Annotated in this window: 48 protein-coding genes, 3 tRNA genes, 1 pseudogene and 1 riboswitch (1 of these 53 only partly in view); of the genes and pseudogenes, 37 read left to right on the top strand and 15 right to left on the bottom strand. The window is 63.5% G+C overall.

The window, feature by feature from the left end; translation table 11 throughout:
- A protein-coding gene (locus CA260_RS12860; RefSeq protein ID WP_111983489.1) for a GNAT family N-acetyltransferase crosses the window boundary here: on the top strand, positions 1-498 show its 3' portion. 15 nt of this gene lie to the left of the window's left edge; the window shows 498 of its 513 coding nt (coding positions 16-513); its start codon lies off the left edge, out of view; the stop codon is at positions 496-498.
- Here CA260_RS12860 and smpB read toward each other — a convergent pair.
- On the bottom strand, positions 490-981 hold the full coding sequence (gene smpB / locus CA260_RS12855) for an SsrA-binding protein SmpB (RefSeq protein ID WP_111983488.1): 492 nt from the start codon (positions 979-981) through the stop codon (positions 490-492). The two genes, CA260_RS12860 and smpB, sit on opposite strands and share 9 nt — an antisense overlap.
- Positions 982-1,064: 83 nt before the next feature.
- On the opposite strand from smpB, the gene CA260_RS12850 reads away from it, so the two are divergent.
- Together CA260_RS12850 and CA260_RS12845 are read left to right on the top strand one after the other, a co-directional pair.
- Positions 1,065-1,496 (top strand): type II toxin-antitoxin system RatA family toxin, encoded by a 432-nt coding sequence (locus CA260_RS12850; protein WP_038617061.1) that lies wholly within the window; start codon positions 1,065-1,067, stop codon positions 1,494-1,496.
- Positions 1,489-1,770 (top strand): RnfH family protein, encoded by a 282-nt coding sequence (locus tag CA260_RS12845; RefSeq protein ID WP_111983487.1) that lies wholly within the window; start codon positions 1,489-1,491, stop codon positions 1,768-1,770. Before CA260_RS12850 ends, CA260_RS12845 begins: the two co-directional genes overlap by 8 nt.
- Positions 1,771-1,785: 15 nt before the next feature.
- Here the strand turns inward: CA260_RS12845 and CA260_RS12840 are convergent, their stop codons facing one another.
- Entirely contained in the window at positions 1,786-2,235 is a 450-nt protein-coding gene (locus tag CA260_RS12840) for an outer membrane protein assembly factor BamE (protein WP_111983486.1), read from the bottom strand.
- Positions 2,236-2,312: 77 nt separating this feature from the next.
- Between CA260_RS12840 and fur the strand changes: the two genes are divergently transcribed.
- Complete coding sequence (gene fur / locus CA260_RS12835) at positions 2,313-2,726, top strand: ferric iron uptake transcriptional regulator (RefSeq protein WP_038617064.1); 414 nt, start codon at positions 2,313-2,315, stop codon at positions 2,724-2,726.
- 393 nt (positions 2,727-3,119) lie between these two features.
- On the opposite strand, the gene CA260_RS12830 is transcribed toward fur, so the two are convergent.
- On the bottom strand, positions 3,120-4,715 hold the full coding sequence (locus CA260_RS12830; RefSeq protein WP_111984376.1) for an MASE1 domain-containing sensor histidine kinase: 1,596 nt from the start codon (positions 4,713-4,715) through the stop codon (positions 3,120-3,122).
- Positions 4,716-4,784: 69 nt separating this feature from the next.
- Here CA260_RS12830 and CA260_RS12825 point away from each other — a divergent pair, with 69 nt between their 5' ends.
- Positions 4,785-5,420, top strand: a complete 636-nt coding sequence (locus CA260_RS12825; RefSeq protein ID WP_111983485.1) for a response regulator transcription factor — start codon at positions 4,785-4,787, stop codon at positions 5,418-5,420.
- A 341-nt stretch (positions 5,421-5,761) separates the two neighbouring features.
- Here the strand turns inward: CA260_RS12825 and recN are convergent, their stop codons facing one another.
- The gene (gene recN, locus CA260_RS12820) at positions 5,762-7,432 is read right to left on the bottom strand and encodes a DNA repair protein RecN (RefSeq protein WP_111983484.1); all 1,671 of its coding nucleotides are present in this window, start codon (positions 7,430-7,432) and stop codon (positions 5,762-5,764) included.
- A 192-nt stretch (positions 7,433-7,624) separates the two neighbouring features.
- Here recN and hrcA point away from each other — a divergent pair, with 192 nt between their 5' ends.
- From hrcA to CA260_RS12790, 6 genes are all read left to right on the top strand, one after another.
- Positions 7,625-8,677, top strand: a complete 1,053-nt coding sequence (gene hrcA, locus CA260_RS12815) for a heat-inducible transcriptional repressor HrcA (RefSeq protein ID WP_111983483.1) — start codon at positions 7,625-7,627, stop codon at positions 8,675-8,677.
- Between the two features lie 86 nt (positions 8,678-8,763).
- Positions 8,764-9,297, top strand: a complete 534-nt coding sequence (gene grpE, locus CA260_RS12810) for a nucleotide exchange factor GrpE (protein ID WP_111983482.1) — start codon at positions 8,764-8,766, stop codon at positions 9,295-9,297.
- A 158-nt stretch (positions 9,298-9,455) separates the two neighbouring features.
- On the top strand, positions 9,456-11,381 hold the full coding sequence (gene dnaK / locus CA260_RS12805; RefSeq protein ID WP_111983481.1) for a molecular chaperone DnaK: 1,926 nt from the start codon (positions 9,456-9,458) through the stop codon (positions 11,379-11,381).
- A 131-nt stretch (positions 11,382-11,512) separates the two neighbouring features.
- Positions 11,513-12,640, top strand: a complete 1,128-nt coding sequence (gene dnaJ / locus CA260_RS12800) for a molecular chaperone DnaJ (protein WP_111983480.1) — start codon at positions 11,513-11,515, stop codon at positions 12,638-12,640.
- 142 nt (positions 12,641-12,782) lie between these two features.
- Positions 12,783-13,586: a 4-hydroxy-tetrahydrodipicolinate reductase gene (gene dapB / locus CA260_RS12795; RefSeq protein WP_111983479.1), complete on the top strand. Its 804-nt coding sequence runs from the start codon at positions 12,783-12,785 to the stop codon at positions 13,584-13,586.
- A 131-nt stretch (positions 13,587-13,717) separates the two neighbouring features.
- Positions 13,718-13,873: riboswitch (yybP-ykoY riboswitch) on the top strand.
- A gap of 77 nt (positions 13,874-13,950) precedes the next feature.
- Positions 13,951-14,958 carry a sodium:calcium antiporter gene (locus tag CA260_RS12790; RefSeq protein WP_111983478.1) on the top strand — a complete coding sequence of 336 codons (1,008 nt, stop codon included), beginning with the start codon at positions 13,951-13,953 and terminating at the stop codon, positions 14,956-14,958.
- A gap of 90 nt (positions 14,959-15,048) precedes the next feature.
- Here the strand turns inward: CA260_RS12790 and CA260_RS12785 are convergent, their stop codons facing one another.
- Complete coding sequence (locus CA260_RS12785) at positions 15,049-15,744, bottom strand: 2OG-Fe(II) oxygenase (protein ID WP_111983477.1); 696 nt, start codon at positions 15,742-15,744, stop codon at positions 15,049-15,051.
- Positions 15,745-15,956: 212 nt separating this feature from the next.
- On the opposite strand from CA260_RS12785, the gene carA reads away from it, so the two are divergent.
- The 3 genes and pseudogenes from carA (at position 15,957) to greA (ending at position 20,790) form a co-directional block, all read left to right on the top strand.
- Positions 15,957-17,093 (top strand): glutamine-hydrolyzing carbamoyl-phosphate synthase small subunit, encoded by a 1,137-nt coding sequence (gene carA / locus CA260_RS12780; protein ID WP_111983476.1) that lies wholly within the window; start codon positions 15,957-15,959, stop codon positions 17,091-17,093.
- Positions 17,086-20,314, top strand: a pseudogene (carB, locus tag CA260_RS12775) (carbamoyl-phosphate synthase large subunit). The gene carA and the pseudogene carB overlap by 8 nt, the downstream one beginning before the upstream one ends.
- A complete protein-coding gene (gene greA, locus CA260_RS12770) occupies positions 20,311-20,790 on the top strand; it encodes a transcription elongation factor GreA (protein WP_111983475.1) in 480 nt (159 codons plus the stop codon). Before carB ends, greA begins: the two are co-directional and overlap by 4 nt.
- 337 nt (positions 20,791-21,127) lie before the next feature.
- Here the strand turns inward: greA and ykgO are convergent, their stop codons facing one another.
- The 4 genes from ykgO to CA260_RS12750 form a co-directional block, all read right to left on the bottom strand.
- Positions 21,128-21,253, bottom strand: a complete 126-nt coding sequence (gene ykgO / locus CA260_RS12765; protein WP_010342887.1) for a type B 50S ribosomal protein L36 — start codon at positions 21,251-21,253, stop codon at positions 21,128-21,130.
- Positions 21,254-21,389: 136 nt separating this feature from the next.
- On the bottom strand, positions 21,390-22,286 hold the full coding sequence (locus tag CA260_RS12760) for a LysR family transcriptional regulator (RefSeq protein WP_111983474.1): 897 nt from the start codon (positions 22,284-22,286) through the stop codon (positions 21,390-21,392).
- Between the two features lie 380 nt (positions 22,287-22,666).
- Positions 22,667-24,679, bottom strand: a complete 2,013-nt coding sequence (locus tag CA260_RS12755) for an FAD-dependent oxidoreductase (RefSeq protein ID WP_111983473.1) — start codon at positions 24,677-24,679, stop codon at positions 22,667-22,669.
- Between the two features lie 199 nt (positions 24,680-24,878).
- The gene (locus CA260_RS12750; RefSeq protein WP_111983472.1) at positions 24,879-25,136 is read right to left on the bottom strand and encodes an acyl-CoA-binding protein; all 258 of its coding nucleotides are present in this window, start codon (positions 25,134-25,136) and stop codon (positions 24,879-24,881) included.
- Positions 25,137-25,253: 117 nt separating this feature from the next.
- Between CA260_RS12750 and cmk the strand changes: the two genes are divergently transcribed.
- From cmk to CA260_RS12690, 12 genes are all read left to right on the top strand, one after another.
- Positions 25,254-25,934 carry a (d)CMP kinase gene (gene cmk, locus CA260_RS12745; protein WP_172461837.1) on the top strand — a complete coding sequence of 227 codons (681 nt, stop codon included), beginning with the start codon at positions 25,254-25,256 and terminating at the stop codon, positions 25,932-25,934.
- Between the two features lie 169 nt (positions 25,935-26,103).
- Positions 26,104-27,777 carry a 30S ribosomal protein S1 gene (gene rpsA, locus CA260_RS12740; RefSeq protein ID WP_111983471.1) on the top strand — a complete coding sequence of 558 codons (1,674 nt, stop codon included), beginning with the start codon at positions 26,104-26,106 and terminating at the stop codon, positions 27,775-27,777.
- Positions 27,778-27,850: 73 nt separating this feature from the next.
- Positions 27,851-28,138, top strand: coding sequence for an integration host factor subunit beta (locus CA260_RS12735; RefSeq protein WP_038617081.1), 288 nt, complete (start codon positions 27,851-27,853; stop codon positions 28,136-28,138).
- A gap of 181 nt (positions 28,139-28,319) precedes the next feature.
- On the top strand, positions 28,320-28,580 hold the full coding sequence (locus CA260_RS12730; protein WP_111983470.1) for a LapA family protein: 261 nt from the start codon (positions 28,320-28,322) through the stop codon (positions 28,578-28,580).
- Positions 28,577-29,752 (top strand): lipopolysaccharide assembly protein LapB, encoded by a 1,176-nt coding sequence (gene lapB, locus CA260_RS12725; protein WP_111983469.1) that lies wholly within the window; start codon positions 28,577-28,579, stop codon positions 29,750-29,752. Before CA260_RS12730 ends, lapB begins: the two co-directional genes overlap by 4 nt.
- A gap of 7 nt (positions 29,753-29,759) precedes the next feature.
- Positions 29,760-30,791 carry an MraY family glycosyltransferase gene (locus tag CA260_RS12720; protein WP_111983468.1) on the top strand — a complete coding sequence of 344 codons (1,032 nt, stop codon included), beginning with the start codon at positions 29,760-29,762 and terminating at the stop codon, positions 30,789-30,791.
- On the top strand, positions 30,778-32,673 hold the full coding sequence (locus CA260_RS12715; protein WP_111983467.1) for a polysaccharide biosynthesis protein: 1,896 nt from the start codon (positions 30,778-30,780) through the stop codon (positions 32,671-32,673). The genes CA260_RS12720 and CA260_RS12715 overlap by 14 nt, the downstream gene beginning before the upstream one ends.
- Positions 32,674-33,546 (top strand): UTP--glucose-1-phosphate uridylyltransferase GalU, encoded by an 873-nt coding sequence (galU, locus tag CA260_RS12710; protein WP_111983466.1) that lies wholly within the window; start codon positions 32,674-32,676, stop codon positions 33,544-33,546.
- A gap of 331 nt (positions 33,547-33,877) precedes the next feature.
- Positions 33,878-39,907, top strand: coding sequence for an MG2 domain-containing protein (locus tag CA260_RS12705; RefSeq protein WP_111983465.1), 6,030 nt, complete (start codon positions 33,878-33,880; stop codon positions 39,905-39,907).
- Positions 39,908-39,962: 55 nt separating this feature from the next.
- Positions 39,963-42,350 (top strand): penicillin-binding protein 1C, encoded by a 2,388-nt coding sequence (pbpC, locus tag CA260_RS12700; protein WP_238149753.1) that lies wholly within the window; start codon positions 39,963-39,965, stop codon positions 42,348-42,350.
- Positions 42,351-42,406: 56 nt separating this feature from the next.
- Positions 42,407-43,696, top strand: coding sequence for an NAD(P)/FAD-dependent oxidoreductase (locus CA260_RS12695; protein WP_111983463.1), 1,290 nt, complete (start codon positions 42,407-42,409; stop codon positions 43,694-43,696).
- On the top strand, positions 43,693-44,043 hold the full coding sequence (locus tag CA260_RS12690) for a tRNA-binding protein (protein ID WP_111983462.1): 351 nt from the start codon (positions 43,693-43,695) through the stop codon (positions 44,041-44,043). The genes CA260_RS12695 and CA260_RS12690 overlap by 4 nt, the downstream gene beginning before the upstream one ends.
- Here CA260_RS12690 and CA260_RS12685 read toward each other — a convergent pair whose 3' ends face one another.
- Positions 44,044-45,318: an MFS transporter gene (locus CA260_RS12685; protein WP_111983461.1), complete on the bottom strand. Its 1,275-nt coding sequence runs from the start codon at positions 45,316-45,318 to the stop codon at positions 44,044-44,046.
- Between the two features lie 69 nt (positions 45,319-45,387).
- On the opposite strand from CA260_RS12685, the gene CA260_RS12680 reads away from it, so the two are divergent.
- A complete protein-coding gene (locus tag CA260_RS12680) occupies positions 45,388-45,999 on the top strand; it encodes a TetR/AcrR family transcriptional regulator (RefSeq protein WP_111983460.1) in 612 nt (203 codons plus the stop codon).
- Between the two features lie 12 nt (positions 46,000-46,011).
- Here CA260_RS12680 and CA260_RS12675 read toward each other — a convergent pair whose 3' ends face one another.
- The gene (locus CA260_RS12675) at positions 46,012-46,959 is read right to left on the bottom strand and encodes an MBL fold metallo-hydrolase (RefSeq protein WP_172461836.1); all 948 of its coding nucleotides are present in this window, start codon (positions 46,957-46,959) and stop codon (positions 46,012-46,014) included.
- 79 nt (positions 46,960-47,038) lie between these two features.
- Positions 47,039-47,740 (bottom strand): pirin family protein, encoded by a 702-nt coding sequence (locus tag CA260_RS12670; RefSeq protein WP_111983458.1) that lies wholly within the window; start codon positions 47,738-47,740, stop codon positions 47,039-47,041.
- 271 nt (positions 47,741-48,011) lie between these two features.
- Here CA260_RS12670 and CA260_RS12665 point away from each other — a divergent pair.
- The 4 genes from CA260_RS12665 to CA260_RS12650 all read left to right on the top strand — a co-directional run bounded on the left by CA260_RS12665 (position 48,012) and on the right by CA260_RS12650 (position 49,841).
- Positions 48,012-48,087: transfer RNA gene (locus tag CA260_RS12665), tRNA-Gly, on the top strand.
- An 84-nt stretch (positions 48,088-48,171) separates the two neighbouring features.
- Positions 48,172-48,245, top strand: a tRNA-Cys gene (locus CA260_RS12660).
- 99 nt (positions 48,246-48,344) lie between these two features.
- Positions 48,345-48,431, top strand: a tRNA-Leu gene (locus CA260_RS12655).
- A 183-nt stretch (positions 48,432-48,614) separates the two neighbouring features.
- Positions 48,615-49,841, top strand: coding sequence for a tyrosine-type recombinase/integrase (locus tag CA260_RS12650; protein WP_111983457.1), 1,227 nt, complete (start codon positions 48,615-48,617; stop codon positions 49,839-49,841).
- Between the two features lie 244 nt (positions 49,842-50,085).
- On the opposite strand, the gene CA260_RS12645 is transcribed toward CA260_RS12650, so the two are convergent.
- Positions 50,086-50,928 (bottom strand): KilA-N domain-containing protein, encoded by an 843-nt coding sequence (locus CA260_RS12645; protein WP_111983456.1) that lies wholly within the window; start codon positions 50,926-50,928, stop codon positions 50,086-50,088.
- A gap of 688 nt (positions 50,929-51,616) precedes the next feature.
- On the opposite strand from CA260_RS12645, the gene CA260_RS12640 reads away from it, so the two are divergent.
- Complete coding sequence (locus CA260_RS12640) at positions 51,617-51,988, top strand: hypothetical protein (RefSeq protein ID WP_146745346.1); 372 nt, start codon at positions 51,617-51,619, stop codon at positions 51,986-51,988.
- A gap of 230 nt (positions 51,989-52,218) precedes the next feature.
- Here the strand turns inward: CA260_RS12640 and CA260_RS12630 are convergent, their stop codons facing one another.
- Complete coding sequence (locus tag CA260_RS12630) at positions 52,219-53,412, bottom strand: hypothetical protein (protein WP_111983453.1); 1,194 nt, start codon at positions 53,410-53,412, stop codon at positions 52,219-52,221.
- A 305-nt stretch (positions 53,413-53,717) separates the two neighbouring features.
- On the opposite strand from CA260_RS12630, the gene CA260_RS12625 reads away from it, so the two are divergent.
- The 5 genes from CA260_RS12625 (at position 53,718) to CA260_RS12610 (ending at position 57,110) form a co-directional block, all read left to right on the top strand.
- Complete coding sequence (locus tag CA260_RS12625; protein WP_111983452.1) at positions 53,718-54,029, top strand: hypothetical protein; 312 nt, start codon at positions 53,718-53,720, stop codon at positions 54,027-54,029.
- Positions 54,016-54,432 carry a hypothetical protein gene (locus CA260_RS12620; protein ID WP_146745345.1) on the top strand — a complete coding sequence of 139 codons (417 nt, stop codon included), beginning with the start codon at positions 54,016-54,018 and terminating at the stop codon, positions 54,430-54,432. Before CA260_RS12625 ends, CA260_RS12620 begins: the two co-directional genes overlap by 14 nt.
- Positions 54,422-54,700, top strand: coding sequence for a hypothetical protein (locus tag CA260_RS20935; protein WP_146745344.1), 279 nt, complete (start codon positions 54,422-54,424; stop codon positions 54,698-54,700). The genes CA260_RS12620 and CA260_RS20935 overlap by 11 nt, the downstream gene beginning before the upstream one ends.
- 377 nt (positions 54,701-55,077) lie before the next feature.
- A complete protein-coding gene (locus CA260_RS21505; protein ID WP_111983450.1) occupies positions 55,078-55,359 on the top strand; it encodes a helix-turn-helix transcriptional regulator in 282 nt (93 codons plus the stop codon).
- A gap of 455 nt (positions 55,360-55,814) precedes the next feature.
- On the top strand, positions 55,815-57,110 hold the full coding sequence (locus CA260_RS12610) for a DNA-primase RepB domain-containing protein (protein ID WP_172461835.1): 1,296 nt from the start codon (positions 55,815-55,817) through the stop codon (positions 57,108-57,110).
- A gap of 38 nt (positions 57,111-57,148) precedes the next feature.
- Here CA260_RS12610 and CA260_RS12605 read toward each other — a convergent pair.
- A partial coding sequence (locus CA260_RS12605) for an IS3 family transposase (RefSeq protein WP_146745342.1) occupies positions 57,149-57,273 on the bottom strand: 125 nt, incomplete at its 5' end.

The following is a 57,273-nucleotide window of genomic DNA, read 5'->3' as shown; positions in this document are numbered from 1 at the left end:
CAGGCTGGGCTGTCCGATGCAGGTGTGCTGACTCAGTTGCGTTGCGCGTTTCTGGAACAGGAGCTTCATCAGGAACTGCCGGCGGGCTTTGCCGACGATTTGCATGGCTGGATCGAGGAGGCGGTTCCCGAGGGGCGCCTGCTGTTCTGGCTGGCGGAGGTGGATGGGCGGGCGGCGGGGTGCGTCGCGGTGCATCCGTATACGCATCTCCCTTCGGCCTACTTCCGCCGTGGCCTGGGCTGGTATGTGCTCAACATGTATGTGAAGCCGACCCATCGCCGCCAGGGCATCGCCAATGCATTGTTGGCCGCGGTTGGGGCTGCCGCGCGGGAGCACGAGGTGGATTCGATGAACCTGCATTCCACCGCCGCGGCCCACAAGATGTATGAGCGCTTCGGCTTCGGCACGTCGGTGGACGCCATGAACATGACGCTGCACGAGGACGTGGTGGGGCTCTCCGAGGGAGAGCCCGGCATGCGTTGGGGCAAATCAGGCTGAGCGGTTGTGCGCGCGCATGGTGCGCTGCTTTTCGCGCTGCCAGTCGCGTTCCTTTTCCGTCTCGCGCTTGTCATGGGCCTGCTTGCCCTTGGCCAGGCCCAGCTCGACCTTTACCTTGTTGCCTTTCCAGTACATGGCCGTGGGGATGAGGGTGTAGCCCTTGCGTTCGACGGCGCCGATCAGCGTGTCGATTTCCGCGCGATGCAGCAGCAGCTTGCGCGTGCGGCGATCGTTGGCGATCACATGCGTGGACGCGCTGATCAGCGGCGGGATGGAAGTGCCCACCAGCTGGATCTCGTTGGCGATGACCATGGCGTAGCTGTCGCCGAAGTTGATGCGGCCGGCGCGCAGCGACTTCACCTCCCAGCCCTGCAGCTCGATGCCGGCCTCGAAGCGCTGGTCGATGTGGTACTCGTGGCGGGCGCGCTTGTTGAGCGCGATCGTTCCGCCGCCTTGCTTGTCTTTGTCCTTAGCCTTGGCCATGTCCGTTAAACTTCGGGCTGTTTGCCCTGACTTGCGATCCGGCCACACAGGCGTGGATCTGATGAATTCGATAAGAGGCTGATGTGATCGAGATCCGCCGCAGCGCCCTGGTGCGATATTCGCCGGCCCAGATGTTCGACCTGGTGAACGAGGTCGAAGCATACCCAAAGCGCTTCCCCTGGTGTGTTGGCGCCGAGATCCTCGAGCGCGGCGATGATGTGCTGGTCGCGCGGCTGGATCTCAAGTACGCCGGTTTTCGCCAGAGCTTCACCACCCGCAATACCACGGTGCGTCCGCAGCGCCTGCACATGAGCCTGGTGGACGGGCCGTTCCGCAGCCTCGATGGGCTGTTCGAGTTCATTGCACTGGGCGAGGCCGGCTGCAAGATCTCTTTCGCGCTGGATTTCGACTATGCCGGCAAGCTCGGCGGTACGGCGCTCAAGCTGGGTTTCCAGGGGCTGGCTGGTCGCATGGTCGACGACTTCTGCCGCGAGGCGGAGCGCACCTATGGCTGAGTCGCTCCACGTCGAAGTGGTCTACGCCGGGCCATCGCAGCAGGTCGTGCGTCGCGTGAGCTTGCCCGCGGGCAGCACGGTGATGCAGGCGATCGAGGCTTCAGGATTGGCCAGGGACGTTCCGGGGCTGGTCGTGGACCCGGCGAGGCTGGGCATCTTTTCCCGCAAGGCTGCGCCGGATCAGGTGCTGGGCGAAGGCGACCGCGTGGAAATCTACCGGCCGCTTACGCTCGATCCGAAGGAAGCACGCCGGCGTCGCGCCCACGAGGGCTGACGCCGGCGCATGGCCTCAGTGGCCCTGGTCGCCGCCGTCCTTGCCTTCAGGCGGCGGCGTGCTGCCGGTGTTCTTGTCACCCTTGGTTTCGTCGACTGGATAGCTGGCGTGGTATTTCTTGGTGTCGTTCACCAGCTTCTGCGCGTCTTCGGCGAAGAAGTCGCCGTCGGTGCGCACCAGCGAGTCGTTGTTGAAGGTGAGCGTGAGCGTGCGGATCTTGATTTCGCCACCGCGGTGCTGCTGGGTGGAGACGTAATTCCACTGGTTCTGGTTGAACGGCGAGTTCACCGATGGCGAACCCATCAGTACCAGCACCTGGCGCTTGGTCATGCCCGGCTGCAGCTGATCCACGTTCTTCTTGTCGAGCAGGTTGCCCTGCTGCACGTCAGGGGTATAGATGAGACGGCAGCTGGCCAGCGAGACGGCCAGCATGGCGAAACCCAGCGTGCGAATCAGCTTATGCATGCGTGTTGCGTCCGGATCGTAAAGGTGTCGGATGATACACTAACGGCCTCGTGGCGCCGTGGTGCGTGGAGCTTGCTATGGAACAGGAAACCAAAGAACTGCGCAAAGCCGGGTTGAAGGTCACGCATCCCCGCATGCGCATCCTGCAGATCTTCGAGGACGAGGAGGCCCATCACCTCACCGCCGAAGACGTCTACAAGAAGCTGCTCGCCCATCAGGAAGACATCGGCCTGGCCACGGTGTACCGGGTGCTCACCCAGTTCGAGGCCGCCGGCATCGTCGTCAAGCACAATTTCGAAGGCGGGCAGGCCGTCTACGAATTGGACCGCGGCAAGCATCATGACCACATGATCGATGTGGACAGCGGAAAGGTCATCGAGTTCGTCAGCGAGGAGATCGAGCGCCTCCAGCACGAAATCGCGGCGCGCCACGGCTATGTGATCGAAGACCACAGCCTCGTGCTCTACGTACGCCCCAAAAAGGCCAAGTAGGGGTCCGACAGGGCAGGTTCCGAAGCCGGTGGCGGAAACGCCGCCGGCTTTTTTCATGGCCGCCCGTCTGGCATCCCCGGTGAGTCTGGGACGGCCGTTATGTGCTGGCGAGGTGAAAGGGCTGGCGTTCGCCCATAAAAAAAGCCGCGGGAGGACTCCTGTCCGCCCTGCGGCTTGATCCGTTACCGGATGGCCCCTGGAGATGGCGAATTGCTCGCTCAACCCGGTCATGCCACCGATTCCGGCGGAACGGCATCCTGCCGCTCTTCTTGCCCACCGTCCCCACGGTTGGCAAGGCTCACCATCTTGCGATGGTGGCTCCCCCACATCGATGGAGAGAGCCTAACGAAGCCTTCACACGTCCGGTATTGGAAAATTTCCTATGTAACGGTCTTAAGTGCGCGCCACGTCACTGGTTTGCGTGCTGCTTCGCAACAATACGCGCAGGTGTACCCCCTGCGACTCCGGGCGAACGCGGAACAAGCCGCCCAGCGCCGTGACGCGGTCGCGCATGCCTTGCAGGCCGCGGCCGCCGCGGGGCAGGCGCACGGGCAGGCCGACGCCGTTGTCGCGGATATCCAGCAGGGCCAGCGCGGTGCCCTGGCGCTCGCCGATGCGCAGGCGCAGCTGGAACACGTCGGCATGGGCGTGTTTCACCGCGTTGGTGGCGCTTTCCTGCACCAGCCGATAGATCACCGTGCGAGTGTCGTCGTCCAGCAGACGGGGGTCGCCGCGCAGCTCGGTGCGGTAGGCGACGCCTGCGGCGTTGAGCAGGTCGCGGATCGGGCCTTCGTCCAGCGCGCGCAGCAGGCCGAATTCGTCCAGGACGGCGGGACGCAGGTCGTCCAGCAGCCGGTGCAGGGCGCGCCGCATATGGCCCAGGATCGCGTTGATGGAGACCCCGATGTCGTCCATGCCGGCCTGCGCGAGGCGCGACTGGGCCAGCTTGAGGTGGGTCTGGATGGCGGTGAGGTTCTGGCCCAGCTCGTCGTGGAGCTCCGCGGCCATATGGCGGCGCTGGTTTTCCTCCGCCTGCAGGTTGCCGCGGGCGGCATCCCTCAGCTGGCGGGCGAGGTGGTCCAGGCGACGGTTTACCGCGGCCAGGTAGACATTCTGCTCGGCCACGCGCTCGCTGCTGCGGCGCAGCGCGTCGGTGGCCGAACCGAGCATCAGCGCGCCCGTGCCGGCCACCGCGAGGAACAGCTCGCCGGCGGCACTGGGGATGCCGTGGCCGGAAATATGATCCATGAGGGTCATGCCCAGGCTGGAAATCAGCATGGACAGGCTGGCGCCGCGCCAGCCATGGCGGAACGCGAAGAACAGCACCGGCGCCAGCGACAGCACGCGGGCGAATTGCGGCTGCGGCGCCGCGTGCGAGGACAGCACCATCAGGATCGCCAGGGACGGCACCAGCACCAGCAAGCCGTCCATCAGCAACCGTCCCATGGCCCGCTTGGCCAGGCGGGCGCGCATCAGCATCACCAGCAGGGGCACGACCAGCAGCACGCCGACGTAATTGCCCAGCAGGTCCTGTCCCAGCGCCTGGATCATCAGATCCGAGGTCGGGCTGGCGTGCACCAGCGCCAGCAGGACGGCATCGGTGGCGGTGGTGGCGGCCACGGTGAAGGCGGCCGACAACAGCAGCCGCGCCACGTCTTCCGGATCGCGAAGGCTGGCGTGCAGCTTGGCGCGGCGCATCAGCCAGAGGCAGATCGCCACCACCGTGGGTTCAGGTACCTCGCCTAAGAAAAAGCCCGTCCAGCCCAGCGGCAGGCCATGGATGGCCGCCAGCAGCCCGGTCGCCGCGAACTCCGCACCCAGCAGCCAGGGCCACATGCGCATCGGGGCCAGCAGCAGGGCGCCGAAGCGCAGGCCGTAGGGAAGCATCCAATAGGGTTGCTCGGTGGGCCACAGCAGCAGCCAGAGCAGGAAATAGCCGACGGCAAGCAGGAAACCGGTAGCAGGAAGAACAGAAGATTTCGATGGCATGCAGTCGATGTTACCTGTCGGCGTCACGGGGTATAGGCGGCCATCCTTTCGGCTGCTATACATGCAGGCATGTACAGCATTGTCCTGGTCGATGACCATGCCATCGTACGCGAGGGGTTCAAGAGGCTGATCGAGCTGGAGCCGGATCTGGAGGTCGTTGCGGAATGCCGCAGCGCCGACGATGCGGTGGAGGCGGTTGGCCAGCGTCGACCCGACCTCGTGGCGCTCGATCTCTCGCTGCCCGACGGCAGCGGGCTGCCGTTGATCGAGCACCTGCGCAGCGTGGCGGCGGACACGCGCATCGTGGTGCTGAGCATGCACGACGGCGAACCCTATGTTTCCGAAGCGCTGCGACGTGGCGCCAGCGGGTACGTGACCAAGGGCGTGGCGCCGGAGGAACTGGTGGCCGGCCTGCGTGCAGTGATGCAGGGCGAATGCTTCCTCAGCTCCGACCTGCGCAAGCGCCGCGCCGAACGGCCGAGCGAATCGCGCGACCCCATCCATCGCCTGACCGCCCGCGAACGCGAGGTATTCCTGCTGCTGGCGGCGGGCCGCGCACCCAAGCAGGTCGCCGGCGAACTGGGCATCGGCCAGAAGACCGTCTACATCCACCGCGCCAGCCTGATGGGCAAGCTGGGCGCCGGCTCGGAACTCGACCTGTACCGCATGGCCGCCGAACGTGGCCTGCTGCCGCGCAAGAACTGAGTTATCCAGTTCCACCTGTAGGAGCGCACCCAGTGCGCGACCGCAGCGCATCGCCATGCCCCAGCCGTCGTTTTTCGCTAAGCCCCGTGGCTGGCCAGTGACACTGTAGGAGCGACCCAGTGCGCGACCGCAGCACACCACCGATTTTCAACCCCAACGCCTTGCCATCGAGCCAAGACTACATCCGTGGGAACGCAATCTTTGCGCGACAGCGACTTCGCTTAGAGACGGCATCGTTTCATCGCGATGCCGTGGAGGTGTGAGCGCCGATCGCGCACTGGGTGCGCTCCTACAGGGGAGGCGTGTCACCTCTCTATTCTGCAGGCCTTCCCGAAAGTGCCTTAGGCTTGCGCGCGATCCAGCATCTGCTTCGCATGCGCCTTGGTTTCGCGCGTGATCTCCACGCCGCCGAGCATGCGTGCCAGTTCATCGCGACGTCCGTTCGCATCGAGCTTTTCAATGCGGGTGCGGGTGGACTCGCCGTCGCTCGCCTTGCTCACACGGAGGTGTGCATGGCCTTGCGCAGCAACCTGCGGCAGATGAGTCACGCACAGCACCTGACGTTGGCCACCTAGGGCGCGCAGTTTCTGGCCCACCACTTCGGCGACAGCACCGCCGATGCCCGTGTCCACTTCGTCGAACACCATGGTGCCGATGGTGTCCTTGCCCAGCGTGGCCACTTCGATGGCGAGGCTGATGCGAGCGAGTTCGCCGCCCGATGCCACCTTGCGCAGCGGACGCGGCGGTTGGCCCGGATTGGCGCTGACCAGCAGCTCGCAACGCTCGCGACCCTGCACATCGGGATCGCCTTCGCCGGCAGCTTCCAGCTCGATCACCAGGCGGCCGCCGCTCATGCCGAGTTCGGCCATCAGCGCGCTCACTTCGATGCCCAGGCGCGTCGCGGCTTCCTCGCGCGCGCGGCTCAGCGTGGCGGCATGTTCGTCGTAGCGCTGCTGCAATTGCTGACGCTGGCGGGACAGCTTGTCGACCGCATCTCCGGCGCCTTCCAGCTCGGCAAGTTCGTCGCGCAGCGTCGCCGCCTTGTCGTACAGCTCAACCGTCGACACGCGATGACGGCGCGACAGTTCGTGCAGCCGCGTGAGGTGCGTGTCCACTTCGGAAAAACGCTCCGGATCGAGGTCCACATCCATCGCATAGCGACCCAGGCCGTCGGACGCCTCGGTGAGCTGGATGGACGCGTTGTCCAGCAGCTCCAGCAACGGGGCGAGCCGGTCGTCCAGCGCGGCCAGCTTGCTCATTTCCAGTTGCGCGCGCCCCAGCGCCCGGCGCAGGGCGAATTCGCTGTCGCCATCGATCAGTTCGACCACGCCGCCGGCGCCTTCGGCCAGACGACCTGCATTGGCGAGCCGCTTGTGGCTGGCCTCCAGCTCGACCAGGCCGTCGGCGGGCAGGGCCCACTTCTCCAGTTCGTCCAGCTCGTGGCGCAGCAGTTCGATGCGCTGTTCGCGGTCGTCGCCGCCACTCAATTTACGGATGCGCTGGCCCAGCTCACGCCACTGCGTGGCCAGTTCGCGCACCTGGCTGACCAGGCTCTCGTTGCCGGCGTAGGCATCGAGCAGTTCGAGCTGGTGGGCGCGCGACAGCAGCGCCTGATGCTCGTGCTGGCCATGGATCTCGACCAGCATCGTGGCCAGTTCGCCCAGCTGGCTGGCGTTGGCGGGGCGTCCATTGATCCAGGCGCGCGAGCTGCCCTCGGCGCGGATCACGCGGCGCAGCTGGCAGGTGTCTTCCTCGTCCAGTTCCTCGCGGCGCAGCCACTCACGCGCCTCGGGCAGGTCCGACAGGTCGAATTCGGCGGTGAGCTCGGCGCGATCGCTGCCGGCGCGCACCATGCCGCTGTCGGCGCGGGCGCCGGCCAGCAGCATCAGGGCGTCCACCAGCAGGGACTTGCCCGCGCCGGTTTCGCCGCTGACCACGGTAAGTCCCGGGCCGAAGGCGATCTCGGCTTCTTCGACGACGGCAAAATGACGAACGTAGAGCGAGGTGAGCATGGGCGAGGGCGTGGTGAAGTCGGGGGATTGTAAGGGGCAGGGGGCGGGGAACGGGTAGTAGGGGCGCACGCTCCGGCGACCAGCCGGTGCGGGCATCCGCTTTCGGCACCCCGTTGCCCGCTTCCCCATCCCCTTTCTTGCAAACTTTTCCCTCAGACCTTATTTCTTTGCTGTCTCACGGATTGCTACAGCATGCCCGCCGCCGATCTCGATGCCCGCGCACGCCGCCTGTTGCGCACATTGATTGCCCAATACCTCGCCGACGGCGAGCCCGTGGGGTCGCGCACGCTGTCGCGCTCCTCCGGCCTGGACGTCAGTCCGGCCACCATCCGCAACATCATGGCCGACCTCGAAGACGCCGGCCTGGTCGCCTCGCCGCATACCTCGGCCGGCCGCGTGCCGACGCCCCGTGGCCTGCGCCTGTTCGTGGACAGCCTGATCGAATTGCAGCCGCTGCCGATGGACGAGATGGCCCGCCTGCGCCGCGAACTGCCGCCCGGGCCCACCACCACCCGCGACCTGCTGGGCAATGTCTCGACCCTGCTGTCGGCGATGACCCGCTTCGCCGGCGTGGTCACGGTGCCGCGGCAGGCTGATTTCCCGCTGCGCCATATTGATTTCGTGGCGCTGCCCGATGCCCGCGTGCTGGTGATCCTGGTGTTCTCGGACAACCAGGTGCAGAACCGCATCGTGCAGTTGGCCAAGCCGCTGGACGGCCGCGAACTGGAGCAGGCCGCCAACTACCTCAACAGCCAGTTCGCCGGGCTGCGCCTAGACGACATCCGCGCCCACTTGCTGCGGGAACTGCGCGAGGCCAGCAGCGAGCTGCGTCAGCTGCTGTCGAGCGCGGTCGAGCTGGCGGCGGCCTCGTTCGCGCCCGGGGGCGAGAGCGACGACGTGCTGGTCAGCGGCCAGACCAACCTCATGGGGTATTCGGAGCTGGCCAACCTGGAGCGCCTGCGCGAGCTGTTCGAGGCCTTCCAGAAGAAAAACGAGCTGCTGCAGCTGATGGAGGTCTGTGCCAAGGCCCCTGGTGTTCGTCTGTTCATCGGCGAGGAGTCGGGTTTTGCCGCCCTCGACGGCTGCAGTGTGGTCACCGCCAGCTATGGCGCCCAGGGGCGCGTGCTGGGGGCTGTCGGGGTGATCGGGCCGACCCGGATGGCCTACGAGCGGGTGATCCCGGTGGTCCAGGCCACGGCCGGATTGCTCAGCGACGCCTTGAATCGCGTCGCGACGACCTTATAACGCGCCCGGGAGGCGGGGTTTTACCCGCAGGTAATTGACGGCGGGCGCCAGGGGCGCCGGCCACGGATGAGGCTTGGAGTCATTTCATGCAGAACAACGATCCAACGACGTCGAACGCGGCGCAGGGCGCCGGCGGACAGGGCGAAGCCCCCAACGCCGAACTGGAGGCACTGAAGGCGCGCATCGCGGAGCTGGAAGCCAGCAACGTGGAGCTGCGCGACACCGTGCTGCGCGAGAAGGCCGAGATCGAGAACCAGCGTCGCCGCCTGCATCGCGATGTGGAACAGGCGCGCCGCTTCGCCAACGAGAAGCTGCTGAACGAGCTGCTGCCGGTGTACGACGGACTCGAGCGTGGCCTGCAGGTGGAAGGTGGTGACGTGGCCAGCGTGCGCGAAGGCATCGCCCTCACGCTCAAGTCGTTGCTGAAGATCGCCGAGAACAACGGCCTGGTCCAGGTCGATCCGGTCGGCCAGCCACTGGATCCGGAGAAGCACCACGCGGTGAGCATGGTGGATGCCCCCGGCGCGGCGCCGAACACGGTGGTCAGCGTGCTGCAGAAGGGTTATGTGCTGAATGATCGACTGTTGCGTCCCGCTCTGGTGGCGGTCGCGAAGGAATGACGCCATCGCCGGCGGTTTGGACGCCTGAACGGCGACCCCGTCGGCATGGATGGCGTAGGCATCGGAGTGCTTGCCGGCATTGAGTTGCAAAGCCGCGAGCCCCATCTGGAAACCAGTTGCGGCCGAGGGGTCGCTTAAGAATTTAGGGAGTAGACAACATGGGTAAAATCATTGGTATCGACCTGGGCACGACCAACTCGTGCGTTGCCGTGATGGACGGCACCACCGCCAAGGTCATCGAGAACGCCGAAGGCGATCGCACCACGCCGTCGATCGTCGCCTTCACCAAGGACAACGAAGTCCTCGTGGGCGCGCCGGCCAAGCGCCAAAGCGTGACCAACCCCAAGAACACCTTCTACGCGGTGAAGCGCCTCATCGGCCGCAAGTTCACCGACGCGGAAGTGCAGAAAGACCTGCACATCGTGCCCTACGGCATCGTTGCCCATGAAAACGGCGACGCCTGGGTGCAGACGGCCGACGGCAAGAAGATGGCTCCGCAGGAGATCTCGGCCAAGGTCCTCATGAAGATGAAGAAGACCGCCGAGGACTACCTCGGCGAGCCGGTCACGGAAGCCGTGATCACGGTGCCGGCGTACTTCAACGACAGCCAGCGCCAGGCCACCAAGGACGCCGGCCGCATCGCGGGCCTGGAAGTCAAGCGCATCATCAACGAGCCGACCGCGGCCGCGCTCGCCTTCGGTCTGGACAAGAAGGGCGGTGACCGCAAGATCGCCGTGTACGACCTGGGCGGCGGCACCTTCGACGTGTCGATCATCGAGATCGCGGACGTCGACGGCGAGAAGCAGTTCGAAGTGCTGTCGACCAACGGCGACACTTTCCTGGGTGGCGAAGACTTCGACATGCGCGTCATCGACTACCTCGTCGAGGAATTCAAGAAAGACCAGGGCATGGACCTGCGCAAGGACGTGCTCGCGCTGCAGCGCCTGAAGGAAGCGGCCGAAAAGGCGAAGATCGAGCTGTCGTCGAGCCAGCAGACCGAAATCAACCTGCCGTACATCACGGCCGACGCATCGGGTCCGAAGCACCTGAACCTCAAGATCACGCGCGCCAAGCTCGAAGCGCTGGTCGAAGACCTGGTCGAGCGCACCATCGAGCCGTGCCGCACCGCGTTGAATGACGCCGGCCTGCGCGTGTCCGACATCAACGAGGTGATCCTCGTCGGTGGCCAGACCCGCATGCCCAAGGTGCAGGAGTCGGTGAAGGACTTCTTTGGCAAGGAGCCACGCAAGGACGTCAACCCGGACGAAGCCGTCGCCGTCGGCGCGGCGATCCAGGGCCGGGTGCTGTCCGGCGCGGCGAAGGACGTGCTGCTGCTCGACGTGACCCCGCTGTCGCTCGGCATCGAGACGATGGGCGGCGTGATGACCAAGCTGATCGAAAAGAACACCACCGTGCCGACCAAGGCCTCGCAGGTGTTCTCCACCGCCGACGACAACCAGACCGCCGTGACCGTGCACGTGCTGCAGGGTGAGCGCGAGCGCGCCAGCGCCAACAAGTCGCTGGGCAAGTTCGACCTGCAGGGCATCGACGCGGCGCCGCGCGGCATGCCGCAGATCGAAGTGACCTTCGACATCGATGCCAACGGCATCCTGCACGTGTCGGCCAAGGACAAGAAGACCGGCAAGGAGCAGAAGATCGAGATCAAGGCCGGTTCGGGCCTGTCCGAGGAAGAGATCAACCGCATGGTGGCCGACGCCGAGGCCAACAAGGAAGAAGACAAGAAGTTCCACGAGCTCGTCGGCGCCCGCAACAAGGCCGACCAGCTGGTGCACGCCACCCGCAGCGCGCTCAAGGAGCACGGCGGCAAGGTGCCGGCCGACCAGCTGAGCTCGATCGAAGGCGCGCTTTCCGACCTCGAGAAGGTCAAGGACGGCGACGACAAGGCGGCCATCGAGTCCAAGATCGAGAAGCTCGAGCAGGTGGCGCAGGCGCTTTACGCCGCCGCCCAGGGTGGTGCCCAGCCGGATGCCGGCGCCCAGGCGGGCGGGCAGCAGCAGGGTTCGGCAGCCCACGACGACGTGGTCGATGCCGAGTTCACTGAAGTCAAGGACGACAAGAAGTAAAATGGCCCGGTCGGCGCTGCCGATCTGATGCAGCCCGCGCCGGGGTTTGGTCCTCGGCGCGGGCTGTTTGTTGAGAAGAACATGGATCGCTCGATTCATGTGCAAGAGAGCGATCCATGCCGGATGCAACGATGAGCAAGCGTGATTACTACGAAGTCCTGGGTGTCGAGCGCACCGTCACCGAAGTCGAGCTGAAGAAGTCCTTCCGCCGGCTGGCGATGAAGTACCACCCGGACCGTTGCCCGGACGATCCGCATGCGCAGGAAAAGTTCAAGGAGGCCAAGGAGGCCTACGAAGTGCTGTCCGACGCGCAGAAGCGCGCGATGTACGACCAGCACGGCCATGCCGCGTTCGAGCACGGCATGGGCGGTCGCGGTGGCGCCGGTTTCGGCGACATGGGCGACATCTTCGGTGACATCTTCGGCGACATCTTCGGCATGGGCGGCGGCGGGCGTGGTCGCCAGCGCCGCGGTTCCGATCTTCGCTACATCATGGATCTCGATCTCGAAGAGGCCGTGTTCGGCGTCGAGAAGAAGATCGAGATTCCCACGCAGGTGAACTGCCAGCACTGCAATGGCACCGGCTCCGACGACGGCAAGACCGTCACCTGCAAGACCTGCGCAGGCCATGGCCGCGTGCGCATGCAGAACGGCATCTTTTCCATCCAGCAGGCGTGCCCGCATTGCGGCGGCAGTGGCCAGACCATCGAGAAGCCCTGCAAGGAGTGCGACGGCGAAGGCCTGTTGCAGGAAACCCGCACGCTGTCGGTGAACATTCCGGCGGGCGTGGACAACGGCGATCGCATCCGCCTTACCGGCCAGGGCGAAGCCGGCCCCGGCGGCGCCGAGGCGGGCGATCTCTACGTGGAGGTGCGCGTGCGCGAGCACGCCATCTTCCAGCGCGAAGGCAACGACCTGCATTGCGAATTGCCGATTCGTTTCTCTCAGGCGGCGCTGGGTGCCGAGCTGCAGGTGCCGACGCTGGAAGGCGAAGTGCCGATCAGCATTCCGCCGGAAACGCAGACCGGGCAGATGTTCCGCCTGCGCGGGCGCGGCGTGAAGTCGGTGCGCAGCAATCGCACGGGCGACCTGATCTGCCGAATCGTGGTGGAAACGCCGGTGCGCCTCACCAAGCAGCAGCGCGACCTGTTCGAACAGCTCGAAGCCACCTTCGCTGGTGGCGAAGCGGACAAGCACACGCCGCGCGCCAAGACCTGGGTCGATGGCGTGAAGCAGTTCTGGTCGCGCGTCACCTCGTAACTCCTTGCGGCAATGCCCTTGCAGCCGATGGCCTGGATAACTCCGGGCCATCGCGCATGTCCGGGCCATGCGTGTACGTCGCCGGCGGCAGGCGGTAGCATCTCGCCCTTCCTGTCCTGCTGCGCCGGTCGCGGAGTCCTGAATGAGCCATCCCGTTCGTCTAGCCATCAATGGCGCCACCGGCCGCATGGGCCAGGTGCTGGTGCAGCTGGTCAAGGGCGACAAGCGTTTCGTGCTGGTGGCCGCCATGGTCTCGGCGAATTCCGCCCTGCTAGGGCAGCCGGTGTTTCCCGGTGACGATGCGCCGACCTATACCAACAGCTGGCCGGGCGCGGGTGCCCTCGACGTCGTGATCGACTTCAGCGGCCCCGCGGGACTTGCCGCGGCACTGACCTATTGCGAGTCGCACGGCGTGGCGCTGGTCACCGGCACCACCGGGCTCGATCCCACCTTTGGCCAGCGTCTGGCCGTCTCTTCGCAACGCATGGCGTTGCTGCGCTCGGCGAACTTCAGCCTCGGCGTGGCCGTGCTCACGCGTCTGTTGCGCGAGGCCGCGGCGACCTTGCCGAGCTGGGATCTGGACATCATCGAGGCGCATCACAACCGCAAGGAAGACGCACCCTCCGGTACCGCACTAGCCCTGGGTGAGGCCGCAGCGGAGGCGCGTGGCACCTCGCTTTCCGAAAGCGGCGTGTATTCGCGTGAAGGACGCACCGGCCCGCGTGCGCTCGGCACGATCGGCTTCGCGGTCGTGCGCGGCGGCGACGTCGTGGGCGAGCACGAGGCATGGCTGATGGGGAAGGGCGAACGCATCGAGCTTACGCATCGCGCCACCGACCGCTCCATTTTTGCGCGTGGCGCCCTGGAAGCCGCGCACTGGCTCAGCGGCCGCCCACCGGGCGAGTACGACATCGACACCATGCTGACCGAGCGTGCCTCGCGCTGAGCAGCACGCGATGCGAGGATCGATGACATGCCAGGAGCCCCGCCGCTCAGGGATCGAGCCTTGGCGCAGGCGTAACTCTCCGGTCGCCCGCGAAATGTCGCTTGTCCGTGCCGGCTGCGATCGCTAAAATGCAGGGGTTGTCATTGGGGAGTAGCCATCCTCACCCCGCGCAGCCTTCTGGCTGCGTATTCCAGAGGAATCCGCGTCAACAGACTTGAAGCCCCGGCTTCATGGCGTGGATGGTCAACGACACCTTCGGTGTCGGCAGCCCGGCGAGACCTTTGGCCGCGACGCGCTCACCTTTGCCGGGCGAGCTCGCGTCGTCGAGCCAATGGTTTTCCGCTCGCCCGGCCTTGGAAATTGCATGCTCACCGCATTGTTGTTCCTGCTTTCGGCTGGTGCGATCTATCTCGCCTGCGAGTATTTCGTGAACGGCGTGGAGTGGTTCGGCCAGAAACTCAACCTGGGCGCTACCGCCACCGGCACGATCCTCGCGGCGTTCGGCACGGCCTTGCCGGAAAGCGCGGTCACCTTCGTGGCCGTGATCCTGGGCCGTACGCCCGAACAGCGGGATATCGGCGTGGGCGCCGCCTTGGGTGGCCCCTTGGTGCTCGCCACCATCGCCTATGCCGTGGTCGGCGTGGCGTTGTGGATGAATCGTCGGCGCTTGCGGCGCAACGACAACATGGTGCGCGTGGAGCATGGGCGCTTGTCGCGCGACCAGGCATGGTTCCTGGCCATCTTCGTGGTGAAGTGCTCGCTCGGCCTGATCGCGTTTGCGTTCAAGCCATGGCTGGGCGTGCTGTTCCTGGCGGCGTACGGTCTCTACGTCTGGCGCGAGCTGAAGAGCGACGACACCGCACCCGAAGAAGAAGTGCTCGAACCGCTGAAGCTGCAACCGAAGGCGGCAAATCCATCGCTGTGGTGGATATCCGCCCAGACCGTGCTGGCCCTGCTGGTGATCGCCATTGCCTCGCATACCTTCGTCAAGCAGATCGAGGCGATCGGTGTGGCGCTGCAGCTGTCGCCACATCTGGTCGCGCTGGTGCTGAGCCCGGTCGCCACCGAATTGCCGGAAACCATGAATGCGCTGATCTGGGTGCGCCAGGGCAAGGAACGGCTCGCCCTGGCCAACATTTCCGGCGCCATGATGATACAGGCGACCATTCCCAGTTCACTTGCGCTGTTCGCCACGCCTTGGCTGTTCGATGCGCCGCTGATGGTGGCAGGCGTGCTCACCGGCGTGGCCATCGTGTACCTGTGGTGGCTGTTCCGCCGCGGACGCGTCGATGCGCGCTGGCTGGTGCCGGTGGGGCTGCTCTATGGCGTATTCGCCGGCTACATCGCCTGGCATTTTGGCAGCCAGGCCTGAGTGAGCCAGGGCAGTGCGCCGCGAGCGCCGGCGCCTGCCTCGTCATTCGTGTTGGGAGCTGACCGGCACCGGTATGGACCCGGTCGCGCTTCAGTCCTTGTGCGCCGCATTCCGGTCGCGACCCGCGCCAAGCTTGCGGTCGAGCGATCCGAACAGCTTCTTGAAGGCACGGGAGAATTTGCCGCGCTTGGTCTTGCGCAGCTTTTCCTCTTCGCTGGTGAGCCACGCCACCTGGATCACCCGTCGTTCGCCCTCGAACGGCAGGTGGCCGTGGAAGGAGTTCTCGCAGCGCTTGAACACGGCGAACTCGCCGTACAGCGGCTTGAGCTCCGGTGCGACCATGTTGTCGATGTTGTCGATGCTGCCGAGGAAACGCAGGCAGCCGTCGCTGGTGTCCGGCCACAGGTTGTTGAGATAGAGCAGGGCGGTGGCGACCTTGGACTTGCTGTCGGTGTGGATGGTGCCGTGGCGCTTGTTGAGCGAGCGACACAAGGTGATCAGCGTCGGGTAGTCGCCCAGGTTCGGGATGCCCAGGCGTCTGCCGATGGCGCTGGCGAACTCCGGCGAGCTCAGGCGATCGACCAGGGCGTTGACCGACGGGCCGCAATCGCTGGGGTCGTAGGGGAAGAACCCCGCGCTCGCATAGCGCGGAAAATCGCGCTCCAGCTCACCGCGTGCCTCGTCCGGCAGCTGGCCGTGGGCGATCATGAAGGGGAAGGGCTCCAGCCGTACGTCCGTATCCGGTCGGTCGAGTCGGGAAGGATCGAGCAGAGCGGCTGTGTTCATAAGGTCCATCTGGGAGCTGGGCGCGGTTAGTGTAACGCTCGCGAGCTGCGCCGTTAGGCCTTTCGACAGGCAGATTTTCCGCGGTTTCGGGTGGACAGAAAGGGCGCTTCCACCTATCATTAGCACCCGCCCTGAAACGTTCCTCGACCAAGGTCCACAAGCTGCTTCGCAGCGGCTTGCGGACTTTGCTGCACCTAAAAGGCGGTCCTCCCATGCCTATCCCTGCTCTGCTTGCCCTCGAAGACGGCAGCGTGTTCCACGGCTACGCCGTCGGCGCGACTGGTGAAACCGTCGGCGAGGTGGTTTTCAACACCGCCATGACCGGCTACCAGGAGATCCTCACCGATCCCTCGTACGCCAAACAGATCGTCACCCTTACTTATCCGCACATCGGCAACACCGGCGTGAACGTCGAGGACGAAGAGTCCGACACCGTGCATGCCGCCGGCCTGATTGTGCGTGACGTGCCGCGTCGAGCCAGCAACTGGCGCAGCACCGAAAGCCTGCCCGACTACCTCAAGCGCCATAACATCGTGGCCATCGCTGGCATCGACACGCGTCGCCTGACCCGCATCCTGCGCGACAAGGGCGCGCTCAACGGCTGCATCGTGGCCGGCGAGACGGTGGACGAGGCGGCCGCACTGGCCAAGGCACGCGCCTTCCCCGGTCTGAACGGCATGGACCTGGCCAAGGTGGTCAGCGTCGGCGAGTCGTACCAGTGGAACGAGGGCGTCTACGACCTCGACCAGACCCAATTCAATCAGCCGTCCAAACGCTTCAAGGTCGTGGCCTACGACTACGGCGTGAAGTACAACATCCTGCGCCTGCTGGCCGAGCAGGGCTGCGACATCACCGTCGTGCCCGCGCAGACGCCGGCCGCCGACGTGCTGGCGATGAAGCCCGACGGCGTGTTCCTCTCCAACGGCCCTGGCGATCCGGCGGCCTGCGATTACGCCGTGGAAGCCACGCGCCAGTTCCTGGACGCGAAGATCCCGCTGTTCGGTATCTGCCTCGGCCACCAGATCATGGGCCTCGCCGTCGGCGCGAAGACGCTGAAGATGAAGACCGGCCACCACGGCGCGAACCATCCGGTGAAGGACCTGGACGACGGCCGCGTGGTGATCACGTCGCAGAACCACGGCTTTGCGGTCGACCCGGCCTCGCTGCCGGCTAACGCGCGCGTCACGCATACCTCGCTGTTCGACGGCACGCTGCAGGGCTTCGAGCTCACCGACAGCCCGGCGTTCTGCTTCCAGGGTCACCCGGAAGCCTGCCCCGGTCCGCACGACATCGGTTACCTGTTTGATCGTTTCGCCGCCCTGATGGAGGAGGCCCGCAAGAATGGCTAAGCGCACCGACATCAAGAGCATCCTCATCATCGGCGCCGGCCCGATCGTCATCGGCCAGGCCTGCGAGTTCGACTACTCCGGCGCCCAGGCCTGCAAGGCGCTGAAGGAAGAGGGCTACCGCGTCATCCTGGTGAACTCCAACCCCGCCACGATCATGACCGACCCGGAGACGGCCGATGCCGTCTACATCGAGCCGATCAACTGGCAGACGGTGGAGCGCATCATCGCCAAGGAGCGCCCGGACGCCGTGCTGCCCACCATGGGCGGCCAGACCGGCCTCAACTGCGCGCTCGACCTCGCCGACAACGGCGTGCTGGAGAAGTACAACGTCGAGCTGATCGGCGCCTCGCGCGAAGCCATCCGCATGGCCGAAGACCGCGAGCTGTTCCGCGTCGCCATGGCCGAGATCGGCCTGGAATGCCCGAAGGCCGAAGTGGTCCGCACCTTCGAGCAGGCACTCGTCACTCAGGCCAAGGTGGGTTACCCGACCATCATCCGCCCGAGCTTCACGCTCGGCGGTTCCGGTGGCGGCATCGCCTACAACCGCGAAGAGTTCGAGGAGATCGTCAAGCGCGGTCTGGAACTCTCGCCGGTCGGTGAAGTACTGGTCGAGGAATCCGTGCTCGGCTGGAAGGAATACGAGATGGAAGTGGTCCGCGACAAGGCGGACAACTGCATCATCGTCTGCTCGATCGAAAACCTCGACCCGATGGGCGTGCACACCGGCGACTCGATCACCGTCGCGCCGGCGCAGACGCTCACCGACAAGGAATACCAGATGCTGCGCGATGCCTCCATCGCCGTGCTGCGCAAGATCGGCGTCGACACCGGTGGCTCCAACGTGCAGTTCGGCATCAATGCCGAAAACGGCCGCGTGGTGGTCATCGAGATGAATCCGCGCGTGTCGCGCTCCTCGGCACTGGCCTCCAAGGCCACCGGCTTCCCGATCGCCAAGATCGCCGCGAAGCTGGCCGTGGGCTACACGCTGGATGAACTCAAGAACGACATCACCGGCGGCCTCACGCCGGCCTCGTTCGAGCCGACCATCGACTACGTCGTCACCAAGATCCCGCGTTTCGCGTTCGAGAAGTTCCGCGACGGCCGATTCGCGCCTCACCACGCAGATGAAGTCGGTCGGCGAGGTGATGGCCATGGGCCGCACCTTCCACGAATCGCTGCAGAAGGCGCTGCGTGGCCTGGAAATCGGCAAGAACGGCTTGAACCCGACGGGTCTGGACCTGACTTCCGACGAAGGCATCAACGCGCTCAAGCGCGAACTGCGCGAGCCGCGTCCGGACCGCGTGTTCCACCTGGCTGACGCCTTCCGCGCTGGCCTGTCGCTGGAAGACGTGTATGGGCTCAGCCGCGTCGACCCGTGGTTCCTTGCGGCGTTCGAAGACATCGTGCTGACCGAGAAGGAAGTGCAGTCGCAGGGCATTGCCGCCATCGACGCACTGCGCATGCGCGAACTCAAGCGCATGGGCTTCTCCGACGCGCGCCTGGCCGAACTGCTCGACACCAACGAAGCGGCGATGCGCCACCTGCGTCGCACGCTGGGCGTGCGCCCGGTGTACAAGCGGGTGGACTCCTGCGCCGCCGAGTTCGCCACCACCACGGCCTACATGTACTCGACCTACGAGGAAGAGTGCGAGGCCAACCCGACCGACCGCGACAAGATCATCGTGCTCGGCGGCGGACCGAACCGCATCGGCCAGGGCATCGAGTTCGACTACTGCTGCGTGCACGCGGCGCTCGCGATGCGCGAAGACGGCTACGAAACGATCATGGTCAACTGCAACCCGGAAACGGTGTCGACCGACTACGACACGTCCGACCGCCTGTACTTCGAGCCGCTGACGCTCGAAGACGTGCTCGAAATCGTCGACCTCGAAAAGCCCAAGGGCGTGATCGTGCAGTACGGTGGCCAGACGCCGCTCAAGCTGGCGCGCGCGCTCGAAGCCGCGGGTGCCCCGGTAATCGGTACCTCGCCCGACAGCATCGACCTGGCGGAAGACCGCGAGCGCTTCCAGCAGATGATCGAAAAGATTGGCCTCAAGCAGCCGCCGAACCGCACCGCACGTACGCCGGACGAAGCCTTGGCTTCGGCCCGCGAAATTGGCTATCCGCTGGTGGTGCGCCCGAGCTACGTGCTGGGCGGCCGCGCGATGGAAATCGTCCACAGCGACGCCGATCTCGCGCGCTACATGCGCGAGGCCGTGAAGGTGTCGAACGACTCGCCGGTGCTGCTCGACCGCTTCCTCGACCACGCGGTCGAAGTAGACGTGGACATCATCGCCGACGCCGAAGGCAACGTGCTGGTCGGCGGCATCATGGAGCACATCGAGGAAGCAGGCGTGCACTCGGGCGACTCGGCCTGCTCGCTGCCGCCGTACTCGCTGTCGCAGGAGGTGCAGGACGAAATGCGCCGCCAGGTCACCGCGATGGCGAAGGAGCTGAAGGTCGTCGGCCTGATGAACACCCAGTTCGCCATCCAGGGCGACACCGTGTTCATCCTCGAAGTGAACCCGCGTGCCTCGCGTACCGTGCCGTACGTGTCCAAGGCCACCGGCGTGCCGCTGGCCAAGATCGCGGCGCGCGCCATGGCCGGGCGTTCGCTGATCGCGCAGGGCACCACCAAGGAAGTGATCCCCGAGTACTACTCGGTGAAGGAAGCGATCTTCCCGTTCCTGAAGTTCCAGAACGTCGATCCGATCCTCGGACCGGAAATGCGTTCCACCGGCGAGGTGATGGGCGTGGGCCGCAGCTTCGGCGCCGCCTTCGCCCGCGGTCACGATGCCGCCGGCATCAAGACGCCGCCGAAGGGCAAGGTGTTCGTGTCGGTGCGAGATGCCGACAAGGATCGCCTGCTGCCGGTCGCCCGCGAAGTGCTGGAAAAGGGCTTCAGCCTGGTCGCCACCGAGGGCACGGCCAAGTACCTGGCCGAACACGGCGTGACCTGCGAGCGCATCAACAAGGTGATCGAGGGCCGTCCGCACATCGTTGACCTGATCAAGAACGGCGAGATCGTCTATATCGTCAACACGACCGAGGGCAAGCAGGCGATCGCCGACTCGTTCTCGATCCGGCGCGAGGCCCTGCAGCAGCGCGTCACGTACTCCACCACGGTGGCAGGCGCCCGCGCGCTGGTGCATTCGCTGGACTACCACGGCGACGGCTCGGTGCACAGCCTGCAGGAACTGCACAAGGAATTGAAAGCATGAGTCGAGCTCCCATCACCAAGACGGGTTCAGAGCGTCTTCGCGGCGAGCTGGAAAAACTGAAGTCCTCCGATCGGCCGCGCATCATCGCGGCCATCGCGGAAGCGCGTGCGCACGGCGATCTCAAGGAGAACGCCGAGTACCACGCCGCGCGTGAGCAGCAGAGCTTCATCGAAGGCCGCATCGCCGAGCTGGAAGCGGCGCTGTCCACCGCGGAAGTCATCGACGTCAGCCGCCTGGCGGCCGGTACCCGCGTGGTGTTCGGTGCCACCGTCGACCTGGAAGACGAGGAAAGCGGCGAAGCCGTGACCTACCAGATCGTGGGTGACCTCGAAGCCGACATCAAGCAGCGCTTGATTGCGGTTTCCTCGCCGATCGCTCGTGCCCTGATCGGCAAGAGCGAAGGCGACAGCTTCGAGTTCAAGGCACCCAACGGCATCAAGCGCTACGAAATCACCGGCGTTCGCTACGCCGGGTAAGAAACTCGCCGCTGCCGAATGTAGGAGCGCACCCAGTGCGCGACCGCAGAGCCGGGTGGTACCGCTTCCTGAGGTCGTCGCAGAAGAGTGCGCTTCCACGGATCAAGAACAAAGAGGCCGCGTAAGCGGCCTCTTTGTTGGCGACGGACTACGAACGACATGTCGTGCAGGGACATGCGGGTGCACGGTGCGCACGTACCTGATGGCTGATGACACGAAAACGGCGAGGCGCTGGGCGCGCGCACTGGGTGCGCTCCTGCAACATGGCCCCAGAGACGGAGGCAACAAAAAAGGGCCGCTTACGCGGCCCTTTTCGTCGACTCATCGCAGCTAGCAATTAGCGCTGACGAGCCTTGAAACGCGGGTTGCTCTTGCAGATCACGAACACCTTGCCGCGACGACGCACAACCTTGCAGTCACGGTGCCGCGCCTTGGCGGACTTCAAAGAGGAAAGCACCTTCACGGCCAGCTCCTGAAACTAACGATATGAAAAAGACAAGACAGAAATAGTAAACAATTTGATGACTTGACACAAGTCCTTGGGCCGCAGGACAAAACGGGCCGATTCATGAGGGTGGGAACGGTGGCCGCCCGCCTGTTCATTGGGGCTCCATCATCGCGCTCAGGAAGCGGCGGACGACCGGAGAGGGGTCGTCGACCCGGCTTGCCAAGGCCAGCAGCATATAGGCATCGGGGTCTTCCAGTCGCAGGTAGCTGACGCCTGGCAGGCTGACGGACCGCATGGACGCCGGCACCAGGGCGAGGCCCATGCCGGCGGCCACCAGCACCAGCAGGCCATTGATTTGTTGGGCGTGCTGGCGGATCTGGGGGTGGAAGTTGGCCTTGGCGGCGATCTGCGCCAGGCGGTCATACAAGGTCGCCGCCAGTTCACGGGGCTGGACCACGAACGCCTCCATGGCGGCTTCCCGTAGCCAGATGCTCTCTCGGCCGGCCAGGGGATGATTCGAGGGCAGGGCCAGCAGCAAAGGTTCGCGGTCGATCACATCCAGCCGCAGGTGGCGAGCCATGCCCGTGTGTTCGGGCTCGTCGCGCACGAAGCCCACGTCCAGCTCGCCCGCCAGGAGCGCTGCGTATTGCTGTTCGGTGTACATCTCGCTGAGGATCAGGCGCACCTGTGGCGCGAAGCTGCGATAGCGCAGGAGGGTCTGGGGGAGGGCGGGGTGGAACGTCACCGAGACGGTGTAGGCCAGGCGCAGCTTGCCACTGAAGCCGGTGGCGGCGTCCGCCATCTGGGCCCGGGCCTCCTCGGCCTTGTCCAGGATCTGGCGAGCCTGTTCCAGGAACAGCTTGCCGGGTTCAGTCAGGGACACGTTGCGTTTGTTTCGCTCCAGCAAACGAACCCCGAGATCACTCTCAAGTGCTTGTATCTGCTGCGAAAGAGGGGGTTGGGAAATGTACAGTCGCTGGGCTGCCCGGGTGAAGCTCAGTTCCTCTGCAACCGTTACAAAGTAACGAAGCTGACGGAAGTCGAACATGGCGGGGCCTTTAATATGAAATTCGAATAAGTCTGGCTCTAAATATATATTTGTTTCTATAACGGGTCGATCATAAGATTCTCCCCGTCCCGCCACCGTCCCCTCCCCCCAGGTGGCGGCGACCCTCGCCCCGCTACGACGCTATCCCCGCGATATCTGGTCTTCCTCCCCCCTGACCCATATCGACGCGTCGCCCAGCGGGGCGCTTTCTTTTCCAGGCACGACGCCCGGCCCAGCGCCGGGCGTCGTCGTTTCTGCCGACCACGGTTCTTTTCTGTGGGAGCGCACCCCGTGTGCGACGGCCGAACGGAGCCGAGACCTTTATTGCCGCGGTCTCGCACAGGGTGCGCTCCCACGGCAGCACGGCACGGAGTCCGCTCTTACAGAGCAGCAGCCAGCCGCGTCCCCTGATCGATCGCACGCTTGGCATCGAGTTCGGCAGCCACATCCGCGCCACCGATGATGTGTGTCTTGATGCCGGCCCGGATCAATGCGTCCGCCAACGTGCGGTTCGGTTCCTGGCCCGCGCAAACGACCACATTGTCGACCGGCAAGACCTGTGCTTGGCCGTCGACGGTGATGTGCAGACCTTCGTCGTCGAAACGCTCGTAGGTGACGCCGCCAAGCATGGTCACGCCCTTGGCCTTCAGCGTGGCGCGATGCACCCAGCCGGTGGTCTTGTTGAGGCGCGCACCGGGGCGTCCTTCGCTGCGCTGAAGCAGCCATACTTTTCGCGCCGCTGCTTCAGGCCTTGCGGGTGCGATTCCACCTCGCGTATCCAGTTGCATGTCCACGCCCCATTCGCGCGTCCACCGCGTGACGTCCAGTGTCGGAGAAGGCTGGTGTTCGACGAGAAATTCGGCGACATCGAAGCCAATGCCGCCGGCGCCGATGATGGCGACGCGTGATCCCACTGGCCTGTCATGTGCAAGCACATCCAGATAGCTCAGCACACGGGGATCATCGCTGCCGGGAAAGCTCACGCGACGCGGCGTGATGCCGGTGGCGATGATGACTTCATCATGGCCTGTCAGCGTTTTTGCTTCCGCGGTTTGACGAAGTTGGACGGTGACGCCGGTGTCTTCGAGGCGATGGCGGAAATAGCGCAATGTCTCGTGGAATTCTTCCTTGCCTGGAATGCGCTTGGCGTAATTGAACTGGCCGCCGATATCGCTGGCCTGGTCGATCAGCGTCACCGCATGACCTCGTTCGGCCAGCGTCGTCGCGCATGCGAGCCCTGCAGGACCCGCGCCGACTACTGCGATGCTTTTCCTGGTCGTTACCGGGTCGATGCGCAGTTCCGTTTCGTGGCAGGCACGCGGGTTGAGCAGGCAGCTCGCGCGACGATTCTGGAAGACGTGATCGAGGCACGCCTGGTTGCAGGCGATGCAGGTATTGATGCGTTCGCTGCGACCGGCCTTGGCCTTGTTGGGCCACTCCGGGTCTGCCAGCAGCGGGCGCGCCATCGACACCATGTCCGCTTCGCCGTCGGCCAGGATCTGCTCGGCGACCTCGGGCATGTTGATGCGATTGGTGGTGATCAGCGGGATCGCCACTTCGCCCTTGAGCTTCTTCGTCACCCGCGCGAAACCGGCGCGCGGCACGCTGGTGACGATGGTCGGCACGCGCGCCTCGTGCCAGCCGATGCCGGTGTTGATGATGCTCGCGCCCGCTGCTTCGATGGCCTTGGCCAGCGTGACGATCTCACCCCAGTCCTGCGCGTTGTCCACCAGGTCGAGCATCGACAGGCGATAGATGATGATGAAATCGCGGCCTACCGCCTCACGCGTGCGACGCACGATGTCGATCGGCAAGCGCATGCGTTTTTCCGCGCTGCCTCCCCATGCATCGGTACGCTGGTTGGTACGTGCCGCGAGAAACTGATTGATCAAATAGCCTTCCGAACCCATCACTTCGACGCCGTCGTAACCGGCATCCTGCGCGAGCTTCGCGCAGCGGACGAAGTCGGCGATGGTGCGCTCGACGCCACGGCTGGAAAGCGCGCGCGGCGTAAATGGCGTGATGGGTGACTTGATCTTCGATGGCGCCACCGACAGCGGGTGGTAGCCGTAGCGACCCGCATGCAATATCTGCATGCACAGCTTGCCGCCTTCCGCGTGGACCGCACGGGTCAGCTTCCGATGGCGGCCGACGTGCCAGGGCAGGGTCATGCGTCCGCCAAAGGGCTTCAGCCAGCCCTGGATGCTGGGCGCGATACCGCCGGTCACCATCAGGCCCACGCCGCCGCGCGTCCGCTCGGCGAAATAGGCCGCGAGCTTGTCGTAGTCGGCTGCCTTGTCCTCCAGTCCCGTATGCATCGAGCCCATCAGGATGCGATTGGGCAGCGTGGTATGCCCGAGGTCGAGCGGGGAGAACAGGCGAGGGAAATTCATGGCGACCGTTGATGGGTTCAAACGATCGTATGAATGTGCCTGCTGGAAGCGTTTGAAAGCAAGGGGTGCGTGGCTGGCCGGGGATCTGGGAACGCATGTCGGCGCGCGCCTTGCCACCACGGTCGGCCGAAACATGAAGCTTCAACCTGGTCGGGTATCGGCCTTGGCGCCAAGTGCCGATGCCACGCCCCAGCTCGACTCACGCCAGCAGTTCGCGTACCAGTTCGATGTAGCGCTGCATCGCCTCGTCCTCGGACACGCCGCGCAACTGAGCCCACGCTTCGTACTTGGCGGTGCCTACGAAATCGAAGAAGCCAGGCTGCTCACCATGGATATTGCCTTCGGAACCCTGCTTGTAGAGGGCATAGAGCTTGAGCAGGGTGTCGTTGTCTGGCCGCTGGCCAAGCCGCTGGATGTCTTCGGCAGCCTGTTCGAATTCGTGGCGCAGATCGGTCATGGTGTGGACGTGCATGGTTCTGACGGACTTGAGAGAGGGCAACTGGACAACCCGCGTTCCGTGCGAGGACCAACGCGATAGCATATGCGTTTTCCTTCCCCGCCGTCAGGAGACCCCATGAGCCCATCCGCGTCCGTTCCCGTGCTGACCATCGACGGACCGTCGGGATCGGGCAAGGGCACCATCAGCCGTCTGGTGGCCGAGGAACTGGGCTGGCGGCTGCTGGACTCGGGGGCGCTGTACCGGGCGGTGGGCTACGCGGCGGGTGCCGAAGGGCTGGACCTGTCGGACGTGGACGCCGTCACCCGCTGCGCCCAGACAACCAAGATCCGCTTCCACGCAACAGCGGATGGCAGCGATACCCGGGTGCTGGTCAACGGCCACGACGCCACCGACGAACTGCGTACCGAAACGGCGGGGGCAGCGGCCTCGGCGATCGCCTCGATTCCCTCGGTGCGTCAAGCACTTGTGGACATGCAGCTGGCTTTCCGCAAGACCCCGGGACTGGTGGCGGACGGTCGCGACATGGGTACGGTGATCTTCCCAGATGCCCGGTTCAAGGTGTTCCTGACCGCCAGCGCCGCCGAACGGGCCAAAAGACGCTATAAGCAGTTGAAGGAAAAGGGGCTGAGCGTTACACTTGCTACCCTTCAGCGCGAGATCGAAGCGCGTGATGCCCGCGATGCCTCGCGGACGGTCGCGCCGCTCAAGCCGGCCGTGGACGCGGTTTTCATCGAAACCACCGGCATGGGCATCGAGGATGTCGTGGCGAAAGTATTGGCTGTCGTGCGGCCCTGAACGGGTTGCCGGCGGCTTTTGGTGCCCCTGAAGTGATCAGGGGTGTTTGGGTCAACGGTGACAAGGGAGCGATCCCGCGACACCCATAACCGGTGGGCCGACCGTCCGTGCGCCATGTCATCCAGGGCGTGCACAGGACCTAAGGCCTTTTCTCATTTCTGGAATCAACATGACTGAAAGTTTTGCCGAGCTGTTTGAACAGAGCCAACAGGCCATCTCCAAGCTGAAGCCGGGTGCCATCGTCACCGGCATCGTTGTGGAAATCCGCAACGACGTCGTCGTGATCAATGCTGGCCTCAAGAGCGAAGGCATCGTCCCGATCGAGCAGTTCAAGGACGAGGGTGGTGAGCTGGAAGTGCAGGTTGGCGACGAGGTGAAGGTTGCCCTCGACGCCCTCGAAGACGGCTTCGGCGAGACCAAGCTCTCCCGCGAGAAGGCCAAGCGTTCCATGGTGTGGGACGACCTCGAGGCAGCCTTCGACAAGGAAGAGACCATCACCGGCAAGATCTCCGGCAAGGTCAAGGGCGGTTTCACCGTCGACATCAAGGACGTCCGCGCATTCCTGCCGGGCTCGCTGGTCGACGTCCGTCCGGTCCGCGATCCGGTCTACCTGGAAGGCAAGGACCTCGAGTTCAAGATCATCAAGCTCGACCGCAAGCGCAACAACGTTGTGGTCAGCCGCCGCGCCGTCGTCGAGACCGAGTTCTCCGAGGAGCGCGAGAAGCTGCTTGAGCGCCTGACCGAAGGCGCAGTGGTCAAGGGCACGGTCAAGAACCTCACCGACTACGGCGCGTTCGTGGACCTGGGCGGTATCGACGGCCTGCTGCACATCACCGACATGGCGTGGAAGCGCGTGCGTCATCCGTCCGAAGTCGTCAACGTCGGCGACGAGCTGGACGTCCGCGTGCTGAAGTACGACCGCGAGCGCAACCGCGTGTCGCTGGGCCTCAAGCAGCTGGGTGACGATCCGTGGGTCGCCATCGCCCGTCGCTACCCGGTCGGCAGCCGCCTGTTCGGCAAGGTCTCCAACGTCACCGATTACGGCTGCTTCGTCGAGATCGAGCCGGGCGTGGAAGGCCTGGTCCACGTGTCCGAAATGGACTGGACCAACAAGAACGTCAACCCGGCCAAGGTCGTGCAGGTTGGTGACGAGACCGAAGTGATGGTGCTGGACGTGGATGAAGAGCGTCGCCGCATCTCGCTGGGTATCAAGCAGACCCGCTCGAACCCGTGGGAAGCCTTCGCCGCCATGCACAAGAAGGGCGACAAGGTGTCCGGTCAGATCAAGTCGATCACCGACTTCGGCATCTTCATCGGCCTGGACGGCGGCATCGACGGCCTGGTCCACCTGTCCGACATCTCGTGGCAGGCCTCGGGTGAAGACCTCGTCCGCAACTTCAAGAAGGGCGACGAGATCGAAGCCGTGGTGCTGGCCGTGGATCCGGAGCGCGAGCGCATCTCCCTCGGCATCAAGCAGATGGAGCAGGATCCGTTCGGTCAGTTCATGGCCACCAACCCGCGCGGCACCATCGTCAATGGCACCGTGAAGGAAGTGGATGCCAAGGGCGCCGTGATCGATCTGGGCGAAGGCGTCGAGGGTTACCTGCGCGCCAACGACATCGCCAAGGAGCGCATCGACGATGCGACCCAGCACCTGAAGGTGGGCGACAAGGTCGAAGCCAAGTTCACCGGCATGGACCGCAAGGGCCGCCAGCTGCAGCTGTCGATCCGCGCGAAGGACGAAGAAGAACTGCACGACGCCATGGCCGAGTACTCGAACGCCTCCGGCGGTACGACGAAGCTCGGTGCGCTGCTCAAGGAGCAGCTCAACAAGGCTGACTAAGCAGTAGCAGAAGGAAAGGCAGGGCGGCCATACGGCCGCCCTGTTTGGTTCACGTCACGGACATTGGGGACCCATGACCAAATCCGAATTGATCGAGGCGCTGGCACGGCGTCAGACCCATCTCGCGTTCGCTGATGTGGAGCTGGCGGTCAAAAGCGTGATCGAACAGATGAGCCATGCTCTGTCCCACGGCGAGCGCATCGAGGTCCGCGGTTTCGGCAGCTTCGCGCTGCATTACCGCCCGCCGCGCATGGGCCGCAATCCCAAGACGGGTGAAGCGGTTGCTCTGCCGGGCAAGCATGTCCCGCACTTCAAGCCGGGCAAGGAATTGCGCGAGCGAGTCAACATGGATCTGGTCTGATACCCGCACGCGGATATCACTGAAGAGATCAGCGAAGGCAGGCGGCGACAAGCCGTTCCTGCCTTCTTTTTTGCCTGCAGGTGACCGATTTGCGCGGCGAAGAGTGCGTCTTGCCCTGTTCCTGAACGGAGGGGCGATTTCGCGCCTGTGCCGGCCATCGGCAATCGGTTAAAGTCGCCGCATGCGACTGATCGTGACGCTAATCCTCCTGCTCTTCATTGCCGTGGGCATCGTGCTGGGCGCTCTGAATGCCGACCTGGTCGGCTATGACCTCGGCTTTGCGCGGCTGGAAGTGCCCAAGGGGGCGGCTCTGCTGCTGGCCCTCGTGATCGGGTGGCTGCTGGGTGGCCTCACCGCTTGGCTGGGTGTCAGCTTCCGCCACCGGCGCCAGCGCCGCCAGGCGCCCGCCAGCAAGACCAAGACCTCGCCGGCCGGCGCATGAGCGCACTTCAGTATGTCCTCATCCTGCTGGTGCCCGCAGCATTCGCCAGCGGCTGGCTGACCGCCAGGAAAGCAGGAGCGCGCCGCTCGGGTGCGCAGGTCAGCGAACTGTCTTCCGATTACTTCCGAGGCCTCAACTACCTGCTCAACGAGGAGCAGGACAAGGCCATCGAAGTGTTCCTCAAGCTGGCCGAATACAACCGCGACACCGTGGAAACGCACTTAGCGTTAGGCAACCTGTTCCGTCGACGAGGCGAAGTGGACCGAGCCATCCGCCTGCACCAGCATCTGGTATCGCGCCCGGGCCTGTCGGACGCGATGAAGACGGTCGCGCTGCTGGAACTGGGCGAGGATTACATGCGCGCCGGATTGCTGGACCGTGCGGAAACGCTGTTCTCCGACCTGGTGGCGATGGACGCCCATGCGCCTTCGGCCTTGCGCCACCTGATCGCGATCTACCAGCACGAACGCGATTGGCACAAGGCGATCGAACATGCACGCCGCCTGGAGGCAATGACCGGCGAAGACGAAGCCGACATGGTCGCGCAGTTCTATTGCGAGCTGGCCGAGCAATCGCGACAGCACGGTGCGCGCCAGGACGCGCGCGAATATCTCCGCCAGGCCTTTTCCTGCCAGGCGAACTGCGTGCGCGCCTTCATGTTGACCGGGCGGCTCTACGCGGAAGAAGGCCAGCACGCCGAAGCCGCCAAGGCCTATGAGCAAGCCGTGGAGGCGGATATCGCCTTCGTGCCGGAGATCCTGCCGCCGCTGCTCAACAGCTACGCACGCTCGCAGCAGATGGAGCATGCCGAGCATTTCCTGCGTGACATCCTCGATCGCTATCACGGCATTTCGCCAGTGTTGGCGCTGACGCGCCTGTATCAGCAGCGCGATGGCGAACGCACCGCGATCGAGTTCCTCACGTCGCAACTTCGCCAGCGTCCTTCGGTGCGCGGCCTGATGGCCTTGATCGACGCCACCATGGACAAGATCGAGGGGGAGGCGCGCGAGAACTTCCTGATCCTGCGCGATCTCACCAAGAAGCTGCTGGAAGGGCAGGCGATGTATCGCTGCAGCCGTTGTGGCTTCGGCGCCAAGGCCCATCACTGGCAGTGTCCCAGCTGCAAGAGCTGGAGCACGATCCGCCCGATCCACGGCGTCGCCAACGAATGAGGCGCGGATGAGCCCGACTTCGCTGGCGATAGGGATGGTGCTGGCCTCGTTGGTGATCTCCCTGGCCGTGGTGCGCGGCGCGATCGCCTATGCCCATCACCGGGGCATGATGGACCTGCCCGGGCAGCGGCGCTCGCACACCATTCCCACGCCGCGGGGTGGCGGCATCGGTATCGTGGTGGCTGCGCTGGCGACCCTTCCTGCCGCCTTGGCGCTATTGCCCGGAGCGTGGTCCGCGCCGGTCGTGGCCGCATTGGCCGTGGCCACCGTATCGGTCGCGGCGGTGGGCTGGTGGGACGATCATCACCCCTTGCCGGTGCTTCCGCGCTTCGGCATCCAGTTGCTCTCGGCTTCGCTCGTTGCGGCAGCGTTTGTCATGGGGGGCATGTCAGTCTGGTGGCTGCCCTTGGTGGTGCTGGCCGGCACCTGGAGCATCAACCTGCACAACTTCATGGACGGCATCGACGGCCTGCTGGCCCAGCAGGTGGTCTTCGTCAGCCTGGGCCTGGCCCTCCTGGCCTGGGGGGCGGCTCAGCCTGCCCTGGCCGGTGCGGCGGCTTGTCTGGCCGGTGCGGCATTGGGCTTCTGGTACTTCAACCGGCCCCGGGCCCGTATTTTCATGGGGGACGTGGGCAGCGGGACCATGGGGCTGCTCCTGTTCGCCCTGACGGCCATGCTTTGGCGGGTCGATTGGCACCTGCTGTGGTCGGCCCTGATCCTCAGTTCATCTTTTGTAGCGGACGCAACCCTTACTCTGTTGGCCCGTATGGCGAGTGGTCGCCGTTGGTACACTGCCCATCGCGAGCATCTGTATCAATGGCTGGTTCGCAGCGGCTTCACGCATGCAACGGGGGGAGCGTGCTATCTGGCCTGGAATCTGTTGGTGGCGGCGCCGTTGGCCGCGCTGGCGTGGTTCCGGCCGACTTGGTCTGTACCGTTGTTCCTCGGTACCTATCTGATAGCGGCCACCGTATGGATACTCATGAAACGCCAGTGTCTTGGGCGTGTTTCGAACAAGGGCCGTCATGTCATTTCGTAAGCTGATCGGTGTCATCCATCCGCGCATGGCCGTGGTCATCCACGACCTGCTGATGGCTGCGCTGGCCTGGTGGGTGGCCAAGGCCTTGCGCTACGCGCTGATCGACAACGCGGCGATCAACTTCCACGTGCTCGAATTCCCGCTGGTGCTGCTGGTGCAGGGCGCCGTGCTGAGCTGGACGGGCCTGTACAAGGGCGTGTGGCGGTTCGCGAGCCTGCCTGACCTGTGGAACATCTTCCGCGCGGCCGTACTGGGCGCGCTGGCTATCGCCGCCGCGCTGATGCTCTACAACCGCCTCGAGGACGTGCCTCGTTCGGTGCTGCTGCTGTATCCGATGGTGCTTGCCGTCCTGCTGGGCACGCCGCGGCTGGCCTACCGCTTCTGGAAGGACAGCCGACTCGACCTGTTCCAGGACAAACCCCTGCAGCGCGTGCTGATCGTGGGCGCGGACCGTGCCGGTGAGGCCCTGTCCCGCGACCTGCATCGGGACAGCGGCTATACCGTGGTCGGCTTCGTCGACGACAAGGAAAGTCTGCGCGGTGCCAGCATCAACGGCCGCCCAGTACTCGGTCGCATCGACCAGATTCCGCAGCTCGCGCGCGAAGTGGCCGCACAGATGCTGCTGATTGCCATGCCCGGCGCCTCCACCCAGGAAATGCGCCGCATCGTCGAACTGTGCGATCAAAGCGGGTTGCCTTACCGCACCGTACCGAAGCTGGAAGACGTCGTTTCCGGCCGCGCGCACTTCAACGAGATCAAGGAAGTCGCCATCGAGGACCTGCTGGGTCGCGACACGGTGGAACTCGACTGGACGGCCATTCGCGTGACGCTGACCGGCCGGCGCGTGCTGGTCACCGGCGGTGGCGGCTCGATTGGCTCGGAGCTCTGCCGCCAGGTGGCGCGCCTGGGAGCGCAGTCGCTCTGCGTGGTGGACAACAGCGAGTACAACCTCTATCGCATTTCGCAGGAGCTTCGCGCGGAATATCCCGAGCTGCTGTACGAAGCCGTGCTGGCCGATTGCGGCGATCCGGCCGCGATGCGCAAGCTGTTCGGCGAATACAAGCCGCAGGTGGTGTTCCACGCTGCCGCCTACAAGCATGTGCCGTTGCTGCAGGGCCAGTTGCGTGCAGCCTTCCGCAACAACGTGCTGGCCACGCGCAACGTCGCCGATCTCGCCGACCGTCATGCGGTGGAATGCTTCGTACTGATTTCCACCGACAAGGCGGTCAACCCGACCAGCGTGATGGGCGCCTGCAAGCGCATGGCGGAAATCTGGTGCCAGAACCTCAACGAGCATTCGCAGACGCACTTTATCACCGTGCGTTTCGGCAACGTGCTCGATTCGGCCGGCTCCGTCGTGCCGCTGTTCCGCCAGCAGATCCGCAATGGTGGGCCGGTCACCATCACGCATCCGGAGATCTCGCGCTACTTCATGACCATTCCCGAGGCCTGCCAATTGATCCTGCAGGCGGCCAGCATCGGCAAGGGCGGCGAGATCTTCGCGCTGGACATGGGCGAGCCGATCAAGATCCGCGATCTGGCCGAACAGATGATTCGCCTGGCGGGCCGCAAGCCGGGCACCGAGATCCCGATCGTCTATACCGGCCTGCGCGCGGGCGAGAAATTATTCGAAGAGCTGTTCCATCCCCTCGAGAACTATGTCGAAACGACGCACGCGAAGATCTTCCTCGCGCAGTATCGTCAGGTGAAGTGGGACGTGCTCAATGCACAGTTGGCCAAGGCAGCCGATGCCGTGGTCGCTTATGACGAGGATACGTTGCGCCAGTGCGTGTCCAACCTGCTGCCCTCGTTCCGCTGGAGCGAGACGCCGCAACCGGACAACGTGGTGACGCTGCGTCGCAGCGAATCAGGAGAGAAGTAAGTGAGCAAGCCGTTGCGCAAGGTGGTGTTCCCGGTGGCCGGTCTGGGCACGCGTTTCCTGCCCGCCACCAAGGTGGTCGCCAAGGAAATGCTGCCTGTTCTGGATCGTCCGCTGATCCAGTACGCCGTGGACGAGGCCGTGGATGCCGGCGCGGATACGCTGGTGTTCGTGACCAATCGCTACAAGCACGCCATCGCCGATTATTTCGACAAGGCCTACGAACTCGAGGCCAAGCTGCAGGAGAAGGGCAAGGACGAACTGCTCGCGCTCGTGCAGGGCACGCTGCCCAGGCACGTGCGTGCGATCTTCGTGACCCAGCCCGAGGCGCTCGGCCTTGGCCACGCGGTGCTGTGCGCCAAGCCGGTGGTGGGTGATGAGCCGTTCGGCGTGATCCTTCCTGACGACCTTATCTGGAACACGGGCAAGGGCGCGCTGCGCCAGATGGCCGAGTTGGCCGAAACGCAGAACGCCGGTGTGATCGCGGTGGAAGAAGTGCCGCAGAACGACACCGACAAGTACGGCATCGTCGACGCCACCCCGATCGACGAGCGCAGCGCGCAGATCCGCCACATGGTGGAGAAGCCCAAGCCGGCCGACGCACCGTCGAACCTGGCCGTGGTTGGCCGCTACGTGCTGCCCGGCCGCATCTTCCAGTTGCTGGAACAGACCACCCCGGGCGCCGGCGGCGAAATCCAGCTGACCGATGCCATCGAAGCGCTGCTCAAGGAACAGGGCAAGGTGCTTGCCTACCGTTTCGAAGGTACCCGCTTTGACTGTGGCAACAAGGCCGGCCTGGTGCGTGCCACCATGCACATGGCCCTGCAGGACCCCAAGCTTGCGCCGGTCGTGCGCGAGCTCATGGCAGCACTCTGAGCAGCGGCCGGCCACCGGCCGCAAGGCCGGTGGCTCTCCCTTGCCGGACGTTCCGGTTTTTGCCCTGCTGCAGGTCGGGCTTCTACCCGCGAGGCATCAGCCGGCGGATGGCGAACCGGTAAGAATCAGACTTATCCGACTGCGTCTTTGACGGGCGCGTGCCAGAATCCTTCCCGCGTTCCGCCATCTTCGGCGGGCAATCTAGTCATGGGGTTCACCGATGATCGTCGGGTCCGCTTCGTAAGAGGCGGGCGTTTCGGCGTATCCGGTGCATAGCCCGGGCCGGCTGCCGCCGTCTTCGTGTTCATTGGATGAAAACCAGGGAAGCATCATGGATCTGTTGCGGTTTCTGCTGCTGTTGCCGTTGCGCCTGCTGCGCGGCTTGTTGGCTGGCATGGCGCTCGTATTGCGGCCCTTGCTGGGGCAGATCAGCTGGTCGGCACCGGCGTGGATGCCGGCCACAGGCAGATGGATTCGCCACCGTCCCCTGCGTGCCGCCGGCACGCTGGTAGCCGCACTGGTACTGGGTGCGGGCGGGTGGTTCGGCTGGCAGTGGTACCAGAACCGGCCCAAGCCGGTGGAACCTTTGCGAATCACCTGGTCCGTCGACGCGCCGGCCATCACCGACTACACCCAGCAGCCCATCGTCATCCATCCCCTGACGGTGAATTTCTCAGGCTCCGCCGCGCCCATCGAACAGGTAGGCAAGCCGGTGACGACCGGGGTCGTGATGCAACCGGCGACCAAGGGCCAGTGGACCTGGGTGGACGATCACACCCTGCGCTTCACGCCGGCGGAAGATTGGCCGGTCGGGCGCCACTATGAAGTCCGTTTCGACACGGCAAAGGCTTTCGCCGGCCATGTGCTGATGGCGGATGACCATTTCAGCTTTGATACCGTCGCCTTCTCGGCGAAGGCGGAGCGTGGCGAGTTCTATCAGGACCCGCAGGATGCCACCGCGAAGAAGACCATTCTTCCGGTCACCTTCAACTATCCCGTCGATACGGCCGACTTCGAGAAGCGCATCAACGTCGGGCTGGCGCAGCGCGGCAGTCGCGATACGGTACTGAAGTACACGGTGACCTACGACCAGTACAAGCTGCACGCGTGGATCCATTCGCAGCCCCTGTCGCTGCCGCGCGACGAAAGCAGCGTGAACTACAACATCGACAAGGGCGTGCGCAGTGTCCGTGGCGGCGATGGCGTGGCCGATGCAATCAAGGCGCAGATACGTGTTCCCGGCCTCTACAGCCTCACCATCGACGGCATCGATCCCACCCTGGTCGACAATGAAAAGTACGAGCCCGAGCAGGTACTGGTCGTCAACGTCGGCGGCACAGTGCGTGACAGCGAACTCGCCGGCCTGACCAAGGCCTGGATTCTTCCCGCTCGCAAGGCCGGCGTGGAGCGGGCGAGTGATGCGCCGCCTTATGACTGGACGACCGCTGACGTCGGTGATGCGGAACTGCGCCAGGCGCAACCGCTGAAGCTCGAACTCGTGCCCACCGAAAACGACTACGAGGCGGTGCAAAGCTTCAAGTACCACGCCGAGCCGGGCCAGCGCATCTATGTACGCGTCGACAAAGGCCTGAAGTCGTTCGGCGGCTACATCCTGGGCAAGCCGAGCGCTGCAGTGGTCGAGGTTCCCAATTATCCCAAGCTGTTGCGTTTCATGGCCGACGGCTCGCTGCTGTCGATCTCCGGCAGCAAGCGCATTTCCGTGGTGTCTCGCAACCTGCCTGGGCTGCGCATGGAGATCGGCCGTGTGCTGCCCGATCAGCTGCAGCATCTGGTGAGCCTCAACCAGGGTAGCTATGCGCGTCCTGAATTGAGCTATGCCTTCAGCGAAGACCATATCGTCGAGCGCTTCGAGCAGAAGCGCAGCTTCCCCAAGGGCGATCCGGCCAAGGCCCATTACGAAGGCATCGACCTGGGCCAATACCTGAAGGAAGGCAAGCGCGGCGTGTTCCTGCTGCACCTGTCCAGTTATGACGCCGTCGCCGAGAAGAAGCGCGAGGACGCGCGCAAGGCGGCGGAGAACGAACCGCAGGCCGCACCTCGCAACGACAGTGCCGATGCGGAATCGGATGGCGAGGAAGCTGAGCAGGGCGAGATGTCCGAAAACGACGTTGACGACAGCTCGGTGCCCACCGATACCCGCATGATCGTCGTCACTGACCTGGGCATGCTGGTGAAGCGTTCGCTCGATGGCAGCCAGGATGTGTTCGTGCAGTCGATCCGCACGGGACAGCCGGTGGCTGGCGCCAATGTGGCCGTGCTCGCCGTCAACGGACAAACACTGTTCAACGAGACGACGTCCGCCGATGGCGTGGTGCATTTCCCCACGTTCAAGGGGCTGGAGCGCGAAAAGCAGCCGACGCTGTACGTCGTGAAGAAAGCGGACGATCTGTCATTCCTGCCGATCGGCGGTTCCACCAGCTATGACCGCAAGCTTGATTTCTCCCGCTTCGACGTGGGCGGCGAGCGCAACGCGCAGAACGATGGTCAGTTGTCGGCCTATCTGTTCTCGGATCGCGGCATTTATCGGCCGGGCGATACATTCCACGTCGGCCTGATCGTTCGTGCTGCCAGTTGGACGCGCAGCGTGGTCGGCATTCCGCTACAGGCGGAGATCGTCGATCCGCGCGGCATGACGGTGAAGCAGCTGCCGATGTCGATGGATGCGACAGGCTTTGGCGAGCTGGAGTACGCGCCTGCCGAAACCGCACCCACCGGCACGTGGACGGTGAACCTGTACATCGTGAAGGACGGCAAGGCTGGCGCGCAGATCGGCAGCACCACCGTGCAGGTGAAGGAGTTCCTGCCTGACCGCATGAAGGTCGAGGCGCGCCTGGCCGGCCAGGTGTCCGAAGGCTGGGTCAAGCCTGATCAGGTCAAGGGCATCGTGGATGCGATGAACCTGTTCGGTACGCCGGCGGCGAACCGCCGGGTGGAAGCGTCGCTGACGCTGCGTCCGGCATGGCCGGCATTCCGCAGCTGGAAGGACTATCACTTCTATGACCCGCGCCGGGCCAAGGAGGGATACGAGGAGCCGTTGCAGGATGGCAAGACCGACGACAAGGGCCATGCCGAGTTCGATCTCGACCTGAAGAAGTACGCCGACGCCACCTACCAGCTCTATTTCCTGGCCAAGGCCTACGAGCCCGAGGGCGGACGCAGCGTGGCCGCGGCCGCGCAGACCCTGGTGTCGAACAACGACTGGCTGGTCGGTTACAAGGCGGTCGACAACCTCGATTACGTGAATCGCGATACGCCGCGCAGCGTGCATCTGGTGGCGATCGACCACACGGCCAAGGCGATGGCACTGAAGGAGCTGAAGGCGCGGCTGGTCGAGCGTCGCTACATCTCCGTGCTGACCAAGCAGGATTCGGGCGTCTACAAGTACCAGTCCAAGCTCAAGGAAATCACGGTCAACGAACAGGCCTTGTCGCTTCCTGCGGAGGGCATGGACTACGCCTTGCCCACCGACAAGCCCGGCAACTACGCGCTGGTGATCCTGCGCAGCAGTGACGGCATCGAAGTGAACCGCGTGGAGTATTCGGTGGCGGGCGCCGCCAACGTGTCGCGCTCGCTCGATCGCAACGCCGAGCTGCAGCTCAACCTCAGCAAGGAAGACTATGCACCGGGCGAAACGGTGGACATCGCCATCCGCGCCCCGTATGCGGGTAGCGGCCTGATCACCATCGAGCGCGACAAGGTGTACGCGCATGCGTGGTTCCATGCCGACACCAGCAGCTCGGTTCAGCACATCACCGTGCCCGCCAGCTTCGAGGGCAACGGCTACATCAACGTGCAGTACATCCGCGATCCGTCCTCGGACGAGATCTTCATGAGTCCGCTCAGCTATGGCGTGGTGCCGTTCTCGGTCAACCTCGACGCGCGTCGCAATGCGATCAAGGTGGATGCGCCAGCGGTGGTGAAGCCTGGCGAAACGGTAACGCTCAAGTTGAGCGCACCGCAGCCTACGCGTGCGGTGGTGTTCGCCGTGGACGAGGGCATCCTGCAGGTCGCGCGCTACAAGCTGGGTGATCCGCTGAAGTTCTTCTTTCGCAAGCGCATGCTGGAAGTGGGCACCTCGCAGATCCTCGACCTGATCCTGCCGGATTTCGAGAAGCTGATGGCCATGGCGGCGCCGGGCGGCGATGCGGATGCCGCGATCGGTCGCCAGCTCAATCCGTTCAAGCGCAAGCGCGACAAGCCGGTGGCCTATTGGTCGGGCATCATCGACGTGAACGGCGAGACCGAGCTGCGTTACCAGGTGCCGGACTACTTCAACGGCAAGCTGCGCGTGATGGCTGTCGCGGTGTCGCCGGAGCGCATCGGTACTTTCGAGGGCGCCACCACGGTGCGCGGTGATTTCGTGCTGTCGCCGAATGTGCCCACCACGTTGGCACCGGGCGACGAGGTCGAGGTCAGCGTGGGCGTGGCCAACAATCTCACCGGGCTCGGCGGCAAGCAGGTACCGGTGGCAGTGACGCTGAAGACGGGGCCGCAGCTGCAGGTAGTCGGTACGCCGACGCAGAACGTCAGCCTTGGCGAAATGCGCGAAGGCGTGGTCACGTTCCGGGTCAAGGCGACCGACAAGCTGGGCTCGGGCAACCTGAGCTTCGTCGCCGGTTACGCCGACAAGTCGGCGCGGCAGAGCGTGGATGTGTCGGTGCGACCGGCATCGGCTTATCGCACCCAGGTCGACGTGGGGCGCGTCGATGCGAACAGCAAGGTGGACCAGCCGGACCTGCGCCGCATGTACGGCGAGTACGCTTCGCGCGATGCAGCCATCTCGAACATACCGGTGGTGTTGTCGGGCGGCCTGACCAGCTATCTCATCAACTTCCAGCATTACTGCAGCGAGCAGATCGTTAGCTCTGCGATGCCGCGCCTGGTGTTGTCGAAGTGGCCCCAGGTGAAGGTATTCGCCGACGCACTGCAGCCGAAGCTCGAGGGCAAGAAGCTCAGCAATGAAGAGGCGCTTGCGCAGTTCCTCGATGTGCTGCACACCCGCCAGAACGGGCAGGGTGGGTTCGGTCTGTGGTCGGCAACGCCGGACGCCGATCCGTTTGTCTCGACCTATGCCATGCACTTCCTGCTGGAGGCACGCGAGCGCGGCATGACGGTGCCGCGTGACATGTTCGATGCGGGCAACCGTTACCTGCACCAGCTGGCGGCCGACGATACGCTCGATGGCCTCGACCTGGTGCGCCAACGCGCCTATGCGGTCTATCTGCTGACCCGCCAGGGCAACGTCACCACCAACGACCTCGCGGCCGTGCAGAAGCGCCTGCAGGAAGCCTACCCGGACCAGTGGCGCAACGATCTCGCGGCGGCGTGGCTGGCTGCGTCGTACCAGTTGCTGAAGCAGGACAAGCAGGCAGCCCAGCTCATGGCCGGCCCGCAGAAGCTGCTGGAACGTACCTCGGCGGACAAGGATTACCGCTATGGCTATTACTACGATCCATTGATCCGCGACGCGAGCACCTTGTACCTGCTGAGCAAGCACTTCCCGGAGCGCGCCAAGGCACTGTCACCGCGCGTGATGGAGAACCTGACCTGGCCGCTGGCGCATGGCTGGTACAACACGCTGTCTTCATCGATGACGATGCTGGCCCTGGATACCTATGCCACGCAGGCCGGCGGCGATCTGGACAAGCTGCACATCGACGAGGTGCACGCTGACGGCAGCGTCAAGGCCATCGCTTCCTCGCAAGGCAATCTGTTGCAGGCAGGCAGCTGGGATGCCGCGGTGAATCGCCTGCGCTTTACCAACGAGAGCGCGTTGACGGCCTGGCGCGTGGTGAGCCAGGGCGGTTACGACCGCGACGTGGCGAACAAGGCGATCAAGGACGGCCTGGAGATCACCCGCGACTACACCGACGTGAATGGCAAGGCGATCGACCAGGTGACGCTTGGCCAGGAAGTCGACGTGCATCTGAAGATACGCGCTACGGGTAACGACGGCGTGGGCAACGTGGCCATCGTGGACCTGTTGCCGGGTGGCTTCGAACCGGTGATCCAGCCGCCGCCGGTCGTGACCGACCAGTCGTCGAATGGCGATGCGCAGGAGGACGCGGGCGGCGACAGCACAGCGAAGCCTGGCGAATGGCGTTCGCCCATCGGTGTCGGCAAGGCGACGTGGCGTCTGGAGTACGCGGATATCCGTGAGGACCGCGTGGTGCTCTACGGCGATGCGCTGCCGGATGTCGGCGAGTTCGTCTATCGCATCAAGGCCACCAACGCCGGCAAGTTCATCGTGCCGCCGGCCTACGGTGAATCGCTGTACGACCGGCGCGTGCAAGCGCGTACGGCTGGCGGCGCGATCTTGAACGTCGTGCGTCAGCCTTGAATTGATGACGCGCCCTCCGAGAGGAGGGCGCGCCTTCGGTGATTGGTACATGCCCATGCTCGCGACCCTCCAACGCATCGGACAACGCCTTCTGCGCTGGCTGCTTCGCTGGCAGAACTGGCTGGCGGGCGCCGCGCTGATCATGGTCGTGCTGGTGGGCTTTCGGTGTTGGCCGCACAAGGCCTTGCGCGAGTGGCTGCCATCGTCGACCGCGGTCTATGACGCGCGTGGCCGCCTGCTGCGACTGACGCTCGCCAGCGATGACCGTTATCGGCTATGGGTGCCGCTCAAGGACATCTCTCCGGCCCTGCTGGATGGCGTACTGCTGCACGAGGATCGCTGGTATCGCTGGCATCCCGGCTTCAACCCTTACGGTCTGGCGCGTGGTGCGTGGGTGACCTACGTGAGCCATGGCAATCGCCAGGGCGGGTCCACCGTCACCATGCAGCTGGCGCGCCTGTTGTGGCGCCTGAATACGCGCTCACCTTGGGGCAAGCTGCGGCAAGTGGCGCGTGCCGTGCAGCTGGAGCTGTTCTATTCCAAGGACCAGATTCTCGAGGCATATCTCAACTACGCGCCTTACGGGCGCAATGTCGAAGGTGTCGGCGCGGCCAGCGTGGCGTACTTCGACAAGTCGGCCAGTGCGCTCAGCCTGCCAGAGGCATTGACCCTTGCCGTGATTCCACAGGATCCCTCGCGACGCCTGCAGGCCAATGACGGCACCACGGAAGTGATCGGCAAGCAGCTCGCTATGTCGCGCAATCGCCTCTATGCACGCTGGAAGGCGATTCATCCGCAGGACGCAGCGCTGCAGTCACTGTTTGCACTGCCACTGCGGTTGCGCCCCTTGTCGCAACTCCCGTTCGAGGCGCCGCACGCCGTCGACCAAATCCTTGCAGCACGACGCACCGATGCCATCGATGCCGATAGCCGCGTCGCCAGCACGCTCGATATGGACCTGCAGCATGTGTTGGAGCGTCAGGTCGAGCACTACATCGAGCGCAACGATGCGCGCGGTATCCGCAATGCGGCAGCCATCCTGGTCGATACCCGCGACATGGGCGTCAAGGCGCTGGTGGGTTCGGCCAACTATCGCGGTGCCGACATCCAGGGCCAGGTCAATGGCACCCTGGCAAAGCGCTCGCCGGGCTCGACCCTCAAGCCCTTCATCTATGGCCTCGGTTTCGACGAGGGCGTGCTGCATCCGCAGACCGTGCTGCGCGACGTGCCCACCGCGTTCGGCCCGTATACGCCGGAGAACTTCGACGGTCACTTCCTGGGGCCGGTGACCGCCACCGAAGCCCTGGTGCGCAGCCGCAATATTCCCGCCGTGTGGGTGGCCTCGCAGTTGCAACAGCCGAGCCTCTATCAGTTCCTCCGCGATGCGGGCGTCAGCCGCATGGCCAGCGAGAAGCACTACGGCCTCGCCCTGGTGCTCGGCGGCGGCGAAGTGACCATGCAGGAGCTTGCAGGCCTCTACGCGATGCTCGCCAATCGCGGCGAACTGCGGCCGCTGCGTCTGCTGGCCACCGATCCGCTGGTGTCGGGCACGCGGCTGCTCAGCGACGAGTCGAGCTTCATGGTGATGGACATGCTGCGCCAGAATCCGCGCCCCGACGAAACCACGGGCGCCCAACCTGGACGGCTCCCGGTGTACTGGAAAACCGGCACTTCATGGGGCTTCCGCGATGCCTGGACGGCTGGCAGTTTCGGTCCCTACGTGCTGATCGTATGGGTGGGCAATTTCGATGGCAGCAGCAACCAGGCCTTCGTCGGCGTGGAAGCCGCGGCGCCGTTGTTCTTCCAGATGGTCGATGCGTTGAAGGCAGCGCAGCCGCGCATGACCGAACCGCTGCGCCATATGCCGGCGAACCTGCGCCGGGTGGAAATCTGCCTCGCCAGCGGCGATCTCCCGAACCAGTGGTGCCCGCAACGCGGCATGACATGGTTCATTCCGGGGAAATCGCCGATCCGCGTCAGCCAGGTGCATCGCCCGGTGGTGATCGACGATACGACGGGCCAGGTGGCTTGCCCTCCATATGCCGGCAAGCATACGCATGTAGAGGTCTACGAGTTCTGGCCGTCGGAGCTGCAGCGCGTCTTCGTGCAGGCGGGTATCCCGCGCCGCATGCCTCCGCGCAACGATACCTGCGGAAACCTGGGTGCGGACGGCGAAGCGCCGGCGATCACCTCGCCATTGCGTGGCAGCATCTATGCGCTGCGCCTGAAGCGCGCCGAGGAGGGACGCATCGCTTTCTCGGCAAATGGCGACGCCTCGGTGCGCGAGATGTACTGGTTCGTCAATGATGCCTATGTCGGGCGCAGCGCGCCGGGTGAGTCGTTGTTCTGGCAGCCGGGTGCGGCAGGCAACTATGAGGTCCGCGTGGTGGATGATCGCGGACGCAGCGATACGCGCCCGCTGGGCGTAAGCGTGGTGGACTAGCTGAGGCATCGGTAGGCTGCGCTAGACTGGTCGCTTCTCCGAGACCAGTGCAGCACATGACCTCGTCACCGGCAGCCTCCTACTACCGCGCCAAGGCCACACCTTACGAGCCATACGCGGCCCTGCAGGGAAAGGCCGACGCACGCGTGGTCATCATCGGTGGCGGCTTCGCCGGCTTGCATACGGCGTTGGGCCTTGCCGAGCGCGGTGTGCGCGATGTCGTGCTGCTGGAACGCGAACAGGTGGGCTTTGGTGCGTCGGGCCGCAACGGCGGTTTCGTCTTTGGTGGCTATTCGCTGGGCGAGCAGGCCTTGCTCGACCAGCGGGGAGAACCGGCTGCGCGGGCCTTGTTTGGTCTGACCACGCAGGCGGTGGATCGCATCCGCGCACTGACTCAGCGCTATGCCATCCCTTGCGATGTGGTCGACCAAGGCGTCATCTGGGCCAACTGGTTCCGCGATCCGAACGTGCTGCGCCAGCGGCAGGAACTCTTGGCCAGGCATTACGGCGTGTCGTGGGAATGGCTGCCTCAGCACGAATTGCGCGGCCGCATCCATACCACGCGTTATTTCGATGGCTTGTACGAGCGCCATGCGCTGCACCTGCATCCGCTCAATTTCGCCATCGGCCTCGCAGGCGCGGCAGCCTCGCAAGGCGTACGCATCCATGAGAACACCGACGCGTGGCAACTGAAGCGTGATGGCCTGCGTTGGCGCGTGGAGACCGCGCAGGGCGCCGTGCACGCCGACCAGGTGGTGCTGGCGTGCGGCGGTTACCTGGCAGGGCTGCGCCGGCAGGTGGATCGGGCGATTCTTCCCATCGCCACCTACGTGATGGTGACCGAGCCGCTCGGCGATCGCATGGCCGATATCCTGGAGACGCGTTCGGCGGTCTACGACACGCGATTCGCATTTGACTATTACCGCCCCTTGCCCGATGGAAGGCTGTTGTGGGGTGGGCGTATTTCCGTGCGCGACCGTTCGCCGACATCCGTCCAGCGCCTGCTGATGGCCGACCTGTTGCGTGTGTTTCCCCAGTTGAAAGGCGTGCGCGTCGACTACGCGTGGTCTGGCCTGATGAGCTACGCACGCCACCAGATGCCACAGATCGGCAGCACCCCCGATGGCTTGTGGTGGGCACAGGCGTTTGGCGGCCACGGACTCGCGCCAACCTGCGCCGCCGGCGAGCTGCTGGCATCCGCGATTGCCGAGGGCGATGATCGCTGGAAGCAGTTCGCTGATTACGGTCTGGAACGCACCTATCGCCCGTTCGGCTATCTGGGCGCGCAGGCGAGCTACTGGTGGCAGCAGGGCAAGGACTGGTTCAAGACGAGGTTGGAAGGATGAGCGAGACGGCGATCCCGACGGAGATCAGCTGGGCCGATTTTGAGAAGGTCTGCCTCGTGGCAGGCACGGTAACGCGCGTCGAGGCGTTTCCCGAGGCACGCAACCCGGCCTGGAAAGTGTGGGTCGATTTCGGCCCCTACGGCGAGAAGAAGACCAGCGCGCAGATCGCGCAGCTGTATCGCGCGGAAGATCTGGTCGGACGGCAGATCGTCGGCGTGATCAACTTTCCGGAAAAGCAGATCGGACCCTTCCGCTCGCAGTTCCTGCTGACCGGTTTCCCCACCGATGACGGCGTGGTCATCACCACCATCGAGCGACCCGTGCCCAACGGTACCCGGCTGGCCTGATCAGCCCGGCGCGGGCATCAGCTCCGCACGCGGACGGCGGCGGATCAGCAAGGCGATCACGGCGGCAATCACGCCGCTCATGCCTGCGACCACGAAAGGCTGCAGGTAGCTGCCACCCTGCGTGCGCATGAAGCCGGCGAAGAAAGCGGCGCTCGCCGCACCGATCTGGTGACCCGCCGCCACCCAGCCAAACACCACCGGCGCATCGCGGTCGCCGAAGGCTTCCGTGGCCAGGCGCAACGTCGGCGGCACCGTGGCGATCCAGTCCAGGCCATAGAACACCCCGAACAAGGAGAGGCTGTAGAACGAGAAGTCGGAATAGGGCAGCCAGATCAGCGACAGGCCGCGCAGCGCGTAGTACATGAAAAGCAGCTTGCGCGGGTCATAGCGATCGGTGAGCCAGCCCGACATCGTGGTGCCGATCAGGTCGAACGCGCCCATCATCGCGAGCAAGCCGGCGGCGCGCACTTCGGGGATGCCATGGTCACCGCACATCGCGATGAAGTGCGTGCCGATCAAGCCGTTGGTGGTGAATCCGCAGATGAAGAACGTCGCGAACAGCAGCCAGAACGTACGTTGCTTCGCTGCCGTCACCAAGGTGCCGAGTGCGATCGACAGCAGGTTGCGGCGCGGCGGTTCGACGGCTTCATCCTCGGTGGCGCCATAGGGGCGCAGGCCGATATCGGCCGGGCGTTCCGGCAGTAGCCACCAGGCGAGCGGAATCAGCAGCGCGCAACCCGCGGCCACCGTCCACACCACCGGACGCCAGCCGCCATGGTCGGCGATCGCCGCAAGAGCCGGCAGGAACGCGAGGGTGCCCGTGGCCGTGCTGGCGGTAAGCAGCCCCATCATCAGGCCGCGATGGGTGACGAACCAGCGGTTCACCACGGTGGCACCCAGCACGATGGCCACGCAGCCCGAGCCTATGCCGGAGAAAATGCCCCAGCTCACCAGCAGGTGCCAGGGCTGCGTCATCCATGCGCTGGCCGAGATCGATACAGCCATCAGCGCCAGCGCACCGATCAGCGTGCGCCGCACGCCCACGGCCTGCATCAGCGCGGCCGCGAACGGACCGACCATGCCGTACAGGAAGATGCCCAGCGCCGCGGACAGCGAGATGGTGTCCCGACTCCATCCGAAGGCATGGCCCAACGGAAGGATCAGCACGCCCGGCGCGGCGCGTACGCCGGCGGCGGCCAGCAGGGCGAGAAAGATCACGCCGGCAACGACAAAGGCGTACTTCTGGCCGAAGGGGCGGGTGCGCGGTATAGTCATGTTACCGACCGGTACGTTGGGTCTGCGGATCATACGTACCGATCGGTAACATAGTCAACCGTATTCGCCATGCCGACCAAACGCCCCGAATCCTCCACGCCCGTTCCTCCGGACGACGCCAAGCCCAAGGCCGCCGAGCGCATCCGGCGGACGGCGCGCGAACTGTTCTATCGCGAAGGGATCCGCGCCATCGGCGTGGAAGAGATCGTCACGCGCGCCGGTGTCACCAAGCCCAGCCTGTATCGCAGCTATGCATCCAAGGACGAGCTCGCGGCCGAATACCTGCGCGACTACGAGCTGGCGTTCTGGAAAGTGTTCGAGGCCGGTGCGGAGACGCATCCCGGCGATGCGCGTGCGCAGTTGATGGCCTACTTCGAAGGCCTGGCGCACCGGGCCACGCAGACCGGCTATCGCGGCTGCGGGCTCACCAACGCCGTGGTGGAGTATCCCGGCGACGAGCATCCCGCGCGCAAGGTAGCGCAAAGCCACAAGCGCAAGCTGCGCGCGCGACTGGTGACGATGTGCGAAGCGATGGGAGCGAAGTCGCCTGACCTATTGGCGGATGGTTTGCTGCTGCTGCTGGAAGGCACCTATGCATCAGGCCAACTGTTCGGCAAGCAGGGGCCGGCGCGTTCGCTGGTGGCGGTCGCGGAACAGCTCATCGACGCATCGTTGCGCTGATGCCGCGCGCTTTCAGGACGCGCGTTTCTGCATGTTGTCCAGCCATACGCCCAAACCCTGGGCGTTGAGCTCGATATCCATGCCGATCAGCTCCAACAGATCGTCTCTACTGCCCTCCCAACCATGCGCCCACGCGCGCGCGCCATAGAGACCGGTCAACTCTTCCTTCATGACGGCATGGCGTTGCGCACGATCCGCATGGTCGTGTTGCGCGGTTTCCGCAATCGCCACCATGGCGTCGATCTGCGCGTGCAGATCATGGCTCAGGCGTTCGATGTCTTCGACGCGGTTGTAGTGCGTGAGGTACATCGCCGCGGGCTTCAGGGCGACCAGGCGATCGATGGAAGCATGGAGGGCCTGTGGATCGAACTGCACCGGCGAAGTGGTGGGAAGGATGAATGGTCCGTTGGCCGTGTCGAACTCGCGATAGGAAAGCCCAAACACGTCGCCGGTGAAGCACACGTTCGCGCGCTCGTCGTATACCGTGAGGTGATGTCGCGCGTGTCCGGGGGTTTCCAGGCAGCGGAGCAGGCGGCCGGCGAGATCCACTACATGTCCATCCGGGGCCTCGACCACGCGTTCGGCGCGAATCGGGCGAAGCCGCCCGTAGGTCTCCTCCATCACCGACTCGCCGTACACGGCGCTGGCGCCCGCCCAAAGCTGGTTGGGATCGATCATGTGCCGTGCTCCTCGCGGATGCACGACCAGCTTTGCGTTCGGCAATTGCGCGATCAATTCGCCCGCGCCACCGGCGTGGTCCAGGTGGACGTGGGTGAGGATGAGCCAGTCGACATCCGCCGGCGAGAGTTCCGCGTTGCCCAGTGCTTCGAGCATGCGAGGCACCGCGTAGTGGGTGCCGCAGTCGATGAACGCGCCGCGGCCGTTTTCCACGACCAGATAGGCAGCGTCGAAATGCGGTCGCACGAAACCCGTGTCGATGGTGTGGATGCCGTGATTCATCGCCAACCTCGCGCTGAGTGGATCAGGCGAGGTTAGCAAGCTCGGCAAGGCGAGGCACCTCCACCTTGGTCGAGAACGCTCAGGGCGCCGCGTCGACGAGGACGAGCTCGGCATCCTCCAGCGCTGTCACCACGACCTTCGATTCGTTGTGGATGGCTGCACCGTCGCGGGCGTCGAGCGTGACGCCGTTGACGTCGATCTTCCCCTTGGCCGGCACCAGGTAGGCATAGCGATTGGAGCCGAGCTCGTATTCGGCCTTTTCCCCGGCCTTGAGCGAAGCGCCAAGTACGCGGGCGTCGGTGCGGAGAGGAAGCGCATCGTTGTCGTCCTTGAACCCGCTGGCCAGCGCAACGAAGCGGCCGGAACGTTCACCCACCGGAAATGGCTTGGTGCCCCACGACGGTGGATTGCCCTGCTGGTTGGGAATGATCCAGATCTGGAAGATGCGCGTCACGCCGGGCTCGAGGTTGTACTCGGCGTGCGTGATGCCGGTTCCCGCACTCATCACTTGCACATCGCCCGCGACCGTGCGGCCCTTGTTGCCGAGATTGTCCTGGTGCGTGATGGCACCTTCGCGGACGTAGGTGATGATTTCCATATCGCCATGCGGATGCGGCGGAAAGCCGGTTTGCGATGCGATGGTGTCGTCATTCCACACGCGCAGCGTGCCCCAGCCCATGCGCGCAGGGTCGTAGTAATTGGCGAAGGAAAAATGGTGCTTGGCATCGAGCCAGCCGTGGTTGGCTCCGCCCAAGGCATCGAAGGGTCGACGTTCGATCATGCTGCACTCCTGGTAAATGGCTGCGCCTGTCGGCTTCCCGCCAAGATAGGGCAGAGTGCGGTCGAAACCAGTCGCTTCCTGACGAACGGACTGTTGCCCAAAAGCCACGCAACGAGAATTAGCCGGCGCATGCGACGCGGCCGTGAAAAACGCGGGCGGCGACGATGCGTTTTCGGACGGCCCCCGGCCCGTCGACTTTCACACGAGGAGAAAAAAATCGTCCCGGACTCTTCACAAATGCCGCGGTTCTGTTACTATTTCTGACTCCGATGCGGGAATAGCTCAGTTGGTAGAGCACGACCTTGCCAAGGTCGGGGTCGCGAGTTCGAGTCTCGTTTCCCGCTCCAGTTTCCTGCAAAACCTCGGCTTTCCGAGGTTTTGTTTTTTCAGCGGATATGACCTGGATTTTCGGGTTACGATTCGCGCGCAATGGCCTGGTGGCAGAGTGGTCATGCAGCGGCCTGCAAAGCCGTGTACGCCGGTTCGATTCCGACCCAGGCCTCCATTGCGCAATACGCTCAACCCGCCGAAAGGCGGGTTTTTTATGGCCGGAGGCCGCCCCGCGGTCCTCAAGACGCGCATGTTAGGATGCGCATCCCTCCGGGCCCGGATGGCGAAACTGGTAGACGCAAGGGACTTAAAATCCCTCAACCGAAAGGTTATGCGGGTTCGATCCCCGCTCCGGGCACCACGAAGAAGTCCAGGGTGGGTCGATAAGAAAACTCGACAGTCTCCAAAGCCCGCTCTGGCGGGCTTTTTCATGCCCTAGGTGTCCATGGAGGGTCATTTAAGTCTATGGGCAGCTAGTCCAAACTGTGAGTAACTTGGGGAGTATCATTGGCGTTACTCACAACCCGCCCCAGCAGTTACTCACATGCTGACAGACACCAAATTGAAGGCCCTGAAACCGAAAAAGGCCCTATACCGCGTCACCGATAGCTCCGGCCTGGCGATCGAAGTGCCCGTCACTGGCGCCCTGCGCTGGCGCTATCGCTACCGGTTCGCTGGCGCGGCCAAAATGCTCAGCCTGGGGACCTATCCCACGGTTTCCCTTGCTCAGGCGCGCCAGCGTCGAGATGCCGCACGGGCTCAGTTGTCCGAAGGCATCGACCCCAGTGCCCATAAGCGCCAAATCAAGCACGAGCGTGCGAGGGCGCAGGAGTCAGCACGCACGTTCAAGCAAGTTGCTGAGATCTGGATGAGCCGCCAGCACGTAGCCGAGGCGACGGCCCGCAATGCCCGATGGATGTTCGAGAGCTTCCTCTATCCGGATCTCGGGACTCGGCCCATCCGTGAGATCACCTCCAAGGAGTTGCTGGAAACGCTGCGTAAGGTCGAGGGCAAGGGGCTGTTGGATACGGCCCGGCGCTCGAAGATCAAAGCGGGGCAGGTGTTCCGGTTTGCGCTGGTGGAAGGCTGGGTAGATAGCGACCCGACGGCGAGCCTGCGTGGCGCCCTGAAGGCGCCCAAGGTCAAGCACCATGCAGCCATTACCGATCCGGCCAAGATGGGCGAGCTGCTACGGGCCATCGATGGATTCTCTGGCCAGTTCGTTACCCAATGTGCCCTGAGGCTCGCGCCGTTGGTGTTTGTAAGGCCAGGCGAGCTAAGGCAGGCCCAATGGTCAGAGTTCGACCTTGATGGGGCCATTTGGCGCATACCGGGTGAGCGCATGAAGATGAAGGCTGCGCACCTCGTGCCTCTCTCTAAACAGGCAGTGGCTGTTCTGCGCGAGCTGCAGGGCCTGACGGGCAAAGATGCATTCGTATTTCCTGGCCTGCGTTCGGCTAGCCGCCCCATGTCTGAGAACACCATCAATGCAGCCCTTCGTCGACTTGGCTACAGCAGCGATGAGATGACCGGCCATGGCTTCCGCAGCATGGCGGCGACTCGCCTTAATGAGCTGGGCTGGAACCCGGACGCTATTGAGCGTCAACTGGCTCACGCCGAGTCCAACAAGGTCCGCGAGGCCTACACCCATGCTGCCCAATACCTGGATGAGCGCAAGCGCATGATGCAGGCGTGGGCCAATTACCTGGACAACTTAAAGGCTGGTGGGAAGGTCATTTCGATTAGGCGAGCGAAACGCTCAAGCCCATGAATAAATGCTGTGGGGCGGCTTCCTTGCCGCCCCAGCATCCTTGATCAGGATGCAGGGTCACCCAAAAACTTGATCATGGAAAAACCCCCTTTGTTGAACGCGAATGTTCAACGCTAGAGATACTAACAATCTGGCGCTGTACGGCTGCTTATTTTTTCCTCCCCAAGAAGGCATATGCCTTCCTGGCGTGGCTGGCTTCCGCATGGTTCGAGAGCCGAAAGCTAAGACCGTGGACAAGGTCACATCATTTCGAGCGCTTGCCTTTAGTAGCCTTCATCGCTTTCGCCTTCGGGGCCTTGAGCGCGGGCGTCCTGAACTCAGTCAGCAATGGCGATACGATTTTCTCCAAGTAGGGGAGCGCCTTCTGGTCTCGCATACCAAAGTATTCGGTCGCCTTGGTCGGCATCCAAACTTCATGGAAGTGCTTCCTAAATTCATCAAGGAAACCGACCGGGTAAAGCTTGGCATCGACTACTCGCCCATCTGCATACTCGTGCTTATATGTGGGCAACGTGTCGGTATCAACGTCGTACTTTTCTCGAAGCCACTTGGCGAACATCTTTCCTTGGGAAATATCCGGGACCATGTTGTCCGGAAGCGTGTACCCCTGATCCTCCAGAGGGGCAATAAGGCTGATCGTTAGCTCATTCAGAACAGAGAAATGCGTATATGGCACGCGCGTCCGGTTCTTCATATACCTCTGCAAGTGGTATGGCATTGCTCCACCGGCATGCCTTCCACCGGCTAACCATTCGCGGACCCACTTCGAGACCATCACTGCGAACTTTGGCGACAGCCACTGCGCCAAGTGAATTGCTAGGTCTGGGTGCACCCAAGAGCCTTGCCGGGATGTGTCGCCGCCCTTAAATGTTTGAATTAACTCCGAAACGGGAATTCCCGTTTCGTCGGAGAGGGCATCCACATACTCTCTGGTTGAGGCTAGCCGAGTGTAGTCATTGAATTGCTTTCCGACGGCTTGGCACATTGCCGTCGCGTTGATGTAGCCGTCACTTTGGCGCTGGGCAATGATCAGCCCGTTATCGACCTTGTGCGGAATGAGAGCCAGCGAAAGCTGAGTTGATGCCATAAGGATTCCCCCGAACCAATATGCCTGCCGTGGGACTGTATCGGGCGCCGCCTCCCAAGTCTGTAGGGTAACGCTGACTGCTGGGCCTGTGGCATCTCATCGCTTTGGCGGGTAGGGCTGGGTCTCTTGTACGCGTCGCGTGCCGCAAGTGTCTTAGGCCTTAGGCTGACTGTGGCGGCAAGCGAGATGCTGGGCGAACTGCGGGCGGAGGGCGGCGGACATTCGTGTACCCCTTGGCCTCCTTGCGCCAGAGGAAGGCGTGTCTGACCATGGAATGGTGAAAGATACGGGGGGGGGGAAAGGCATGGACGTAGTCGTTTCGGAGCGAGTGCGCGCCTACGCTCGCTCCCTTCTCGTTGTAGTTTTCTCGGGAGTGGCGGGCGGCAGCTTAGGGGGCGCTTGGTCACAATTGAGTGCGACTGATAGGCCTGCCTGGGCGAGCGCTGTAGGTTCGATTGTTTCTGGCCTTGGAGCGATGGGGGCGGCAGCCGTAGCGCTATATATATCTGATCGCGACAGGCGGTCTGTCGCACTGGAAAAAACGGAAAAAGGCCGTCTCTGCGCTTCCTATCTCACGACGCACTTGCAGCGGATGGGCGAGTTTTGCATGAGGATGCATAGAGCATATCTCGCCATTGATATCACTCGGCCTGACGCCGGATATGGGAGTCAGGTCCTTGAGATCGAAATGGCTGCCACCGAAATTCGTGGCGTAATCGATCGGATCGATATGCACATGCTGCTCTTGTTGCCGCCGAAGATTGGCAATGGAATTGCCTTGGCCGTCGGAGCGTTGCCTTTGATCTGCGATGCCGCATCACTGATTGTTTTTAGGATGCGCAACGCGGACGAACTCATCATGGCTAACGAGGAAAACTTCACGGGTTCTGCCAAGATGCTAGAGGTCCCACTGCGCCAAATAGGCAACTTCTTCATATGGCACGGTCAGGAGTTTCCCTCAGCCTTGGAATCCACATCGAACCCTATTGTTAGCCGGATCAGGGAGGTGTTGGTCGATGGCGGAAAGCGATATGGTGGCGTTGATCTAACATCGCCTTGATGCCGCACTGCGGGTGTACTATCCACACCATGTGGATCTGCATTCGCTGCCATACCGAGTTCCCGGAATTCACGGGAGGCGCCGAGGCGAACATCGACAGCTTCGGCCTGCACTTCATGTGCCCGGTTTGTGGTCGCAGGAATCGTCTGCGCAGCTTGGGCCACGACGAAGAAGGGTTCCTCCGATTGGAGCAGATTGACGAGCCTGAGTAATTCTGCAGAGACGAGATATTACTCGTCGGAATCAGTCCACCAATCCGATTCCGGTTTTTCGTAGTGGTTCATGCCCTTGAACCATTCGGGCACCTTGACTGAGAGGGATAGGAGTCTTTTTAGATCGCCCGATAAGGGATTCAACAGGTCGGCCTGTTCTCTAGCCCAGGACAACCAGACCACAGCTTGCACGCTCTCCTGATCACGGGAGGCTGTGGCTTCGACAGCGTCACAGAATCGATGGATGCGGACGGACTGCTCCCACCTCTGCATGTGATTGATCATCCGCTTACGGACGAGCCTGAGGGCCTCAGCTTTGCGTTTGGCATCTTCTTCGCGTTGCGCTTCCTCTTCGTACTCTCTCCGCCTTGCTTCCGATCGCTCTCGAGTGTCCCTAATTGCTAGTGCCATAACCGGGAAGGTCGAGACTATGTCATGGACTCTGTCTTCCATGGTGACGACTTTGGCGTCATTCCAGTTCTTGCGCACAAAGACATCGACGTACTCGTCAATCGTGAACGTGAGTTGGTTTGTCGAGATCCAGTCATACTCGGGGTGCAGTGCTGCGAAATTCGGCAGCTGGCGCTCGCCTGGACGCACCGGAGGGGGCGGCGGTCTTGGCCTCTCCTTCTTGGTTAGTCGCTCCTTGAGCCCCACCTTCATGCTTTCGCCATCACAGGTAACCACCGTCTTCCCTTCGGTCGTTACTCTCCAGGTGCAGCCTTTGGCCTGCGACCATTTGATGATGGTGTCAAAGATTCGGATTGCTCTGTCGAATGCTTCTGGAGAAACCCTGACGTCTAGTCCTTTCTTGAGGACGAGGCGACCGTCATAGGGTTTTATTCTCTTGGCGATGTTTAGCGTGCGTTCGATCAGCGGGTGATGGTCAGAAAGTTTTGCTGGAACCGGAACGCGATCCGCAGGATTGCCTGTGGGCTTTGGCACCTTCAGCACAAACTCGGGTTTAAGTACTTCGAAAGTGATCGGCTGAGCATCATGCTTCGCCGTTCGCTTCGATCGGGTTCTAGCACGTTCTCTCTCGGATTTAGCCCAATAGCCTCGGCCAGGAAGCGGAATCCCCGCTTTCCTGCAGGCTTTGCCTAATGCTACGTCCGATACGCCAATCTCCTTGGCGATCTGGAGAAGCGGCTGCTCCCATACCTTGTCGAAGAGTTCTTGCCAGGTGTAAGTGACCGTCTTGTAGTTGCTCATCTACAACCCTCCAGAGGCTTTCGCACACCCTAACGAAAGTGCTTGACTGCTGTGCGAATCGGAGTAGGTTGGTGCTGTCGCCGCCAATTCGGCGACCAGGTTTGGCGACCTGAAACTTACTAGGCGCAACGGCGCCGGTGGCGCTTTTTTTGTGCCCGTTGCGCAGCATGCCCGCTTTCTATGGTGGGCGTGTAGGGCAGCCTTCGGGCTGGCCGGTTTCCTAGTAAGCCGGTTCGCCAACCCTGCACGTCCGCCACCTTTGCCGCAATGGTGGGGTGGTTCATGGAACGCTACGGGGGTACACCATGACAACGTCCGCAAATATTCCTGGCATCCACAATCTTCTGGATCGGGACAAAGATTTTCACAATCTGGATCGGCGCATCCTTGCTGTCGATAACGCCATGCTTCCCATCATGGAAGGGATCGGCGCGATTGGCTGCCTGATGTCCGCCCGCGACAAAGTTTCGGGTTTAGCGGAAGAAGCTTTAGCGGATACGGGCTACCTGTTGACCTTTCTTGCTGATCTGGCCGGCAAGCTTCAGCAGATCAAGGATGAGGCGATTTCCGACCAACTGCTGGCGGTTCGTGCGGAGATGGCTCATGAACGCCGCTAAGCAAAGTAACAAAATGGTCCGCGCCATCGGCGACAGCGGAACGATGGAGTACGTGACGCAAGAGGAAGTCGTGGAGGTCCGGGCGATTTCTGGCCTCAAGAGTAGTTCCGGCGGCGATGGCTGGCTTTTCACACCGCCCGTTGCTCGGCAACTCGGCTTTGGACACAACCCCTTCAAGAAATACCCGAAGAAAGAAGATCCTCGGGTGGTCACGTTAGTCGCCATGAATCCGTCGGAGGGTGGCGACGGGTACTGGGATATCACGGTATGTCGTGCCGATGGCGTTACCCAGGACCTCGTTCTGTCGTGTGCGCGGGATGCAACTGACAAGCTCTTTGACGAGCTGTCCTACGCCGACAAGGCTGCGCTTCGTGCTCCATGGGAGACGGCACATGCTTGCTGAAGTCATCCCGTTTCCTCGTTGCGCCATCGTTCGTGAAATCGGCCCGCACAACGTGCCCGCTCACTGGACCGGCTGGCACGAATATCTCTATGAGCACTTCCAGCGATGCGACAAGAACACGCCTCGTGAGGCCTTCGAGCGTGTCGAGCAGGAAATAGTAGACAGGTGCGCAGCGGATTCGCTGCCACCGGGCGAGGACCAGCTCCTGTTTCTCGCTCGGCTTGCCTTTGGTCGGCTGCGGGTGTCTTCAGACGTACTGTCTGGATAGCCTGGTAGTGTGACCAAAGCGGGGGAAGGTGGGATTTGTAGGGTTTCCAGCACGCGCTCAGGGCCAGCTGCGTGGAAAGACTTTCCAACTGTGGACTTAGTGCGATAATGGCAGCCATGCACAGACGCGCCTTCGGGTGCGACGTGCATTCCCCTGGGAGGGGGGTCAAGCGGCAAGGTTTGGTTGCCCGAGGTTTGGGCGATTAGGTTGAGGTGGGCGGTGTTCGAGACCGCCCACCTCAGTAGTGAACCACCAGCAGTGCTAGCGACCCACCTCCTTAGTTCGAAACTGTAGCCCGTCCCGGCAGTAGGCACAACAAAGCGTCACGGAACGGTTACACGGTCACTAGTGCTGCCTCACCGAGAAGGTTGAGCAGCATGGAATCTAGAACGTCGGTTGTATTGGCTCCTGCCAATGGCGGGCCGCTGTCTCGTGGAATCGCTCCCACGGAGACTGCCTCTGTCGTCCCGATCCGCCTGATCCGCATGCCTGCGGTGCGGGCCATCACAAGCCTGTCTAGAGCTTGGATTTACGCCCTCGAAAAGCAGGGAAGGTTCCCCAAAAGGCTCAAGATCGGGGATCGCACCAGCGCGTGGGTTGAGGCCGAAGTCATCGCATGGGTACAGGCCCAAGCGGATGCGCGGGAGGTGGCGGCATGAACAAGCCCACCCTTCGCGGACCTCGTTGCCAGTGCTGCAGCTGCGGCGAGTACTTCACTTCTGAACGAACCTTCGACCTTCACCGCGTGGGCCCACATGGCCCCGGTCGTCGCTGTCTGACCGTCCCGGAAATGCTGGAGGCTGGATGGGGGAAGAAGAGGGAGCACTACTGGACCAATGACCCTCTGAGACCCGCGCGGTTCGTTCTAGAACCGTCGCGCATGGGTTACCCGGTAGGGGAGCAGGGGGTGGCCCTGTGAGCCGCCTTATCCCCATTGTGCGCGTCGATATCGATGTGCCGCTCCATGAAGTCCTGGACCTACTGGACCAGGCTAGCAGTCGGCTAAGCATCTACGCCAAAGACAACCGTGACTTGTCCTGGAATGTGGTCATGGCGGCCGACCTCGTGGGCCAGGCACGTCAATACACGGCTCGGGCGATCAAGGAGGCGAGCTGTGAGTAACCGCATCGCTAGTCTCCCTGCCGCCAATGATGCTTGGGATTTCCTTGACGCCCTCGGAGGGCGTGACAGCGTCTTCACCTTCCAAACATTTGATGATTCCAAGCCGGCGCGTCCGCGGCTCGCCCAGATCATGCACGGCAAGCTAAGCCAGAAGATGGCAAGCCTGTCGGGCTTGAATGCGCGTGGCGCGGGCATTTTTGTAATGGTTAATGCCGGCGATCTTCGGGGGCGCGCAACGCGCAACGTCACCGCTGTGCGTGCGTACTTTGCCGATCTCGATGGAGTCGATAAGTCCGCGCTCTCGCGATTCACCCTGAAGCCTCACATGGTCATCGAATCCTCCCGGGGCAGCTTCCATGCCTATTGGCTTGTCCACGATGCTCCCCTGGATGTGGGGACCTTTAAGAGCATCCAGCAAGGTCTGGCTAGCCTCATTGGGTCAGATCCCAAGGTGTGCGACTTGCCCCGCGTTATGCGGGTACCCGGTTTCATCCATCGCAAGGGAGATCCGATTCCAAGCAGGATCATCGAGCTAAACCAGCTTCCCAAGTATGCCCACGCAGAGGTGGCTGGCGCACTCGGGCTGATCGGGGCCGCGAATGACGAACTGGGGGACGTGCCACCGAAAGTCGAGAGGCTGCCAGGGCGGATTAGCCTCGGGCATCGTAACGAAGTGCTGTTCGCGGCTGCCTGTGGCTTCGTTCGTAAGGGCATTCTTGGGGACACGCTGCGTAGCCGTTTGCAGACGCTCAACCAAGATCGGTGTGAGGTGCCCCTTAGTGATCCGGAGGTGGCCGCAATAGCAGAAAGTGCTGCTTCCTATGGGTCCGATGGCTACTCGGCCATTCCTCACCGTGTCTTCGATAGTGCCGCGTTTGTCGAACTCGAAGTACCGGCCAAATTGATCGTTCTGACGGCCTACCGCCGCTACAACGGGCAAAACAACGGCGATATCACTCTGTCGTTCAACGACTTCAAAGGGCAGCCCGGGTTCTCTAGCGAGAACACTTTCTACAAGCACCGTAGATCCGCCATCGAGGCTGGATTGCTGGTTGAGACGGAGCAGGGCGGCATGACACAGCAAGGCAAAAAGGCCGCGAAGTTCGCGATCCCTCCGGAGGGTTTGGCTTTCGGAGAGAAAAGGGCTGCATCTCGCTTACCTCAAATATTGGGGTTAGCGCATACCCCAAATTCTTTAGGTTCTATAGAGATAAACAGCCCTGAGCCGTCTGAAGCTCATACAAGCACCGTGGCCCCCATTCGCAAGACAGGAACCGACCATGGCTAAGACAAAACTGCCTGGTACGCCCCCGCTTTCGTAGACGGTTAGCTGCTGGATTTTGAGTTAGCCGCCTCGAACATCATTGGCGCAAGGCCACCCAGATGTCCATGTCGGCGTTGCCGGTTGTAGAAAATCTCGATGTAATCGAACACATCGCTGCGTGCTTCCT

The sequence above is a fragment of the Dyella jiangningensis genome (assembly GCF_003264855.1).
GTDB classification, from domain to species: Bacteria; Pseudomonadota; Gammaproteobacteria; order Xanthomonadales; family Rhodanobacteraceae; genus Dyella; species Dyella jiangningensis_C.
This window is presented reverse-complemented; position numbering and strand designations above follow the sequence as displayed.

Excerpts from the sequence above, each read along its gene's own strand:
- smpB (WP_111983488.1), bottom strand. The coding sequence starts at position 981 with ATGGCCAAGGCTAAGGACAAAGACAAGCAAGGCGGCGGAACGATCGCG.
- CA260_RS12845 (WP_111983487.1), top strand. The coding sequence starts at position 1,489 with ATGGCTGAGTCGCTCCACGTCGAAGTGGTCTACGCCGGGCCATCGCAG.
- CA260_RS12840 (WP_111983486.1), bottom strand. The coding sequence starts at position 2,235 with ATGCATAAGCTGATTCGCACGCTGGGTTTCGCCATGCTGGCCGTCTCG.
- fur (WP_038617064.1), top strand. The coding sequence starts at position 2,313 with ATGGAACAGGAAACCAAAGAACTGCGCAAAGCCGGGTTGAAGGTCACG.
- CA260_RS12830 (WP_111984376.1), bottom strand. The coding sequence starts at position 4,715 with ATGCCATCGAAATCTTCTGTTCTTCCTGCTACCGGTTTCCTGCTTGCC.
- CA260_RS12825 (WP_111983485.1), top strand. The coding sequence starts at position 4,785 with ATGTACAGCATTGTCCTGGTCGATGACCATGCCATCGTACGCGAGGGG.
- recN (WP_111983484.1), bottom strand. The coding sequence starts at position 7,432 with ATGCTCACCTCGCTCTACGTTCGTCATTTTGCCGTCGTCGAAGAAGCC.
- hrcA (WP_111983483.1), top strand. The coding sequence starts at position 7,625 with ATGCCCGCCGCCGATCTCGATGCCCGCGCACGCCGCCTGTTGCGCACA.
- grpE (WP_111983482.1), top strand. The coding sequence starts at position 8,764 with ATGCAGAACAACGATCCAACGACGTCGAACGCGGCGCAGGGCGCCGGC.
- dnaK (WP_111983481.1), top strand. The coding sequence starts at position 9,456 with ATGGGTAAAATCATTGGTATCGACCTGGGCACGACCAACTCGTGCGTT.
- dnaJ (WP_111983480.1), top strand. The coding sequence starts at position 11,513 with ATGAGCAAGCGTGATTACTACGAAGTCCTGGGTGTCGAGCGCACCGTC.
- dapB (WP_111983479.1), top strand. The coding sequence starts at position 12,783 with ATGAGCCATCCCGTTCGTCTAGCCATCAATGGCGCCACCGGCCGCATG.
- CA260_RS12790 (WP_111983478.1), top strand. The coding sequence starts at position 13,951 with ATGCTCACCGCATTGTTGTTCCTGCTTTCGGCTGGTGCGATCTATCTC.
- CA260_RS12785 (WP_111983477.1), bottom strand. The coding sequence starts at position 15,744 with ATGAACACAGCCGCTCTGCTCGATCCTTCCCGACTCGACCGACCGGAT.
- carA (WP_111983476.1), top strand. The coding sequence starts at position 15,957 with ATGCCTATCCCTGCTCTGCTTGCCCTCGAAGACGGCAGCGTGTTCCAC.
- greA (WP_111983475.1), top strand. The coding sequence starts at position 20,311 with ATGAGTCGAGCTCCCATCACCAAGACGGGTTCAGAGCGTCTTCGCGGC.
- CA260_RS12760 (WP_111983474.1), bottom strand. The coding sequence starts at position 22,286 with ATGTTCGACTTCCGTCAGCTTCGTTACTTTGTAACGGTTGCAGAGGAA.
- CA260_RS12755 (WP_111983473.1), bottom strand. The coding sequence starts at position 24,679 with ATGAATTTCCCTCGCCTGTTCTCCCCGCTCGACCTCGGGCATACCACG.
- CA260_RS12750 (WP_111983472.1), bottom strand. The coding sequence starts at position 25,136 with ATGACCGATCTGCGCCACGAATTCGAACAGGCTGCCGAAGACATCCAG.
- cmk (WP_172461837.1), top strand. The coding sequence starts at position 25,254 with ATGAGCCCATCCGCGTCCGTTCCCGTGCTGACCATCGACGGACCGTCG.
- rpsA (WP_111983471.1), top strand. The coding sequence starts at position 26,104 with ATGACTGAAAGTTTTGCCGAGCTGTTTGAACAGAGCCAACAGGCCATC.
- CA260_RS12735 (WP_038617081.1), top strand. The coding sequence starts at position 27,851 with ATGACCAAATCCGAATTGATCGAGGCGCTGGCACGGCGTCAGACCCAT.
- CA260_RS12730 (WP_111983470.1), top strand. The coding sequence starts at position 28,320 with ATGCGACTGATCGTGACGCTAATCCTCCTGCTCTTCATTGCCGTGGGC.
- lapB (WP_111983469.1), top strand. The coding sequence starts at position 28,577 with ATGAGCGCACTTCAGTATGTCCTCATCCTGCTGGTGCCCGCAGCATTC.
- CA260_RS12720 (WP_111983468.1), top strand. The coding sequence starts at position 29,760 with ATGAGCCCGACTTCGCTGGCGATAGGGATGGTGCTGGCCTCGTTGGTG.
- CA260_RS12715 (WP_111983467.1), top strand. The coding sequence starts at position 30,778 with ATGTCATTTCGTAAGCTGATCGGTGTCATCCATCCGCGCATGGCCGTG.
- CA260_RS12705 (WP_111983465.1), top strand. The coding sequence starts at position 33,878 with ATGGATCTGTTGCGGTTTCTGCTGCTGTTGCCGTTGCGCCTGCTGCGC.
- pbpC (WP_238149753.1), top strand. The coding sequence starts at position 39,963 with ATGCTCGCGACCCTCCAACGCATCGGACAACGCCTTCTGCGCTGGCTG.
- CA260_RS12695 (WP_111983463.1), top strand. The coding sequence starts at position 42,407 with ATGACCTCGTCACCGGCAGCCTCCTACTACCGCGCCAAGGCCACACCT.
- CA260_RS12690 (WP_111983462.1), top strand. The coding sequence starts at position 43,693 with ATGAGCGAGACGGCGATCCCGACGGAGATCAGCTGGGCCGATTTTGAG.
- CA260_RS12685 (WP_111983461.1), bottom strand. The coding sequence starts at position 45,318 with ATGACTATACCGCGCACCCGCCCCTTCGGCCAGAAGTACGCCTTTGTC.
- CA260_RS12680 (WP_111983460.1), top strand. The coding sequence starts at position 45,388 with ATGCCGACCAAACGCCCCGAATCCTCCACGCCCGTTCCTCCGGACGAC.
- CA260_RS12675 (WP_172461836.1), bottom strand. The coding sequence starts at position 46,959 with ATGAATCACGGCATCCACACCATCGACACGGGTTTCGTGCGACCGCAT.
- CA260_RS12670 (WP_111983458.1), bottom strand. The coding sequence starts at position 47,740 with ATGATCGAACGTCGACCCTTCGATGCCTTGGGCGGAGCCAACCACGGC.
- CA260_RS12650 (WP_111983457.1), top strand. The coding sequence starts at position 48,615 with ATGCTGACAGACACCAAATTGAAGGCCCTGAAACCGAAAAAGGCCCTA.
- CA260_RS12645 (WP_111983456.1), bottom strand. The coding sequence starts at position 50,928 with ATGGCATCAACTCAGCTTTCGCTGGCTCTCATTCCGCACAAGGTCGAT.
- CA260_RS12640 (WP_146745346.1), top strand. The coding sequence starts at position 51,617 with ATGGCTGCCACCGAAATTCGTGGCGTAATCGATCGGATCGATATGCAC.
- CA260_RS12630 (WP_111983453.1), bottom strand. The coding sequence starts at position 53,412 with ATGAGCAACTACAAGACGGTCACTTACACCTGGCAAGAACTCTTCGAC.
- CA260_RS12625 (WP_111983452.1), top strand. The coding sequence starts at position 53,718 with ATGACAACGTCCGCAAATATTCCTGGCATCCACAATCTTCTGGATCGG.
- CA260_RS12620 (WP_146745345.1), top strand. The coding sequence starts at position 54,016 with ATGAACGCCGCTAAGCAAAGTAACAAAATGGTCCGCGCCATCGGCGAC.
- CA260_RS20935 (WP_146745344.1), top strand. The coding sequence starts at position 54,422 with ATGCTTGCTGAAGTCATCCCGTTTCCTCGTTGCGCCATCGTTCGTGAA.
- CA260_RS21505 (WP_111983450.1), top strand. The coding sequence starts at position 55,078 with ATGGAATCTAGAACGTCGGTTGTATTGGCTCCTGCCAATGGCGGGCCG.